Source organism: Pseudomonas sp. A125, from assembly GCF_055409485.1.
Genome location: NZ_JBUZVP010000026.1, coordinates 54673 through 112185 on the forward strand (window position 1 = coordinate 54673; position 57513 = coordinate 112185).

The 57513-nt window shown below is 60.2% G+C and carries 46 protein-coding genes and 1 pseudogene (1 of these 47 only partly in view); 19 read left to right on the forward strand and 28 right to left on the reverse strand.

The genetic code is table 11. The annotated features are described in order from the left end of the window. The 10 genes from ACZRN6_RS27855 to ACZRN6_RS27900 form a co-directional block, all read right to left on the reverse strand. Positions 1-602 carry the 5' portion of a DUF58 domain-containing protein gene (locus tag ACZRN6_RS27855; RefSeq protein ID WP_464009319.1) on the reverse strand. It extends 334 nt beyond the left edge of the window, so 602 of the gene's 936 nt are visible here — the first part of the coding sequence; its start codon is at positions 600-602; its stop codon lies off the left edge, out of view. Next, a complete protein-coding gene (locus ACZRN6_RS27860) occupies positions 599-1573 on the reverse strand; it encodes an AAA family ATPase (protein ID WP_464009320.1) in 975 nt (324 codons plus the stop codon). Before ACZRN6_RS27860 ends, ACZRN6_RS27855 begins: the two co-directional genes overlap by 4 nt. Before the next feature lie 24 nt (positions 1574-1597). Continuing rightward, complete coding sequence (locus ACZRN6_RS27865; RefSeq protein ID WP_464009321.1) at positions 1598-2131, reverse strand: hypothetical protein; 534 nt, start codon at positions 2129-2131, stop codon at positions 1598-1600. Further along, positions 2128-2877 carry a DUF2092 domain-containing protein gene (locus tag ACZRN6_RS27870; RefSeq protein ID WP_322145281.1) on the reverse strand — a complete coding sequence of 250 codons (750 nt, stop codon included), beginning with the start codon at positions 2875-2877 and terminating at the stop codon, positions 2128-2130. The genes ACZRN6_RS27865 and ACZRN6_RS27870 overlap by 4 nt, the downstream gene beginning before the upstream one ends. A 32-nt stretch (positions 2878-2909) precedes the next feature. Further along, on the reverse strand, positions 2910-3815 hold the full coding sequence (locus ACZRN6_RS27875; RefSeq protein ID WP_322145280.1) for a transporter: 906 nt from the start codon (positions 3813-3815) through the stop codon (positions 2910-2912). A gap of 51 nt (positions 3816-3866) precedes the next feature. Then, the gene (locus ACZRN6_RS27880) at positions 3867-5267 is read right to left on the reverse strand and encodes a DUF1254 domain-containing protein (protein WP_464009322.1); all 1401 of its coding nucleotides are present in this window, start codon (positions 5265-5267) and stop codon (positions 3867-3869) included. 12 nt (positions 5268-5279) lie between these two features. After that, positions 5280-6725 (reverse strand): DUF1254 domain-containing protein, encoded by a 1446-nt coding sequence (locus ACZRN6_RS27885; protein ID WP_464009323.1) that lies wholly within the window; start codon positions 6723-6725, stop codon positions 5280-5282. 9 nt (positions 6726-6734) lie between these two features. Further along, a complete protein-coding gene (locus tag ACZRN6_RS27890) occupies positions 6735-7526 on the reverse strand; it encodes a hypothetical protein (RefSeq protein WP_464009324.1) in 792 nt (263 codons plus the stop codon). A gap of 237 nt (positions 7527-7763) precedes the next feature. Further along, positions 7764-8117, reverse strand: a complete 354-nt coding sequence (locus ACZRN6_RS27895; RefSeq protein WP_322145276.1) for a response regulator — start codon at positions 8115-8117, stop codon at positions 7764-7766. A gap of 227 nt (positions 8118-8344) precedes the next feature. Further along, the gene (locus ACZRN6_RS27900) at positions 8345-11638 is read right to left on the reverse strand and encodes a hypothetical protein (protein WP_464009325.1); all 3294 of its coding nucleotides are present in this window, start codon (positions 11636-11638) and stop codon (positions 8345-8347) included. 545 nt (positions 11639-12183) lie between these two features. On the opposite strand from ACZRN6_RS27900, the gene ACZRN6_RS27905 reads away from it, so the two are divergent. The 6 genes from ACZRN6_RS27905 to ACZRN6_RS27930 all read left to right on the forward strand — a co-directional run bounded on the left by ACZRN6_RS27905 (position 12184) and on the right by ACZRN6_RS27930 (position 22995). Next, on the forward strand, positions 12184-15681 hold the full coding sequence (locus ACZRN6_RS27905) for a response regulator (protein ID WP_464009326.1): 3498 nt from the start codon (positions 12184-12186) through the stop codon (positions 15679-15681). Further along, on the forward strand, positions 15682-16497 hold the full coding sequence (locus tag ACZRN6_RS27910; protein ID WP_322145273.1) for a CheR family methyltransferase: 816 nt from the start codon (positions 15682-15684) through the stop codon (positions 16495-16497). Further along, a complete protein-coding gene (locus ACZRN6_RS27915) occupies positions 16494-17093 on the forward strand; it encodes a chemotaxis protein CheB (protein ID WP_322145272.1) in 600 nt (199 codons plus the stop codon). The genes ACZRN6_RS27910 and ACZRN6_RS27915 overlap by 4 nt, the downstream gene beginning before the upstream one ends. Further along, positions 17087-18280: a hybrid sensor histidine kinase/response regulator gene (locus ACZRN6_RS27920; protein WP_464009327.1), complete on the forward strand. Its 1194-nt coding sequence runs from the start codon at positions 17087-17089 to the stop codon at positions 18278-18280. Before ACZRN6_RS27915 ends, ACZRN6_RS27920 begins: the two co-directional genes overlap by 7 nt. Positions 18281-18358: 78 nt before the next feature. Continuing rightward, a complete protein-coding gene (locus ACZRN6_RS27925) occupies positions 18359-18736 on the forward strand; it encodes a response regulator (protein WP_010171103.1) in 378 nt (125 codons plus the stop codon). A gap of 131 nt (positions 18737-18867) precedes the next feature. Beyond that, on the forward strand, positions 18868-22995 hold the full coding sequence (locus tag ACZRN6_RS27930; protein WP_464009328.1) for a hypothetical protein: 4128 nt from the start codon (positions 18868-18870) through the stop codon (positions 22993-22995). 31 nt (positions 22996-23026) lie between these two features. Here the strand turns inward: ACZRN6_RS27930 and ACZRN6_RS27935 are convergent, their stop codons facing one another. The 4 genes from ACZRN6_RS27935 to ACZRN6_RS27950 form a co-directional block, all read right to left on the reverse strand. Then, a complete protein-coding gene (locus ACZRN6_RS27935; RefSeq protein ID WP_322145269.1) occupies positions 23027-24709 on the reverse strand; it encodes a response regulator in 1683 nt (560 codons plus the stop codon). Next, on the reverse strand, positions 24706-26208 hold the full coding sequence (locus tag ACZRN6_RS27940; RefSeq protein ID WP_322145268.1) for an ATPase domain-containing protein: 1503 nt from the start codon (positions 26206-26208) through the stop codon (positions 24706-24708). The genes ACZRN6_RS27935 and ACZRN6_RS27940 overlap by 4 nt, the downstream gene beginning before the upstream one ends. Before the next feature lie 110 nt (positions 26209-26318). Then, the gene (locus ACZRN6_RS27945; RefSeq protein ID WP_464009329.1) at positions 26319-27377 is read right to left on the reverse strand and encodes a tetratricopeptide repeat protein; all 1059 of its coding nucleotides are present in this window, start codon (positions 27375-27377) and stop codon (positions 26319-26321) included. A gap of 75 nt (positions 27378-27452) precedes the next feature. Further along, a complete protein-coding gene (locus ACZRN6_RS27950; protein ID WP_322145266.1) occupies positions 27453-28343 on the reverse strand; it encodes a bestrophin family protein in 891 nt (296 codons plus the stop codon). 1038 nt (positions 28344-29381) lie between these two features. Here ACZRN6_RS27950 and ACZRN6_RS27955 point away from each other — a divergent pair. Genes ACZRN6_RS27955 through ACZRN6_RS27975 form a run of 5 tightly spaced genes read left to right on the forward strand, consistent with a single transcriptional unit; the run spans position 29382 to position 34937 of the window. Then, a complete protein-coding gene (locus ACZRN6_RS27955; protein WP_464009330.1) occupies positions 29382-31031 on the forward strand; it encodes an AMP-binding protein in 1650 nt (549 codons plus the stop codon). Between the two features lie 22 nt (positions 31032-31053). Beyond that, on the forward strand, positions 31054-31821 hold the full coding sequence (locus tag ACZRN6_RS27960) for an SDR family NAD(P)-dependent oxidoreductase (protein ID WP_464009331.1): 768 nt from the start codon (positions 31054-31056) through the stop codon (positions 31819-31821). 11 nt (positions 31822-31832) lie between these two features. After that, positions 31833-33017: an acetyl-CoA C-acyltransferase gene (locus ACZRN6_RS27965; protein ID WP_322145263.1), complete on the forward strand. Its 1185-nt coding sequence runs from the start codon at positions 31833-31835 to the stop codon at positions 33015-33017. A 9-nt stretch (positions 33018-33026) separates the two neighbouring features. Beyond that, positions 33027-34154, forward strand: a complete 1128-nt coding sequence (locus tag ACZRN6_RS27970; protein WP_464009332.1) for an acyl-CoA dehydrogenase — start codon at positions 33027-33029, stop codon at positions 34152-34154. A 9-nt stretch (positions 34155-34163) separates the two neighbouring features. Then, positions 34164-34937, forward strand: a complete 774-nt coding sequence (locus ACZRN6_RS27975) for an enoyl-CoA hydratase (protein ID WP_322145261.1) — start codon at positions 34164-34166, stop codon at positions 34935-34937. A 135-nt stretch (positions 34938-35072) separates the two neighbouring features. On the opposite strand, the gene ACZRN6_RS27980 is transcribed toward ACZRN6_RS27975, so the two are convergent. From ACZRN6_RS27980 to arnC, 12 genes are all read right to left on the reverse strand, one after another. Next, positions 35073-36224 (reverse strand): acyl-CoA dehydrogenase family protein, encoded by a 1152-nt coding sequence (locus tag ACZRN6_RS27980; RefSeq protein WP_464009333.1) that lies wholly within the window; start codon positions 36222-36224, stop codon positions 35073-35075. Positions 36225-36227: 3 nt separating this feature from the next. Continuing rightward, entirely contained in the window at positions 36228-37331 is a 1104-nt protein-coding gene (locus ACZRN6_RS27985) for an enoyl-CoA hydratase/isomerase family protein (RefSeq protein ID WP_464009334.1), read from the reverse strand. 142 nt (positions 37332-37473) lie between these two features. Next, positions 37474-38172, reverse strand: a complete 699-nt coding sequence (locus ACZRN6_RS27990; RefSeq protein ID WP_322145258.1) for an HPP family protein — start codon at positions 38170-38172, stop codon at positions 37474-37476. 176 nt (positions 38173-38348) lie between these two features. Continuing rightward, the gene (locus tag ACZRN6_RS27995; RefSeq protein WP_416350702.1) at positions 38349-38624 is read right to left on the reverse strand and encodes a type VI secretion system contractile sheath small subunit; all 276 of its coding nucleotides are present in this window, start codon (positions 38622-38624) and stop codon (positions 38349-38351) included. 425 nt (positions 38625-39049) lie between these two features. After that, the gene (locus tag ACZRN6_RS28000; protein WP_464009335.1) at positions 39050-40672 is read right to left on the reverse strand and encodes an ArnT family glycosyltransferase; all 1623 of its coding nucleotides are present in this window, start codon (positions 40670-40672) and stop codon (positions 39050-39052) included. A gap of 3 nt (positions 40673-40675) precedes the next feature. Beyond that, positions 40676-42055, reverse strand: coding sequence for a UDP-glucose dehydrogenase family protein (locus ACZRN6_RS28005; RefSeq protein WP_322145256.1), 1380 nt, complete (start codon positions 42053-42055; stop codon positions 40676-40678). Further along, a complete protein-coding gene (gene arnF / locus ACZRN6_RS28010) occupies positions 42052-42465 on the reverse strand; it encodes a 4-amino-4-deoxy-L-arabinose-phosphoundecaprenol flippase subunit ArnF (protein WP_464009336.1) in 414 nt (137 codons plus the stop codon). Before arnF ends, ACZRN6_RS28005 begins: the two co-directional genes overlap by 4 nt. Continuing rightward, positions 42462-42809, reverse strand: coding sequence for a 4-amino-4-deoxy-L-arabinose-phosphoundecaprenol flippase subunit ArnE (arnE, locus tag ACZRN6_RS28015; protein WP_322145254.1), 348 nt, complete (start codon positions 42807-42809; stop codon positions 42462-42464). The genes arnF and arnE overlap by 4 nt, the downstream gene beginning before the upstream one ends. Continuing rightward, a complete protein-coding gene (arnT, locus tag ACZRN6_RS28020) occupies positions 42806-44461 on the reverse strand; it encodes a lipid IV(A) 4-amino-4-deoxy-L-arabinosyltransferase (RefSeq protein ID WP_464009337.1) in 1656 nt (551 codons plus the stop codon). The genes arnE and arnT overlap by 4 nt, the downstream gene beginning before the upstream one ends. After that, positions 44458-45342, reverse strand: coding sequence for a 4-deoxy-4-formamido-L-arabinose-phosphoundecaprenol deformylase (gene arnD / locus ACZRN6_RS28025; protein ID WP_464009338.1), 885 nt, complete (start codon positions 45340-45342; stop codon positions 44458-44460). The genes arnT and arnD overlap by 4 nt, the downstream gene beginning before the upstream one ends. Further along, entirely contained in the window at positions 45342-47333 is a 1992-nt protein-coding gene (gene arnA / locus ACZRN6_RS28030; protein ID WP_464009339.1) for a bifunctional UDP-4-amino-4-deoxy-L-arabinose formyltransferase/UDP-glucuronic acid oxidase ArnA, read from the reverse strand. The genes arnD and arnA overlap by 1 nt, the downstream gene beginning before the upstream one ends. Beyond that, positions 47330-48364, reverse strand: a complete 1035-nt coding sequence (arnC, locus tag ACZRN6_RS28035) for an undecaprenyl-phosphate 4-deoxy-4-formamido-L-arabinose transferase (protein ID WP_464009340.1) — start codon at positions 48362-48364, stop codon at positions 47330-47332. Before arnC ends, arnA begins: the two co-directional genes overlap by 4 nt. Positions 48365-48834: 470 nt before the next feature. On the opposite strand from arnC, the gene ACZRN6_RS28040 reads away from it, so the two are divergent. The 3 genes from ACZRN6_RS28040 (at position 48835) to ACZRN6_RS28050 (ending at position 50982) form a co-directional block, all read left to right on the forward strand. Next, positions 48835-49623: a M949_RS01915 family surface polysaccharide biosynthesis protein gene (locus tag ACZRN6_RS28040; protein ID WP_464009341.1), complete on the forward strand. Its 789-nt coding sequence runs from the start codon at positions 48835-48837 to the stop codon at positions 49621-49623. 103 nt (positions 49624-49726) lie between these two features. Next, a complete protein-coding gene (locus ACZRN6_RS28045) occupies positions 49727-50641 on the forward strand; it encodes a site-specific integrase (protein ID WP_464009342.1) in 915 nt (304 codons plus the stop codon). 116 nt (positions 50642-50757) lie between these two features. Beyond that, positions 50758-50982 (forward strand): DUF2188 domain-containing protein, encoded by a 225-nt coding sequence (locus ACZRN6_RS28050; protein WP_322145247.1) that lies wholly within the window; start codon positions 50758-50760, stop codon positions 50980-50982. Positions 50983-51042: 60 nt separating this feature from the next. On the opposite strand, the gene ACZRN6_RS28055 is transcribed toward ACZRN6_RS28050, so the two are convergent. After that, the gene (locus ACZRN6_RS28055; RefSeq protein ID WP_322145246.1) at positions 51043-51900 is read right to left on the reverse strand and encodes an SDR family oxidoreductase; all 858 of its coding nucleotides are present in this window, start codon (positions 51898-51900) and stop codon (positions 51043-51045) included. 99 nt (positions 51901-51999) lie between these two features. Beyond that, positions 52000-52272, reverse strand: coding sequence for a DUF2790 domain-containing protein (locus tag ACZRN6_RS28060; RefSeq protein WP_322145245.1), 273 nt, complete (start codon positions 52270-52272; stop codon positions 52000-52002). Between the two features lie 305 nt (positions 52273-52577). Here ACZRN6_RS28060 and ACZRN6_RS28065 point away from each other — a divergent pair, with 305 nt between their 5' ends. The 5 genes and pseudogenes from ACZRN6_RS28065 to ACZRN6_RS28085 form a co-directional block, all read left to right on the forward strand. After that, complete coding sequence (locus ACZRN6_RS28065; RefSeq protein WP_322145244.1) at positions 52578-53501, forward strand: dihydrodipicolinate synthase family protein; 924 nt, start codon at positions 52578-52580, stop codon at positions 53499-53501. Between the two features lie 100 nt (positions 53502-53601). After that, positions 53602-54705 carry an ABC transporter ATP-binding protein gene (locus tag ACZRN6_RS28070; protein WP_464009343.1) on the forward strand — a complete coding sequence of 368 codons (1104 nt, stop codon included), beginning with the start codon at positions 53602-53604 and terminating at the stop codon, positions 54703-54705. Continuing rightward, positions 54706-55587: an ABC transporter permease gene (locus tag ACZRN6_RS28075; RefSeq protein WP_322145242.1), complete on the forward strand. Its 882-nt coding sequence runs from the start codon at positions 54706-54708 to the stop codon at positions 55585-55587. It begins immediately after the preceding gene. Continuing rightward, positions 55584-56381 carry an ABC transporter permease gene (locus ACZRN6_RS28080; RefSeq protein WP_322145241.1) on the forward strand — a complete coding sequence of 266 codons (798 nt, stop codon included), beginning with the start codon at positions 55584-55586 and terminating at the stop codon, positions 56379-56381. Before ACZRN6_RS28075 ends, ACZRN6_RS28080 begins: the two co-directional genes overlap by 4 nt. 140 nt (positions 56382-56521) lie before the next feature. After that, positions 56522-57406 (forward strand): annotated as a pseudogene (locus ACZRN6_RS28085) (extracellular solute-binding protein); the annotation flags it as partial. Between the last annotated feature and the right edge of the window lie 107 nt (positions 57407-57513).

Here is a 57513-nt window from a genome sequence, read left to right on the forward strand (position 1 = left end):
CTGACGATACAAATCAAATGGTCATGCCCGGCCAGCGCCAGGCACTGTTGCAGCACCTTGTCGAGTTGGCCGCAGGCTTCATGGTCCGGATTGCTCGCGCTCAACGCGGCATTCTGCTCGACGATCCGGCTGCACAGGGTTTCGATACGCTTGCGGCTGCGCAACGGCGCCACGCTGTCGATGCGCTCATCGTTGAACACCAGCCCACCAACCCGGTCGCCTGCGTTGAACACCATCCACGCCGCCAGCGCGCCCAACTCAGCCGCGACGGCAGATTTGAAGCTGCGCACCGAGCCGAAGAACATCGACATGCGTTGGTCGACCACAATCAGCGCAGGGCGGTCGCGCTCCTCGGTAAAGGTGCGGATCACCGGTTTGCCGGTGCGCAGGGAGGCACGCCAGTCCAGATGGCGCAGATCGTCGCCGGGTTGGTAGCGGCGCAGTTCATCGAAGTTCAAGCCGCGCCCGCGCAGCCGCGAGGCATGGTTGCCGGCGAGGATGCTGCCCTGGGGCTGGCGCGCGACAAAGCTCAGGCCACGGGTCTGGAACTGCAGCGCCATCAACTGCCCCAGGGACACATAGACCAGGCCATCGGCGTTCATGCCGGGATCGCCACTTTGTCCAGCAGGCGGTCCAGTACCTGGTCGGCGGTGACGCCATCGGCCACCGCGTCGTAGCTCAATTGCAGGCGATGGCGCAGCACCGGATGCGCCACTGAGCGCACATTGTCCGGGGTGACGAAGGCCTGGCCTTGCAGCCAAGCGTCGGCGCGGGCGGCGCGGTCCAGGCCGATGCCGCCACGGGGGCTGGCGCCGAGGCTGATCCAGCGCGCCAGGTCGGCGTCGTAATCGGCGGGGTGGCGCGTGGCGTTGACCAGGTCGATCAGGTAGCGGTCGATCGCGGGGGCCACCTGGATCGCACTGACTTCCTTGCGGGCGGCGAAGATTACCTCGGGCCCGAGGGTGAACCCTTGAGTCGCCGCCGTGGCCGCGTGTCGTTCCTCTTCGCGTAACAGGCGCAGCACCTGGCTTTCGTTTTCGGCGCTGGGGTAATCCAGCAAGACCTTCATCAGGAACCGGTCCATCTGCGCTTCGGGCAGCGGGTAGGTGCCTTCCTGTTCGATGGGGTTTTGCGTGGCGACCACGATAAACAACTCGGGCAGCGGATGGCTGGCACCGGCCACGGTGATCTGGCGTTCTTCCATGGCTTCAAGCAGCGCCGCCTGGACCTTGGCCGGGGCACGGTTGATTTCATCGGCGAGGATCAGGTTGCCGAACAAGGGCCCTGGCTGGAAGCGGATCTGGTTCTGGCCGTCCACCTGGTGCAGCACCTCGGCGCCGGTGATGTCCGAGGGCAGCAGGTCGGGGGTGAACTGGATACGGCTCATCTTCGCATCCAGGTGCCGGGCCAGGGCCTTGACCGTGCGGGTCTTGGCCAGCCCGGGCAGGCTTTCCAGCAGCAAGTGACCGTTGGCCAAAAGGCCGATGAGGATCTGGCGGATCACCTGGTCCTGGCCCAGCACGCTTTCGGCGATGCTGGCTTGCAGGGCGGTTAAATCGTTGAGCGCTGTCATCACAATCATCCTTGAAACGGTGGGTCACCAGGGCGCGGCAACCACGATGTACTGCACGGAGCTGCCGACGTATTGCGGCTGGTACCACGTGGGTCCGCAGTGTTGGTAGGCCACGCCATTGGCGACCACCGAGACGCAATCCACCGGGACCGTGGTGACGCGGGTGCCGATGGCCAGGAGGGTCGCCGTGGTCGCGCCGATGACGGCCGCAGTGGCCCATGGGTGGTACCAGTCATCTCCGTGGGGTGGCGGAGGCGGTGGTGGCGGTGGAGGCGGCATCGGGTACGGATGCGGCCCCGGATACGGATGTGGACCTGGCTCGGGATGCGGGCCAGGCTGGGGGTGGGGCTGCGGGTGCGGTTCCGGGTGCGGCGGCATTGGCCGGGGGGCGGGCATCGGGTGCGGTGCCGGCATTGGCGGGCGGTAGCCACCGCCCCCATGGGGCACCACAAACGTGCGCGCGCCGCCACCGCCGCGTAATTGCCAGGCCTGGGCGGCCAGTGGGTCGAACAGCGTCAGCAGCAAACTTGCGGTCAGCACCGCCGCTGTGCGTTTCATGGCTGCTCTCCCTGAGGCTCCAACTGTTGCAGGGGCACCGCACGGGCACCGGCCGGCGGGGTGAACTCAAAGTCGACAGGCTTGGGCGGGCTGTTGAGCTGCCACAGGTAATTGACGCTGTGCCGGGGGTGCTCGGCGGTGTCACGGCGGCTGATCACCAACCGGCAGGGCAGAGGCTGCGTGCCTTGGCGAACCCACAGTTGCCAGTCGATGTCGGGCTGGCGATAGGCGTAATGGGTGCAGGTCTGGCCGTCGATGGTTTCGCTGCCGATCAGCACAGCGTTGCTGATGCCCACCTCCGTGGCGGTGCCGGGGTTCCAGCGGAACAGGTCGGCCAGAGGCAACTCGATGCCGTAACGCTCGCTCAACTGATCAAGCAACCCGCCGATATCCGCTGGCGCCGCCTGGTTGGCGAAGTAGCCGCTGCGGCTGTCGTAGAGGGTGAATCGCTTGCCGTTGTAGAACAGGCTGCGACGCGAACCGTCGCTTTCCACCGAGACTTGCAGCTTGTCCGGCTGCATCGCCACGAGGCGCGTCTGATGGCTGAATTCGATGGTCTGGCCGTTATCCAACACTTGGTCGGTGTGGCTGTGGGCGTCGATGCGAAACTGCTGCAGGCTGCGCAGATAGCCGCCCATCTGCTCCAGGGCGGTGAGGGCCCTGGGTTCCAGCTCGTCGGCCAAAACGGTGTGAGGGGCGAGCAGCAGGCCTGCCAGCAATAGACGCGCGAGATGAATACGGGACATGGCGCACTCCGTTCATTCCGTGAAGGTGGCTCTCACCAGACGTACTGCAGGCGGAAGGTCCAGGTGTTCACATCGGGCGAGCCGGTGCGCTCGGAGACCGTGTCGTTATAGGCGAGCAGGCCACCAAACTGGGGTGACAGCATAAAACCCAGGCTGGCCCCCAACAGGCCGTTTTCCTGTTTGTTGTCTTGCCAGTCGCCGTCGATCTTGCTTTCGCCGCCGCGGTTATAGGTGGCGTCCAGCGAGACCCAGAGTGCGCGGTTGATGGTGTAGCTGTAGTGACCCTCGATCGCGTACAGCGGCTTTTGCTCCAGCTTGCTGTCGCCGTGGTAATCCTTGTTGGCGCCGAACATCGACACGTAGGTGTTGATCTCCAGCCAGGTGGGGCCAATCGGTGTGCCGAAGCCCAGTTCTGGCTTGAATACCCAGCGGTTGGAGCCGATGTTGATGATGCGGTCCTTGTCATAGTCGCCGGTGGGCATCGTCACCCACAGCGCGCCGGTGAGGAATGTCTCGGGTTTCCAGCTCGCAAACTCTTCGGCGGTAAGAGCGGGGCCACCGAAAATGTTGTGGGCGAACACCACTTGGGCGTCACCGGTACCGCCGTTGTGCTTGGTGCCGCTGAAGTACTGCGCATTGTCGAAGGACGCCGACACGTCGGCGTAGGGCTGGATGAACTGAATGGCGCTGTTGCGCCCGTCGATGCTGAACGAGCGGGCGTAACGGAACAGGTAGAGGTCGGCATTCAGCGACAGGCCGGTGATCGGCAGGGTGGTGTCGATCGGGGTGTTGGTGTCGACCCGGTTGTAGTAGCCGAACACCATGTTCAGGTCCGTCGGGGTGTTTTGCCAATCCCTGGCATTATCGGCAAACCCTATCCCTGGCATCAGTGCCAGCGTGGCGGCGGTAAACGCACTCAGTTGACTACGTGAAACCATGGCTCTACTCCTTGTAAATGCCTGATGTCAGGGGTGCTACGTGATCAGGCGCTATTTGATCGGTGTGAGCGGTGGCAGCTTCCATTGGCCGTTGCCCACTTCGGGCTTGGGCAGGTACATGCGCAACACGGCGTAGAACGGGCCGGGCGGTGCAGGCAGCCAGTTGCTTTGTTCGGCTTTTGGTGGCTCGTGGTGCGCCACCAGCAACGTCAGGCCGCCATCGGCGTCGAGCTTGAAGCTGGGCAACATGCGCGAGTTGAGCAGGTAGCGCTTCTTCAGGTTAGGCACCAGCAGCTTGGTCTTGGCGTCGTACATGGTCAGCGACCAGAACGCATCGGCCGGTGGCAACTGGTCCTTGGCGAAGTGCAGGGTGTAGCTGTGGCGCGCGCCGTTGGCCGGTTTGCCTTCGCTGTCGACAAAGTAGCTCATGTAGGCGGCTTCATCGCTGGAGTTGCCGAAAATGCCCATGTTGGCGCCGGCGTAGCGGTACAGGTAGTTGTTCTGCAGGTGGTCGCGATTGCCGAACAGGTCACCGCTGGACACCTGGTGGGTGTCGACCTTGTCTTTCTTGAACGCGGCAAACTCAGCCTTGCCGTCGGCAATCCCGTCTTCCAGGGCTTTGCGCTGCTCGGCCGTCAGAGCCTTGAGGTCAAACGGCTTGCCGGCTTCGACGCCGATTTTGGCAAACCGTGCAAGCACGTCCTTTTCACTGTCCTGGGGCGCCGCGTAGCCGAGCATGAAGTTGAGGTAGCGAAACAGATGAACGCTGTCGCTCATGGTGGGCGTAGGTTTGGGCCAGGCGATTTTTGGCGGCTTGGTCGGTTTCGGCTGGTTTACGTAGTTGCTGAGGGTCTGGACCTTGTAGCCGCCCTGGATCTGCTTGACCTTGCCCAAGTCCTTGTCGTCGAGCAGTTGCGTGCGGTACAGGGCATAGGCGATGTTGCTTTCGCTGTACACCACGCGGTCGATGTTGGTGGGCTGCTGACCTTTCCAGCCGGGGCCGGCGATCATGTAGTGGCCACCGTTGTTACCGGTGCTGCGGGTGCCCAGGTAGCCAAAGTTCTGGGTGTAGAGGTCGATCAACTGCACTGAGTAGTAGCGGTTGTCTTCGATTTTCGGCAGGGTCAGCACCACGGGCTCGGCGCGCAGGTCGAGCCAGACGAAGGAGTAGGGCGTGTCCGAATTAGGCGTGACGAACGCCGTATCCTTGGGTGTGAACAGCTGCGCGGTGTTGCCGATATGGTTGAACGGCGCCTTGAAGTTCGGCCCGGTCTTGTCGACGGCCTGGGTGTAGAGGGTCTTGTACATCTCCACCACCGGGAAGCCATACAGGTAGGCTTCCTTGGCGATGGCCCGGGCTTCACTCGGCGTAGCAGTGAAATCGGCCCAGGCGCCGGTGCTCATGAGAATCGAGAGGCTCGCCAACAGCAGGCGCGTCGGAGTTCGAATCATGTTGTTGCGTCCTTACTGAATCAGTCTGATGTCGTCGAGTTTCCAGCTTTTGTCGAAGTAAGCCTCGGTGGGCGCATACAGTCGCAAATAGCTGAACCAGTGTTTGCCGGGCAGAGTTTGCACCCAGTTGCTCTCGAAGTCTTTTGGCGCGTGAGGGCCGAAGTAAAGATCTATCGATCCGTCGGCATTTTTCTTCAAATCCTGGCGTGACGACAGGTCGGCCTTGCGCTGTGGGTTGTCGATCAGGCAGCGGCTTTCGATGTCGTACACAGTCATCGACCAGAACTGCTTGGCCGGCGGGTTGGCGCCGACGTGCAAGGTGTAGGACTTGCCGCCATCGAGCCATTCGCCCTTGTTGTCGGTGTAGGCCCCGAGGTAGGTCTGGCCCAGGCCCGGGGTCTTGGAGACCATGCCCTTGGTGTTGGTTACCGCTTCGTAGAACCAGGCGCTGCGCTCCCACAGTTGGTCGTAATAGGCGACGCGCTGGGACGGTTCGGCAATGTTGAGCACGGTGTCCCATTGGCGATCCTTCCAGTACTGGGCCTGGGGGAAACGTTTGGCGAATGCGTTGGCCTTGGCGATCAACTCGCCCACCTGCGCACCTTGCTCCAACGCCTTGCGCTGGTGTTCGTTGGGGTTGAACGGTTTGTCTTTCTCAATGCCCAGGCTCGACAGCATGGCCATGTAGAAACGGTCGCGTTCGTTAACCGGCTCTTTCTGGATAATCCCGTGCAGGCGTTCCCAATAAGCCATGCCGTGCGGCTGGGTACCGGACCAGGGCTTGCCGCCGGGCGACAGCAGGCGGGTTTTGCCAGGGTTGGCACGCTGGGCATAGGGGTACATCTTGAATTGCTCTACCAGGGCCTTGCCCTTGGCCGGGTCGGGGTCGAGGACGCGAAACCCCACCAGCACGTTCATGGTTTCGGACTTGGCCAGGTAGTACTTGCCGGCGTCGGCAGGTGGCTGCTGGCCGGGGGGCAGTACCAGGTACTTGCCGCCTTTGCCCTGGTCGGGGCCGGTCTGGCCCATGTCGATGATTGCACGTTGCCAGAAGTCGCCGATCCCGCCGGCGGTGGGGCCAGGCGGCAATTCGATCACCAGCGGGCCGGTTTCGTTGAGGTCGACAAAACCAAGAATGTACGGCGTAGTGGCGTTGGCCGTGATCACCCCGAGCTTGTCCTCGTAGCTGTTCAGTACCATCAAATCGCCACTGCGGGCGCCGAGCTTGGTGCTGAATTCATCCTGCCATTGGGCGTAGGACACTAACGGCAAGGCCCACAGAAAACTCTGGGTGGCCTGTTGGAAATCCAACTCGCCATACAGCTTGGCGATTTCACTGTGGGCCGGCAGTTCACCGTCCATGGCGATAGGGCCGATGCGGGTGTCCAGGCTCTGTGCCTGTATGGCGCCAGCCAGGGTTAACAGGCACAAACCAGCACTACGAATCAGGGTGTGCATAAAACATCCTTATTTCCCAAACGTGACGTTGATCCCGGCAAACAGGGTGAACTGCGGCAAGCCGTCGCCTTTGCGAGCAACGGTCCACTGCGGTTCGACATAGGCGTTGAGAATGTTGCTGCCGGATTTCCAGGCCTTGCCGGCACCGAAGCCAATAGGGATGTAATGCGTGTCGTTTTTCAGGTCGAAGGTCCAGGTGCCGGTGGAGCGCAAGTACCAGCCTTTGGGCAGGTTATGGATGATGAACGGCTGGAAGGTGGCGCTTTCTACGTGGGCGCGGTCACGGTCACCGGCGAACGAGCTTTGGTATTGCACCAGCGCGCCGAGCAGGCCGCGGGGCGATGCATCGATGGCCACCGCCGCGAGACCGGCCTGCCACTTGCCGGTGCCCAGCTCATCGTGCTCGGCGGTAGGCGCGGTGATCTGCGGGCCGATGCCCAATTGCACGCCATCGGTCTTGAGCAGGAAGATATCGAACAGGTTCAGGTCACCGATCCCGGTGCTGTAGCCGCTGTGAGAATCGGGACGGGTGCTGATCGGCAAGGTGGCGCGCAATAACTGTGGCACACCGATGAAGTCCGACGGGGCAACCGGCAACGTGCCGCGCAGCAGCGTGTCATTGGTATGGGCGTTAGTGTCAAACAACCTCGGCGTGTAATAGTCCTGCAAGTTCGCGCCGGGCGCGAGGTTCAGCGGGTTGTTACTTTTGTTGGCCGTGTCGGCGTTATCGGCTTGGGCCGACAACACAGGCAACACTAAAGCCGCCTGCACTAATGCCGGAATACACAATGACCTGAGCATGACCCTTCCCCAATTCCCTGGTGACGTACCCGATAGCGCGCTTATGCAGGCCGGCGGGTTGCCCTTATTCGCTAATACTTGTAGGACATGTCGTTTGAAGCTAGCAGCAAATTTCAGACTCGCTAGTGCTTCTAACGAATTAGTTGTTTGGTAGGGGGGCGCGTCACAGAAATTTCTGAAGGGGGCAGGCCGCTGAAAATGCGGCCTTTGCCTGGCGGCACTGAAGGGAGGAGGTGATCAGGCGAGTATGGATTTTACTTTGTCGCGCAACTGGTCAATCGAGAACGGTTTGCCGATCACGTGCATGTCGGCGGGCGCGTCGATGTTTTCGGCATAGCCACTGGCAAACAGGATGGGCAGGGCGGGACGTGATGCCCGGGCCTTTTGGGCCAGCTCCTTGCCGTCCATGTCCGGCAAACCGACATCGGTCATCATCAAGTTGATCGCTAACCCGTCTGTGTTGATGATGCTCAGGGCCTGCTCGGCGTCTGCTGCTTCAAGTACATGGTATTCCAGCTCTTCAAGCACATCGACGATCAACATACGCACGATGTCGTCGTCTTCGACTACAAGAATGGTGGAGGCTGGCATAGTGAGGGTTCCCGAACAATTGAGGTACAGGTCTTGATCAGTTGAAAGACCATCCTCTAATGAGTCGCGTCAATCCCGGCAAGTTCCCGAAACAGGGACGGTATTGTGGAGGTATTGGCGGGGAATGTCTCGTGTGCTCGACGATTGAGCCGGGAGGGCCGTTATCCGCTCTTCGCGCACAGCGCTGGCGCCCCTACAGTAGGGGGGCGCCAGCGCCAGGCCAGGGATTAAACGCGGGTGTTGAACAGGCGACTGACGCTCGTGACGTCTTTAGTGGTGTTCATCAAGTCCAGTTCACTGAACTCGACCACCCTGTATTCCGGGACCGCGCGATTGACCCCATAAGGCTCGAGCAACGCGCTGGTTTTACCGCTGTTCAATAGGCTTTCCAGGCCTTTTTCCATCGATTGCTGGGTGGGGAACTTTGCCAGCCCAAAATTCGGGTCGAAGTAAAACCAATGTTTCTGGTTGTTTTCGACCACCACACCCGCCGTCAACCCATGCCCCTCGTCTCGGATCAACAAGGTCTTAGACCTTGGCGATGTGCCGAGTTCGGAAATAATCGAAAGGTGGGAAATCTGAAGCGGGTCCTGCGTTCCATGGAACTGATTCTTCAAAATGTCCTGGAAGTTGGTCAGGTTGTTGCGAAACTTGATGGCGGCTGGCAGGTTCGGATTCGCAATGGTCGAAAAGAAATTCTCAATCAATACGTGCTCCCTTTTTTCCTGAATCGCCAGCGCCATGGCATTTGACAGTGCTGCACATTCACCTTTTGAAAGCAGGTCCGTCTGGCTCAGGTAGAAACCCTGTGGCATTGCAGTGGTGACACCGCCGGCAGCCGTTACTTCATTGTTGAAATATTTGAAGTTATTCAGGCTTACCTCGACGCGGTTTTTTTCGATCAGCCTGAACAACGTCCCTATGTCCTCTGGCGCGTGGCCACCCGCAACGGTTAATTCCTTGAGTTGATTTAACGTCATGCTCGGATAGTAGCCATTAATAGTGTCCGGGTTGCCGGTGTCATAGCCCTTCTTGAATGCGTCGCCATCTATTGCCTTTGCCTGGCTGGTTACTTTTTCAAAGACCAGCGGCAATTCCGGGGTGGGCACGTTCGGCGCCACAACACTACTCAGCCAACTATTAAAGTGGCGGATGCCCTGGACATTGCCCTCGATGGCCGCGACCTTGGGAACAAAGCCCTCCAGAGGGGGGCCGTAGGGGCGCATTTTGTCTGCGTCAAAGGCATACCACTTGCCTTTTTGCAGGACTGCGCCGCCCTCGGCCGTGCTTTCTGCGACATTGAGGGTGCCAATGGCGGCGGTGTTGTAGTGATTGCTGGCGGCTTTCAACAGGTCATAGCTACCGCTCGCACCCTTGAGTTTATTGATCCCTTTGCCAGCGAGTTTTGCGCCGCCCGCAATCAAGTCCCCTAAGCCGTCCAGCGGGTTAAACGCGCCGACGGTGGTTGCCCCGACGATTTTCGTCACCTTCAGTGCCTTTGCAGCCAGGGAAAGGGTTTGGCCCGCGACCTTCACCACCTTGGCTGCTGCGGCCGCGCCGGCGGTGACAAAACCGAATACGTCCATTAACAGGTCGGTCGCGCCGTCCAGGTAATGGCCGTTCTGGAAATTGACAATTGCTGAACGCAACGGAATCAGGTCCAGGAAAAAGTTCGTGACGTTCCACTCGGTTGCGTTCTGTTGGTCGAACGCCGTTACACCTGCGGCATGACTCTTTACGTCGGCACTGTCGATATCCAGGTGCTCAACGAAGGCATCTGCGATGGCCTGGGTGCGAGGGCTGGAGAAACTGGCGGGGATCACCGATGGGCCCGCCGCCGGTGTTCGACCAAATTGCGCGGCATCGACGCCCTTGGGGATAAACGGCTGCGTCTTGAAGATCGTATTCGCCTGTCGCGCTTTCTCGGTGGTCAGTTCCGAGGCCGGGACTTTCTTGATGTGGCCCTTGTGCAGGTCAATTTCATAAACGGTGTCGTGGTTGCCACTGGCCTTCATCCACACCCTCTTATCGGTTTCCTTGAGGGTGCGCGTGGTGAAATTCGTGCCCAATGTGTAGGTTTTTTTCTGAAAAAACTCGATCCCTGCAGATTCCAGATGCTGCCTGTCCGCCAATGGCAAGTGTGCAATAAGGTGTTTGACCGTGGTGCCAATCCCCGTTTTGCGGGAAGTGATCGCCTGCGCATACTGCGTGTCGAAGGTGCTGTTCACATCGAGTTTCAGGGGCTTGGCTGCCGTCGCTTCAAGAATGCGCGGGTCTTCACTCTCCCATTTGTATTGTTCCAGCCCGCTCATCGCGATATCCAGCATCGAAAACCGACCTGCAGGGGCACGATTAGGATCGTAAAGTGGCTGGATTGACGGTTGTTTGCTGTCGACCACCGCCAGGAGCTTTTCTTCAAAAGGCACATTTTCGCCAAACCGTTCCTTCAACTTTGCCAGGGCAATGTCCTTGCGGCTTGGAATTTCAACTTCCAATAACCTGGACGCTTCCCTGCGTTGGGTCATCTGTTGATTGAAGGCGGCCCTGACTGTCTCCAGGTCCGCAGGGCTGTAATCGTCATCGGCTTTTTTGGCAAGAATGCCGTTGGCCACGCCCCAGTTCGCCAGCGCGGATGCCTGGGCATGGCGGGTGGCGTCAAGGTCCTGCAGGCCTGCGTTTTCAGCCGCAGACATGACTTGGGCATAAGTCATGTTCGGGACCTTTCCCGGGGTTTGCGCTTCGATGGTCGCCGCCGCGACGGCCAGGCTGACCCAGGCCATGCTGCCGTAGGTCACGCTGTCCGGTATGTGCTTGACCAAAAACTCGGGGGCCTTCCTTGCCAACAACAAGTACGCGCCGGCCCCGGCCATCTCAGGCGAGGTTCTGGTGCCTTCCTGCAAATGGTTGCGCAGGCCGTCGAGCACTGCGGACGCGGGTTTGCCCCAGTGATCGGGTTGGGCCAAGTCGAAACCGGCCACCTTGTTTCGGTGAGGCGTGGCGATGGACTCCGGGTCCAGCACCAGATTCATGGCCGTGAGGGCGTATTCATTGACGCTTGTCTCGGAGCCGATCCCGTTCAGTTTTGTTTGCATGGCTTGGCCAAGCGCTTGCCCGCGTGGGGAGCTGACCAGGGTTTCCAGTACGTGTGCCGGGTCCTGCAACGTTTCGGCAGAAACCGCCGTGGGGTGGTTCAAGAACTCCAGCACGCCAACGGCTGCACCCTGTTGTGGCGAGTTCGGGTGGCTGCCGGCGTAGCGCATGGCGTCGATCAGCAACACGCGCTGCCCGCTGACACTCAGCGGGACGGGCCATGACAAGCCACCGCCAAAATTGCCGAGAGGGTGTACCAGCGCTTTGTCACCTACCGAGTGCGCCAGGCCTGTGAGTGAGAAATGGCTGGCAGGCAAACTCAGCCCAAGGGAGCCGATGAAGCTTGCAAGGGTGGCCGCGCTGCCTGCCTGTGTGGCGTAGGAGGAGTCCGGATGAATGTCCAGCGGCGTGCTTTGCAGGGCCGCCTGCACCGCCTGAGGGGTGGTGTTTACGCCCAGCCGGGTGGCGACGTCGTTGAGCTTTTGCCCCAGGGTTCGCAAGTTTTGCCGGTCGCCCAACGCAGCCTTGAGGCCAGGTTTGCGGTGCAACGCAGTGACGGGTTGCGGGCTGGGCACGCCCTGAGTGGGCGCAAGGCCGAGCGGTGGTCGGTGGCTGGATCCTTCAGGGGTCGGTATCGCGGCTGGCTGCGGGGCTGCGAGAGGGAGTTGTGGTGAGGCGGTGCCAAGACTAAGCATAGGGGGGTACCTTGTTTGTTGATGAGATACGCGCCTTCTAAAAGGAGGTTCCCTGTTCCCAAGACGCCTTATTGGGTGGGCGGCCCCCCCGTCAAGGTTCCTGCCTCAGGCCCGTTGTTATGTAAGAAGCGAAGTCAATGTCTGCGTGTAAAAGCGACACTGAGGGCCAGTGATTTCAATGAGTTAACGAATGTTTCTGGTCACTGGCGGCAGAAAAATAGCGTTCAAGCGTAACTTTGGGGCAAACTCCTCGTTTTTCCGCATTTGGCCAAGGCATGCCCATGACTCCCGCGTCGTCCGTCGATGAGAAAAACTTCCGTAAATTGCTGGGCCGCAACGTGGCGTTGCCGCTGGGTGTCGGTGTGCTCAGCGCGGTGTTTTTCGTCTGTTTGATCTCCTACCTGTTGTCGGTGATTCAGTGGGTCGAGCACACCGACCGGGTGATCAACAACCTCAACGAAACCTCCAAACTGACGGTGGACCTGGAAACCGGCATGCGCGGCTTCCTGATCACGGGCGATGAGCATTTCCTGGACCCGTACGAGGTGGCCAAGCCGCGGATCATTTCTGACTTGCGCAATTTGCAGGCGCTGGTGGCAGACAATCCGGAGCAGGTGGATCGGCTCAAGCGCCTGGAGTCGCTGCAATTGGCGTGGAACACCTACGCCCAGTCGATGATTGATATGCAGCGCCAGAACGGTGATTACCGCACCGCCGTGAAAGCCGGGCGGGGCAAAAGCCTGACGGACGAGATTCGCAAGGAGTACGACCGGGCGGTGGCGATGGAGCAACAGTTCCGCATCACCCGTAATGAAGATGTCACTCGCACCACCATCATCAGCGTCTCGTTGTATCTGGTGTTTGTGCTGGGCCTGAGCGCTATCCTTGCGTATGTCGGCAGGAAGAATTTACTAGAGCTTTCAACAAGCTACAGCGAAAACCTGATGTCACAACAGAGGATCGCCAAACGCCTTGAGCAGCAAGCCTGGTTGCGCAACGGCCAGACCGAACTGGCCGAGCAGGTACTGGGCCAGTTGACCCTGAACATGCTGGGCCGCAACGTCCTGCAGTTCTTCGCGCAATACATGGGCTCGGCAGTGGCGGCGCTGTACGTGCGTGAAGAACACGGTGGCCTCACGCGCGTGGCCACCTATGGCTTCTCCCGCGAGCAAGAGCAGCAGGAGCAATCGATCTATAACGACGAAGGTATCGTCGGCCAATCCGCCCGGCAGGACCGCCTGATTCGCCTGGACGATGTGCCGGTGGACTACTTCAAAGTCAGTTCGGGCCTTGGCGAAGGTTCAACCCGCAGTGTGCTGGTAGTACCGACCAGCGACGATGGCCGGGTCAACGGCGTGATTGAGCTGGGCTTCCTGCGCGCGCTGGACGAGCGTGACATCGAATTGCTCGAATTGATTGCCGACAACATCGGCACTTCCATCGAAGCCGCCCGGTATCGCCAGCGCCTGCAGGAAGTACTGGCTGAAACCCAGCAACTCAATGAAGAGCTGCAAGTGCAGCAGGAAGAACTCAAGACCGCCAACGAAGAGCTGGAGGAGCAATCACGCATCCTCAAGGAATCCCAGGCGCACCTGGAAACCCAGCAGGCAGAACTGGAACAGACCAACGAACAATTGGCCGAACAGACCCAGACCCTGGCCGAGCAGCGCGACGCCATGGACCAGAAGAACGTGCTGCTCAACCGCGTACAGGTCGAGCTGGAAGAGCGCGCCGATGAATTGCAGCGCTCGAGCAAGTACAAGTCCGAGTTCCTCGCCAACATGTCCCACGAGCTGCGCACGCCGCTCAACAGCTCGCTGATCCTGGCCAAGTTGCTGGCCGAGAACCCCCAGGACAATCTCAGCGCCGAACAGGTCAAGTTTGCCGAGTCGATCTACTCGGCCGGCAACGACCTGCTCAACCTGATCAATGACATTCTCGACATCTCCAAGGTCGAGGCCGGCAAACTGGAAATGCGCCCGGAGAATTCCAGCGTGGCGCGCCTGGTGGACGGTTTGCGCGGGATGTTCGAACCGCTCGCCGCCGACCGCAAGCTGGGGTTCCAGGTGCAAGTGCAGGAAGGTTCGCCGCACATGCTGTTCACCGACCGCCAGCGCCTGGAGCAGATTCTGAAAAACCTGCTGTCGAATGCGCTCAAGTTCACCGAAAAGGGCGAGGTCAGCCTGACGGTCTCCCGCCAGCCGGGGGAGGGCATTGCCTTTACCGTGCGCGACTCCGGGATTGGTATCGCCCCGGACCAGCAGGAAAGCATCTTCGAAGCCTTCCGCCAGGCCGACGGCACCACCAACCGCCGTTACGGCGGCACCGGCCTGGGCCTGTCGATCTCCCGCGACCTGGCAAACCTGTTGGGCGGCTACATCAGCGTCACCAGCGAGCCGGGCCAGGGCAGTGTGTTTACCCTGGTGGTGCCGGAACACTACGTGGAGCGTGAGGAAGACGCCCCGATGATCGAAGCCCCGCGTGCCGTCGTCCCTGCGCCGGCGCCGGCGCCGATCAAGGTGTCGCCGATGCCGATCGCCCATGAAGCGCTGATCCCGCGCTTTATCGACGACCGTGACAAGGCCCCGTTCACCACCCGCTGCATCCTGGTGGTGGAGGATGAGCCGAACTTCGCCCGCATCCTGTTCGACCTGGCCCACGAACTGGGCTACCACTGCCTGGTGGCTCATGGGGCAGACGAAGGCTATGCCCTGGCGGAGCAATACATTCCCGACGCGATCCTGCTGGACATGCGCCTGCCCGACCATTCGGGGCTCACCGTGCTGCAACGCCTCAAGGAACACGCCGGCACCCGCCACATCCCGGTGCATGTGATTTCCGTGGAAGACCGCGTCGAAGCCGCCATGCACATGGGCGCGATCGGCTATGCGGTCAAGCCGACCACCCGCGAAGAGCTCAAGGACGTGTTCGCCCGCCTGGAAGCCAAGCTGACCCAGAAGGTCAAGCGCATCCTGCTGGTGGAAGACGACGACTTGCAGCGTGACAGCATCGCGCGCCTGATCGGCGACGATGACATCGAGATCACCGCCGTAGGCTTCGCCCAGGAAGCCCTGGACCTGCTGCGCAGCCATATCTACGACTGCATGATCATCGACCTCAAGCTGCCGGACATGCTCGGCAACGAGCTGCTCAAGCGCATGTCCACCGAGGATATCTGCTCGTTCCCGCCGGTGATCGTCTACACCGGGCGCAACCTGACCCGCGATGAAGAGGCCGAGCTGCGCAAGTACTCGCGCTCGATCATCATCAAGGGCGCGCGTTCTCCCGAGCGGCTGCTGGACGAGGTCACACTCTTTCTGCACAAAGTCGAATCCCAGTTGTCCCATGAACGCCAGACGATGCTCAGGACCGCCCGCAGTCGCGACAAGGTCTTCGAGGGCCGCAAGGTGCTGCTGGTGGACGATGATGTACGCAATATTTTCGCCTTGACCAGCGCGCTGGAACACAAGGGCGCGGTGGTCGTGATTGGCCGTAACGGCCGCGAGGCGATCGAAAAACTCAATGAAGTCGACGACATCGACCTGGTGCTGATGGACGTGATGATGCCGGAAATGGACGGTTACGAGGCCACTGCCTTGATCCGCCAGGACCCGCGCTGGCGCAAGCTGCCGATCATCGCGGTAACGGCCAAGGCCATGAAGGACGATCAGGAGCGCTGCCTCGCGGCCGGCTCCAACGATTACCTGGCCAAGCCCATCGACCTGGACCGGTTGTTTTCTTTGATTCGCGTGTGGTTACCCAAGATGGAACGGATTTAATTGGAACGAAGCACTGACATCGAACTGCGCTTGTTGATTGAGGCGATTTACCTCAAGTACAGCTATGACTTTCGTGATTACTCCGGCGCCTCGGTCAAGCGCCGCGTGGCCCATGCCCTGCGCCAGTTCGACTGCAATACCATCTCGGCCTTGCAGGAGCGGGTGTTGCATGACCCGACGGCGTTCATGCAGTTGCTGCAGTTTTTGACGATTCCGGTGAGCGAGATGTTTCGCGACCCGTCGCACTTCCTGGCGATTCGCCAGGAAGTGGTGCCCCTGCTCAAGACCTACCCGTCGATCAAGATCTGGATTGCCGGCTGCAGCACCGGGGAGGAGGTGTATTCCATGGCCATCCTGCTGCGTGAGGAAGGCTTGCTGGAGCGCACGATCATCTACGCCACCGACATCAATCCCCGGTCTCTGGAAAAAGCCAAGCAGGGGATTTTTTCGCTTGAGAACATTCGCGCCTATACCCATAACTACCAGCAGGCCGGTGGGCAACGCTCGTTTGCCGATTACTACACCGCGGCCTACGATCATGCGATCTTCGACAAGACCCTGCGGGAGAACGTGACGTTTGCCGACCACAGCCTGGCGACCGACAGTGTCTTTTCAGAAACTCAATTAATTTCGTGTCGTAACGTACTGATTTATTTCAATAAAAAGTTGCAGGATAGGGCGTTTGGGTTGTTTCATGAGTCGCTGTGTCATCGCGGCTTCCTGGTGCTGGGCAGTAAGGAAACCCTGGATTTCTCTGCCTACAGCAAACAGTTCGAACCCTTGGTCAAGCAAGAACGGATCTACCGAAAATTATGAATGAAGCTGGTGCCAGCCCGGTGTCCGGGATCGAAGCCATTGTGATCGGCGCTTCCGCAGGCGGTGTCGAGGCGTTGCTGAACGTTTTTGGCGAATTGCCCGCCAGCTTCGCCTTGCCGATTATCACCGTGCTGCACCTGCCGGACGAGCGCCGCAGCCAATTGGCGCAAGTGTTCGACCGGCGCGTGTCGATGCAGGTCGTGGAGGCGCGCGACAAGGAAGTGATCCTGCCCGGCACCCTGTATTTCGCCGGCCCGGGTTATCACTTGTCGGTGGAACACGACCGCAGCCTGTCACTGAGCCAGGAAGACCGCGTGCACCATTCCCGGCCGGCGATTGACTACCTGTTCGAGTCGGCTGCCGACGTCTACGGCAAGGGCCTGCTGGCGATCCTGTTGACAGGGGCCAACCAGGACGGGGCCCGTGGCCTGGCCCACGTCAAGCAGTGCGGCGGCATCACGGTGGTGCAAGACCCCTCAGAGGCACGCGTTGCCATCATGCCCCGGGCCGCGCTGGCACTGCATACACCCGACCATATTCTTCCCTTGAGCCGCATCGCCCAGTTGCTGGCTTCCCTGGAATCTTCCCCATGTTAAGTACTGTCCAGGCCAAACTGCTGATCGTCGACGATCTGCCGGAAAACCTGTTGGCCCTTGAAGCGCTGATCAAGCGCGAAGACCGTCAGGTCTACAAGGCGTTGAGCGCCGACGAGGCTTTGTCGCTGCTCCTTGAACACGAGTTTGCGATGGCCATCCTCGACGTGCAGATGCCCGGCATGAACGGCTTCGAGCTGGCCGAACTGATGCGCGGCACCGAAAAGACCAAGAACATCCCCATTGTGTTTGTCAGCGCCGCCGGCCGTGAACTCAACTATGCGTTCAAGGGTTATGAAAGCGGCGCCGTGGACTTCCTGCACAAGCCGCTGGATATTCATGCGGTCAAGAGCAAGGTCAATGTGTTTGTCGACCTGTACCGCCAGAGCAAGGCCATGAAGCAGCAGGTTGAAGCCCTGGAGCACAGCCGGCGCGAGCAGGAAGCCTTGCTCACGCGTTTGCAGGCCACCCAGGCTGAACTGGAGCAGGCCGTGCGTATGCGCGATGACTTCATGTCGATCGTCGCCCACGAAGTACGCACGCCCCTCAACGGACTGATCCTGGAGACCCAATTGCGCAAAATGCACCTGGCTCGGGACAACGCTGCGGCGTTCACCCTGGACAAGATGCACGCCATGGTCGACCGCGATGAGCGGCAGATCCAGAGCCTGATCCGCCTGATCGAAGACATGCTCGACGTATCGCGCATCCGTACCGGCAAACTGTCGATTCGCCCCGGCCGCTTTGACCTGACGCAACTGGTGCATAACCTGCTGGAGAACTTCGCCCCGCAAGTGGCGGCCGCCGAGTCGTCGGTGATTTGGGTCGAGGAAGGGCCGGTGGAAGGCAATTGGGATGAGTTTCGTATCGAACAGGTGGTGTCCAACCTGTTGACCAATGCCTTGCGCTACGGAGCCAAGAGCCCGGTCGAAGTGCGGGTGTATGCCGCGCATGGCGAAGCGCGGGTCGAGGTGCGTGACCACGGCATCGGCATCAGCGAAGAAAACCAGAAGCGTATCTTCCAGCAGTTCGAACGCGTGTCGGCCAGCCACGCGGTGGCGGGCCTGGGCCTGGGGCTGTTTATCTCCGAACAGATTATTGCGGCCCACGGCGGTACTATCGAAGTGGAAAGCCGGATAGGCGAGGGCGCGTTGTTTCGTGTGTGCCTGCCACTGGAGGCCGGGGCATGAAATCAATCGTGAATCCGACGCAACCTCTGCGTGACCCTATGGTCGTATCAGCAGCAATTGACCGGACAAAGGCTTCCCATGAGTGAAGATGCGCAAGATGTGGTGCTGATCGTCGAAGATGACGAATCGATTATGTTTGTGTTGGGCGAGTACCTGTCGGGCCTCGGGTATCGGGTGTTGAAGGCGATTGACGGTGAGCAGGCGTTTGAAATCCTGGCCACCAAGCCGCACCTGGACCTGATGGTGACCGATTATCGCCTGCCAGGCGGCATCTCCGGGGTGCAGATTGCCGAGCCCGCGATCAAGCTGCGACCCGAATTGAAAGTCATTTTTATCAGCGGCTACCCGCAGGAAATTCTCGACTGCAACAGCCCGATCACCCGCAACGCCCCGATCCTGGCCAAGCCGTTTGACCTGGACACGTTGCAGGAGCATATCCAGCGGTTGTTGGCCTGATACACATCCCGTCACTAAGCTTGCGCCCGTGAAATGGAATCGCGGGGCCTGTTCCCGGTACGAAAGATTATCCCCTAGCAGACGAAAAGGCGTTGCGCAGGATTTCTGACTGTATCGATGGAGTAGACCTCGTGACCATTTCCACTCGCACTGCGCGCCATGCCCCTGAACTTACAGCGCAACCGGATTCGACGCCAAGCACGCCCGCCGCCGTTCAGCTTCAGGGCGTCGTCGCAAACCGGGCGCCGGCGAACGAGGTGCCCCTCGATTCGCCCCGCGACAATGCCGATCGCCAGTTGGCGCGCAACTTTGCCCAGGGGCTGCGCCAGGTGACCGGAACGCCGGGGACGGATGGAGCCATCATGCTGGACATCCCGCCCCAGTCCACGTTCGGGCAATGCTGGGCGTTGCTGTCGCGTGCGTTCAAGTCCCCGGATGTGGTGCAGTGGATGGCTGACATCCACCTGGACCCCTCATCGGTCAGTATCGAACCGTTTACCGGTCGACTGTATGGGCGGATCAACGGCCGTTTAGATGTCCTCACGCCCGGGCTGGGTGATCGCGGCTGGGCGAGTGTGAGCGGCCCTATTCGCCAGGCCATCGACAGCCTGGCGGGCAACAGTCCTCGTCCGATCAAGCCCGCAGTGCCTGGCAACACTCAGCGCGCGCCATTTGATCGGGTCAAGAGTTTTTACTTCGAGGGCAACCTGCCGGAATCCGGGCGCGCTCTACGTGCGCAGGAAATCGAGCGCAACAACGCGCCCCTGGCACTCGATGACGCTCACTTTGGCCCGATTAACGAGCAGCGCTCCGAGCAATCCCTTGATGTCCAAAAGGGCGTGCTGGGCGATATCGCGCTCAGGCACACGTTGTTGGAGAAATTGCTGGCGTTCGACCCGGACGACAACACCGCGCTGACCGAATACCTGCAGCACGTCACCATGGCCGTGCCTTCAGACTCCACGTATGGCCGCCAGACGGGAGTGGCGCACGCGACACTGGAAGACGTGCTCGCGGGCAATGGCTGGCGCCTGGCGGAAAACACTGAGCCGAAGATTCAGTTCGAAACCCTCGTCAACGCCCTGAATGCACCCGAGTTGCCCGAGCAACGTGACGGCAATCTGGGAGGTGCGTTGTCTTGGCCAAGCCCTTTATCTGTCCAGGATCAAAAAGCGGTCTATAGCCACATCACCCACAATAACCTCGGCCTGCCTGGCCTGGAGGACCGCGACGCGGCACCCTCGCAGGTGCGTGATAAAGGTGCATTAGGCTACCTGGCAAAGGGCGTGCAATGGCTGCCGGGCGAACTGAAGAACCCGCGCAACGCACTGAACAAAATCCTCGAGTCTGACAAGGCTCTGGCGCTGGGGAAGGCGCTGCAAGGCAAGATGGGGGCAATTGGGACCGCCTCCAGTGCCAGAGAGTGGGCATTGACCGCGATTGTCCTCACGCTGGATTCCCAGAGCATTTATTCGCCGCAGCCCCACCATGTCGCAGGTTTTGACCTGGCGGCCACCGAAAATTACGGCCAGCCTGTCAGCGTGATTCAGCAGCGGCTGATCGATCACTTGGTGAGCACGCACAAAGCCAGCCCCGAAATGGCCCCGGTGGCGGCAATGATATTGCTCTCACGTGCCGCACCCGAGTTGCAGATAAAAGGTACTCCGCCCAACGTAACCTACGGTTCGTTGGCCTGGGTGAGCCTCAAGGCCGCAGTGGCGCGTATTGAAGCCACGAACCCCGGGGCCTCTGCCCAGATGACCTTTGCCCAGGTGGCGATGTTTGATGCCGTTGAGCCTGTCACGGATACGCAGCGCGACATCCAGAAGCAAGCGCAGCTGACCGCAGTGACCGAATGGGGGGAGATCAATGGAAGCCTATCGAAGCCTGGGCCTCACTCGCCGGCGCAGATCAACGCCACCCAGCAAGCATTGGCCCAACAGGGGCAGGCATTGATCGATGCCGATGAAGCGTTCAAAGCCCCTCTGCCGACCCAACGCAGTGTTGCATTGGCAGAGCTCAAGGCCGCGTTCGGCGACGCAATTCCCTTTGAAGAAAAATCGATTCGCAGCCAATACGTGAAAACGGACGCGCATCGACTGACGCCTTCGATCACCACGAACTCGCTTGGCGCGTATTCGGTGCTGGATATCTACCTGTCGAAGAAAACCCACGAGTCGACAGGGTGGCAGTCGGACAACGACCAGATCCCGATCAACAGCCTGTTAGCGCGCATTAAACAGCTGCCCGACCCCAAAGCTAAACATGCCGAGCAATTTGCGGCGTATAAAAGCAATATCGAAAAAGCCTATGTGTCGATTACCACGAACCTGATTGCCAACTTGCCCCTGGAGGATCGGAAGAATATCGAGTCGGGGGAAATAACCGTCTACAGGCAGGGTAAGGTTCTGCGTACGGTAACCACCACGCCCAATGGCTCCCATACCGCCGAGCAGGCAGAACCGCTGCAGTCGGATGGCAACAGGAGCCTGTTGATCAAGACTCACCGTGATGGCCAGGTGGTCTACTACGGGATGGACCCCCAAAACAACGCCATTACTCGCCGCGACGATCTGAAGGACACCTTCAAGCCAGGTATTCAAGGCGAGTGGGTAGAGCAGAAAAGTAACTCGGTACTCACAGAGTCTTACGCCAACACATCGATCGTCGAAGTGCGTCCCGATGCAGATGGCCGGGTCAAACAACAGGCGGGTAACCTTCCCGCGGGTAACCCCAAGTCATTCAGCAGTGCGCGAAGTGAGTACCTTGGGCAATTACTCTCGCGTAATGCCACTGTGGCCCATCGGTTCGGTGAGCAGGAGGACGCCGCCAAAGCCGTCACCACCTTTGATGATGAGCAAGCGAAGCAATCGATGTGGCGCGAAATACTGTTGGGCTTCATACCCGGGCTTTCAGTGGTTCGCAATATCGTCAAAGGGGATTATGTCGCAGCCCTTGGGGATGTCATCTTTGATGGTGTGATGTATTTGGTGACGGCCGGTATCGCCAAAGGTGCGGGGGCATTGAAAAACGTGCGTGCTGCCAAACCCAGCCGCTTTGGCCACTCACTGTTCAAACGCTACACACCTGACGCGCGCGCCGCAGCCTACAACGGGTTCCTGGGCGACGTGACACCCTTGCGTGCAGTTATACCGGGCGCGCAGGCGCGCCAGGGCGCGCGATTCACCAAGGCGCAGCTACAGGAAATTTCCCAGCGTACCGACCTGCATGTAGGCACATACACAGTACCCGGGAGTGACGTCACTGGCAGGACGGTGGCCAAGTTTGATTCGATAACCCATCAGTGGTTTCCTTACAACCCGGCAACTAAACAGCCCTATGGGCGCCCCTTGGACGGGTTTTCCGCCCTCGAACCCACCAACCTCGAGATCCGCTGGCGTGAGGTAACCACCAAGGCAGAGAACGGCCCTGACAAAACCAGCTTTCAGGAAGGCTACGTCCAGGGTGATCCAGCCAAGATTCCCGGTTATTCGTCGAAGATGATGTCTGCGCAAGTCAAAAAACTGGCAACCAAAGGAAATTTGTCCGCCCGGGATATAGGGACGCTGGCCAGGCAACATGAGCGCCTGGCGGTCCAGGCCAGCTTGAATGGCGCCAATCTATTCAATAACAAGGTGCGCGCTGCCGGCGGGCGCATTACCGCCATGCCGCAGTTATTTTACTTGAGCCAGACTCAGCCGTTGTCGCAGGGGGAATGTGCAGCGCTTTCGCACCTCATGGCGCTGGCGGTGAAGAAGGGCAAGGCCCAAGTGCTGATTGACAATTTTTTTAAGGCCGCCGCCAATCCTACGGCAGCCGCGTCCAAAAAGTTCATTGCGACGCTGACGGTTCTGCAACGCAAAATCGGCGGGGCTACTGCATTCCACGGTATCAGCGACGTCAAGGCCAAGCCTTACACCGCCGTAGCTTCAGAGCTGTCGATGGCCACGCAATCGCAAACACTGATGTTTGGGGACAGTGGTCACGCGATGACTGCCGGGGTTGTCGTCAACGGAAATCAAAAATCATTCTTCTTTTACGAACCCAATTATGGCCTGGCCCATTTCCCGGACGCGGCCAGCTTCCAGCGTGGAGTCAACGACATTTTTACCTCACCCGACTTTTCCCTCAGGTACAAAACGGCGGGAGATGACCCCAAAGTGCTGGAGTTCAAGATCAGCCCCCAAAACGACAATACCGTATTCAAAACGGGGGTGGATGCCCGCGCATTGGAGGACATGTATACCGTCCAATTGTGAGCATCTGACAAGGCTCCCATGCCTCCCGGACCTACTCCGGGAGGTGTGCCTGAATCATCTCCCGCACTTTTGCCGTCAGCAAATCAAAGGTAAAAGGCTTGGTGATCATCTGCATGCCCGGGTCGAGAAAGCCGCCGCGCACCGCGGCGTGCTCTGCGTAGCCGGTGATAAACAGCACCTTCAAGTCCGGACGCACCTGCCGCCCGATTTCCGCCAGTTGCCGGCCATTCATTCCCGGTAAACCCACATCGCTGATCAACAGGTCAATCCGCTGGCTCGACTGGATGATCGGCATGGCGCCGTCGGCATCACCGGCTTCGACGAAGGCATAACCCAACTCGCTAAGGACGGCACTGACCAGCACCCTGACGGCGGGATCGTCCTCGACAATCAGTACCGTTTCACCCGCATTTGCAAATGGCAGCAGCGCCGGGTTGATCTGTTTGTCAGCCATCACCTCGCCGACAAACCGCGGCAGGAACAGGCTGACGGTGGTGCCTTGGCCCACCACGCTGTGAATCGTCACATGCCCATGGGACTGACGGGCAAACCCGTAGATCATCGACAACCCCAGCCCGGTCCCCTGGCCGATGGGTTTGGTGGTGAAGAACGGGTCGAATGCCCGGCTGATCACGCTGTCGGGCATACCGCAGCCGGTGTCGCTGACGCTCAGTTCCACATAGTCGCCGGGGATGAGGGTGCCGTAGGCCGCGGTAAACACGCTGTCGAGGTGCCGGTTGGTGGTTTCCACCACCAGTTGGCCGCCGTTGGGCATGGCATCCCGGGCATTGATGGCCAGGTTGAGCAGGGCGCTTTCCAGTTGGTTGGGGTCGGCTTCGGCGGTCCATAGCTGTTCGGTCAGGCGGATGTCCAGGGCGATACTTTCATTGAGGCTGCGTTGCAGCAACTCGCCCATGGAGATCACCAGTTGATTGATCTGCACCGGTTTTGAATCCAGTGACTGGCGGCGGGAGAATGCCAGCAGCCGGTGGGTCAGCGCGGCAGCGCGGTTGGCCGACGTGACACCCAGGTCGATCAGGCTGTCGAGGTCCTCTGTACGGCCCCGGGCCACGCGCCTTCGCAGCAGTTCCAGGCTGCCGATGATGCCGGTCAGCATGTTGTTGAAGTCATGGGCAATGCCGCCGGTCAGTTGACCGACAGCTTCCATCTTCTGCGACTGTCGCAAAGCTTCTTCGTTATTGCGCAACTGTGCGGTGCGTTCTTCTACCTGCTGTTCCAGGGTTTCCAGCGTACTTTGCAGGCGCTGTTCACTTTGGCTCAGGTCGATCAGGCGGTCGCGGGCCTCGTACTGCCGGCGCCGGCCGCGTAGCGCTGTGGTCACAAGGCTGATCAAGGTGACCGGATGGAACGGGCGCTCCAGGAAGGTGACGTTGCCCAGCAGTACACTCAGGTGCGACGAACCGTTCTGTTCACTGCCGCCGTGGTGCGTCATCAACACAATGGGCAAGTCTGACCACGCCGGTTGCTGATGCAGGTGCGTGAGCAGGGGCTCCAGGTCGATACCGCGCATGGCTTCGGCGGCGATGACCAGCAGGCCGGCGCCGTGCTCCAGTTCGTCGCACAACATTTGCAAATGGCTGGCGATGATACCGTTGAAACCCGCCTCGTTGAGCATCATCAAGGCCAGGGAGCTGTCGCGGCCCAAAGGCGCAAGGATGATCGCCCGTTCGGTAATGGCCGGCAGGCCACTCATGAACTTTCATCCTTGAGCAGCGGGTTATCGGTACCCAGGTAGTTCGGCACGCCGCGCAGCACACCCTGGAAGGCATCGAGGGGTTCCCCAATGGTCATGCCCCGGCTGCCTATGCGGTATTCGCGAATCGTTGATTCATGGCTGCCGGTGCGTTTCTTGATGATCGAGATGGCCCGGCGGACTTTACCGAGGGCTTCGAAGTAGCGCAGCAGGATCACGGTGTCGGCCAGGTAAGTGATGTCTACCGGGGCCTGCATGTCGCCTACCAGGCCGTGTTGGGCGACGGTCATAAAGGTCGCCGCGCCACGTCGGTTGAGGTACAGCAGCAGCTCGTGCATATGCAGGATGAGGGCGTTTTCTTCCGGCATCGCGGCCTGGTAACCGTTGATGCTGTCGATCACTACAGTCTTGATGCCACGCTCATCCACGCAACGTCGCACCCGGTGGGAAAACTCGCCGGGGGACAATTCGGCGGCGTCTACCTGCTCGATCAGCAAGTTGCCGGTGTCTTGCAGGGCTTGCAGGTCGATGCCCATGTTCTTCATGCGTTCGAACAGCAGCCCCAACTCTTCATCAAAAATGAACAGCGCGGCTTTTTCGCCCCGACCCACGGCGGCTGCGGCGAAGATCATCGAGATCAGCGATTTGCCGGTGCCGGCCGGGCCCAGGATCAAGGTGCTGGAGCCGGTCTCGATCCCGCCGCCCAACAGTGCGTCCATCTCGTGGATGCCGCTGGTCAGGGTCTGGCGGTTATAGCCGCCACGGTGCTCGGCCGCTACCAGGCGGGGGAACACATGCACGCCGTCTTCCATGATGGTGAAGTCGTGAAAGCCGCCGCGGTACTTTTGGCCACGGTACTTCACCACCCGCACACGGCGTCGTTCGGCGCCGTAGTTGGGGGTCAGTTCTTCCAGGCGAATTACCCCGTGGGCCACGCTGTGCACGGTCTTGTCGAGGGATTCGGTGGTGAGGTCGTCCAGCAGCAGGACCGTGGCGTCATAGCGCACGAAGTAGTGCTTGATCGCGAGGATCTGCCGGCGATAGCGCAGGGAGCTTTGCGCCAGCAAGCGAATTTCCGAAAGGCTGTCGATGACAACACGGGTGGGCTTGACCCGCTCCACCACTTCAAAAATCTGTCGGGTGGCTTCACCCAGCTCAAGGTCCGAGGAATACAGCAGGCTTTGCTGGTGCTCGGCGTTTAGCAGGCTTTCGGGCGGTGTCAGCTCAAAGATATGAATGTGCTCGTCCAGGTCCCAGCCGTGGGACTTGGCACCCTGGCGCAACTCGCGCTCGGTTTCTGACAGGGTGATGTACAGCGATCGTTCACCGTTTTTTGCTCCAGCCTGTAGGAAGTGCAGGGCCACCGTGGTTTTACCGGTGCCGGGCTCACCTTCCAGCAAGAACAAATGGCTACGGGAAAGCCCCCCGGCAAGAATGTCGTCCAGACCTTCAATACCAGTGGCCGCCTTTGCTGTGAACAGCTCTTTGGATGTAGACAAGAAGTGCCCTCGGGTCACGTATAAGTAGTAGGGAGCGCCCGCTGGGGCGCGCCATATTTACTTGACCGTGGCGCCGTGTGGCGGTTCAACGCTTTGTATCAATTTGGGCGTTACAGGCCTTGTTGCAGCGCCGGGTCATCCGGGTTCTGCTGTTCAAGCTGGGCCAGCAAGACCTGGACATTCTGCAACTGGCCGGTTTCTTTCCAGTAGTTGACCAGCAAGACCCGCGCCTTACGATTGGCCGGGTTGCGCTGGACGATCTCTTCCAACTGGCGCTGGGCGGCGTCCAGTTCCTGCTGGGCATGCAGGGTGGTAGCCAGGTCGTAGCGGTAATCCTGATTGTTCGGCTCCAGCTCCACCGCCCGGGACAGACTGAGCAGGGCAAAGGCGCGCTCGCCATGATGCAGCAACCACATGCCCAGGGCATGTTGCAGGTAGGCCGAATCGGGATGGGCCTGCAGTTGCTTGGCCAGGAGCTGGCGTGACTCGTCGACCTTGCCCTGTTTATCCAGCAACTCGATTTGCGCCACCACCGCCTGCAGGTTGTCTGGTTGCAGGCGCATCGCCTGTTCCAGGGCATTTTGGGCATCGGGCAGCAGCGCGCTGTGAATGTACAGGCGGGCCAGTTGAATCCAGCCTTCGGGGCTTTCGGGTTGGGCTTTGAGCAACTTCACGTATTCGTCGAGCACTTGCTGCAACGGGCCGAAATACAGGCCCAGGGTGTCGGGAGACAGCCCCAGCAAGGCATTCGCCGCAGCAAACCTTACGCTTTGCTCCGGATCGTCCAGCAGCGGCCCGAGCAACAGCGTGCGCTGGCCGCTGGGCACCAGGCCGACGATGCTGTGAATGGCTGCCTCGCGCACCATTGGCGCGTCGTTGGCCAGGTCGTTGTCCGCCAGCTTCAGGGCCTGGGGGCTGGGATAGTTGGGCAGTTCGGCATGCAGGGCGGCGCGGCGCACATCGGACAGGTCCGGGCGGCCCAGTTGTTGATACAGCACGCGGGCGGCGCCGGCTTCGCCGTTATGCGCCTGCTTCAAAGCCTTGGCGTAACCGTGGGCGATGGCCGGGGGCACAACCACCGGTGGCGTGCGGGTGAAATACCAGGAGATCAGCACAATAAACAACAGGGCGCACAGGCCGACGATGGAGTAACGGCGTGACTTTGACATGCAGGCGTCCGAAAGCTTGGCAGCTAGTGCAAAGCCATCAGCTTCGGTCAGGTGATCGCGAGTGTCAAACGCGCATCACGTCAGCACGAACTCAATCGGCTCGAGGGCCGGCGGTAGCGCGGTTTCACCGAGGGCGGCGAGAATTTCGCGCTCCAGCGTGCGGACGATGGCGTTGCAGGGCAGGTCGTTTTCGTCGAAGCCGAAGGGGTCTTCGAGGTCGTCGCCGATTTCATCCAGGCCGAAGAAGGTGTAGCTGACGATCGCGGTAAAGATCGGCGTCAGCCAGCCCAGCGGTTCGGCCATGGCGAAGGGCAGCAGAATGCAGAACAGGTAGATGGTGCGGTGCAGCAGCAAGGTGTAGGGGAAGGGCAGCGGGGTGTGTTTGATGCGTTCGCAGGAGGCCTGGACCTGGCTCAGGCCGTATAGGCGGGTTTCCAGTTGGGTGTAGCGCCAGTCGCTGATGTGGCCTTGTTCGGCCAGTTTGGAGCAGCGGGCGCCGAGGTCTTGCAGGATGCTATCGGGGAGGTTCGGGTGGGTGGCTTCGACGTTGATCCAGGGTTGGATCGCCCGGGCTTCATCTTCCAGGCGCAAGCGGGCGATCAGGCCGTGGGCGAAACCGCACAGGCCACGCAGCAGGTGTTCACGTTCAGCGGGGTTGAAGATTTGGGTTTCGCGGATCAGTGAGCGCACTTCGATGATCATTTGGCCCAGTTGTTTGCGGCCGTCCCACCAGCGGTCGTAGCAGGCGTTGTTGCGAAAGCTCATGAAGATCGATAGCGACAGGCCGAGCAGTGTGAAGGGTGTGGCGTTGACCTTGGAGAAGTAGGCCGGGTGCAGGGTTTCCACCAGCACGATGACAGAGGCCAGTAGCGTGACCAGCAGGCTGCGCAGGGCGATGCGCTTGGCGATTGAGCCTTTTAGCGAGAACAGGATGCCGAGCAGGTTGGGTTTGGGACGGACGATCATGGGCGGGCTTCTTGGGTGGCGCAGGCCTCAAGCTTAGAAGCTTGGGGGTAGAGCGTCCAATCGTCTGTGCTGACTGGGTGATTGGTCGGGTCTATCGGGGGGGGGGCTTTTGGTGGTGTACATATCCGTTATTTAGGTCATGGCTACTTAGGGTTCCGCTCTTACAGCGGGTCACTTTTGGCAAACGCCCCAAAAGTAACCAAAAGGTCTTTGCCCCACCACTCGGTGCCTCGCTTAGGCTCGGCATGCCCGCACTCCGGCACGGCTCCGCGGGCCGCCGCGACGGGCCATCCATGGCCCGGCGCGGCTAAATCGGCATCCTTGCCGATTTACCCGCTCCACCGTGCCTGCTTGCGGCCATCGTGGTTGACGGGGCCTGCAGATCAAGGTCAAAAGCAAGAGCACGGCGGCCTGAAAGCCGACCTGAGTGTTAAAAGCAAAAGCAAGGCGTAGGAGCTGGCTTGCCAGCGATGCAGGCAACTCGGTTTTCAGATACACCGAGGTGATGCCATCGCAGGCAAGCCAGCTCCCACATTGGAACCGTGCCTGCTTTAGCTTTTGATCTGGCTTTTAACACTCAAGCCGGCCTGTAGGCCGCTGTGTTCTTGATCTTGCTTGTGATCTTGATCTGACTGCCCCATTCAGCCCGAGGCCGAACGCAGGGATTGAGGAGCGGGTAAACCGGCAGGACGCCGGTTTAGCCGCGACGGGCCAGGGACGGGCCGTCGCGGCGGCCCGCGGAGCAATTCCGGAGTGAGGGCACACCGAGCCTAAGCGAGGTGCCGACAGGCGGGGCAGAGCGTTTTGGTTACTTTTGCGCTTTTCAAAAGTGACCCGCTGTAAGAGCGGAACCCATCTAAGCCATCACCCAAATAACGGATATACACCCAAACCCCACCCACAAAAACACAGCCCATTGGCCAAACCAGTCAACCAAGTTGAAGGCTTTGACCATTGCCCACCCACCGCTCTAGAGCGACTATTTCACCGGTCTACGTCCCCATCCTGAAAATAAAAAACACACAGGGATTTGAAGCGATGCGCGATTACTCGGCTGCCACCACCCAGTTCAACTACCAACACACCGTCGACGCCGCCCTGACCGGCAACCTGCAGTCACTCAATGCCTGTGTCGAATGCTGCGACCGCCACGCTTTACCCGGCCGCATCGCACTGTTCTGGGAGGGCAAGGACGGCCGCAGCAGCACCTCCACTTTCACCCAATTGCAAGACCAGGCCGCTCGCTTTGCCAACTTCCTCCTGGCCCAGGGCATCAAGCGCGGTGACAAAGTCGCCGGCCTCCTGCCACGCACCGCCGAGCTGCTGGTGGTGGTACTCGCCACTTGGCGCATCGGCGCGGTCTATCAGCCATTGTTCACTGCGTTCGGCCCCAAGGCCATCGAGCACCGCCTGAACAGCTCCGGCGCCGCGCTGGTGGTGACTGACGCCATCAACCGCCCCAAGCTCCATGAAGTGGCCGGCTGCCCAACCATCGTCACCGTCGCCGGCCCCAACGGCGAAGGCATCGTGCGGGGCGATTTCAGCTTCTGGGCAGAGCTGCCCAACTGTTCCAACGTTTGCGAGCCGGTCCTGCTGGGCGCTGAAGAGCCGTTCCTGTTGATGTTCACCTCCGGCACCACCGGCCCGTCGAAATCCCTGGCAGTCCCCCTCAAGGCCATCGTCGCGTTCCAAAGCTACACCCGCGACGCTGTAGACCTGCGCCCCGAAGATGCATTCTGGAACGTCGCCGATCCGGGCTGGGCCTACGGTATCTATTTCGGCGTGACCGGCCCTTTGTCCATGGGCCACCCGATTACGTTCTACGACGGCCCGTTCACCCTCGAAAGCACCTGCCGCGTGATCAACAAATATGGCATCACCAACCTCACTGGGTCGCCCACGGCCTACCGCCTGCTGATTGCCGGGGGCGATCAGTTCGCCAAGTCGATCAAGGGCAAGCTGCGCATTGTCAGCAGCGCCGGCGAGCCGCTGAACCCGGAAGTGATCCGCTGGTTCGCCGATAACCTCGGTGTGACCATCCACGACCACTATGGCCAGACCGAACTGGGCATGGTGCTGTGCAACCACCACGGCCTGGAACACCCGGTGCACGTCGGCTCCGCCGGTTTCGCCTCGCCAGGCCACCGCATCGTGGTGCTCGATGACCATCACCAGGAACTCCCGGCCGGCCAGCCGGGCATCCTCGCCATCGACCGCGAACAATCACCGATGTGCTGGTTCGCCGGCTACGACGGCGTGAAGACCAAAGCCTTCGTCGGCAAGTACTACCTCAGCGGCGATACGGTGGAGCTGAACCCCGACGGCAGCATCAGCTTTGTCGGGCGCAGTGACGATGTGATCACCACCTCCGGCTACCGGGTCGGCCCGTTCGATGTGGAAAGCGCGCTGATCGAGCATCCAGCGGTAATCGAAGCAGCAGTGGTGGGCAAGCCATGCCCGGAACGCACCGAGATCGTCAAAGCCTTTGTGGTGCTCAGTGAGCAGTACCGCGCCGAGCCGGCCCTGGCCGAAGAGCTGCGCCAGCACGTACGCAAGCGCCTGGCAGCCCACTCGTACCCACGGGAAATTGAATTTGTCAGTGAGCTGCCCAAGACCCCGAGCGGCAAGCTGCAACGCTTTATTTTGCGTAATCAGGAAATCGCCAAGGCCCAGGCGGCCACGGCGTAATCCCTCTTTCAAGGAAACAATGATGCAGATTGAGAACAAGGTTTTTCTGGTCAGCGGCGGCGCTTCAGGCCTCGGCGCGGCAACCGCCGAGATGTTGGTAGCGGCAGGTGCCAAAGTGATGCTGGTGGACCTGAACGCCGACGCAGTCGCCGCCCAGGCGCAAAAGCTCGGTGCGCAGGCCCGCAGCGTGGTTGCGGATATCAGCCAGGAAGCTGCTGCCGAGGCCGCGGTGCAGGCAACCGTCAGCGCCTTTGGGGGTTTGCACGGGCTGGTCAACTGCGCCGGCGTGGTGCGTGGCGAAAAGATCCTTGGCAAGAATGGCCCTCACGTTCTGGCCAACTTCGCTCAGGTGATCAACGTCAACCTGATCGGCAGCTTCAACCTGTTGCGCCTGGCAGCCGCGGCCATCGCTGAAACCGAGGCGAATGCCGATGGCGAGCGCGGTGTGATCATCAATACGGCGTCGGTGGCGGCCTTTGACGGCCAGATCGGCCAAGCGGCGTATGCTGCCTCCAAGGGCGCGATCGCCAGCCTGACCTTGCCTGCCGCCCGTGAACTGGCGCGCTACGGGATACGGGTGATGACCATCGCGCCGGGCATTTTTGAAACACCGATGATGGCCGGCATGACACCTGAAGTGCGCGAGTCGCTTGCCGCCGGTGTACCATTCCCCCAGCGCCTGGGCAAGCCAGGCGAGTACGCCGCATTGGTGCGCCATATCATTGAAAACAGCATGCTCAACGGCGAGGTGATCCGTCTCGACGGCGCCTTGCGCATGGCGGCCAAATAAGGAGGTTTTTCATGACTGATCCAATCGTTATTGTCAGCGCGGTACGTACCCCGATGGGCGGGTTCCAGGGTGACCTCAAAGGCCTGACCGCCCCGCAATTGGGTGCTGCGGCGATCCGTGCCGCCGTCGAGCGCGCCGGTATTGCCACCGATGCGGTGGATGAGGTGCTGTTCGGTTGCGTACTGCCTGCCGGCCTCGGCCAGGCGCCTGCACGCCAGGCAGCGCTGGGTGCCGGCCTGGACAAATCCACCCGCTGCACCACCCTCAACAAGATGTGCGGCTCGGGCATGCAAGCCACCATCCTGGCCCATGACTCGTTGCTGGCGGGCAGTGTGGACGTGGTGATTGCTGGCGGCATGGAGAGCATGTCCAACGCGCCGTATCTGTTGGACCGCGCCCGCAGCGGCTACCGCATGGGCCACGGCCGGGTGCTCGACCATATGTTCCTCGACGGCCTCGAAGACGCGTACGACAAGGGCCGCCTGATGGGCACCTTTGCCGAAGACTGCGCCGAGCACAATGGCTTTACCCGTGAGGCCCAGGATGCGTTCGCCATTGCCTCCCTGACCCGTGCGCAACAGGCGATCACCGACGGTAACTTCATCGCTGAAATCGTCCCAGTGCAGGTCACCGTGGGCAAGGAACAGAAAACCATCACCCACGACGAACAGCCGCCCAAAGCCAAACTCGACAAGATCGCCACTTTGAAGCCGGCTTTTCGCGAAGGCGGCACGGTGACGGCGGCCAACTCCAGCTCGATTTCCGACGGTGCGGCGGCATTGCTGCTGATGCGCGAGTCTGAAGCCCACAAACGCGGGCTCAAGCCGCTGGCGGTGATCCATGGCCACGCCGCCTTTGCCGATGAACCAGGCCTGTTCCCGGTAGCGCCGGTAGGGGCAATCCGCAAGCTGTTGAGCAAGACCGGCTGGAACCTCGACGAAGTCGACCTGTTTGAAATCAACGAAGCCTTCGCGGTGGTCAGCCTGGTGACCATGAGCAAGCTGGAAATTCCCCACAGCAAGGTCAATATCCACGGCGGTGCCTGCGCCCTGGGCCATCCGATTGGTGCGTCCGGCGCGCGGATCCTGGTGACGCTGCTCTCGGCCCTGCGCCAGAAAGGCCTCAAGCGCGGCGTTGCAGCCATTTGCATCGGCGGCGGTGAAGCCACGGCCATGGCCGTTGAATGCCTGTACTAAGGAACACCTATGCTTCCCAATGACGAACAACTGCAAATCCGCGAAGCCGCACGGCAATTTGCCCAGGAACGGCTCAAACCGTTCGCTGCCGAGTGGGACCGCGAGCATCGTTTTCCCAAGGAGGCCATTGGTGAAATGGCCGAGCTGGGCTTTTTCGGCATGTTGGTCCCGGAGCAGTGGGGCGGTTGCGACACGGGCTACCTGGCCTACGCCATGGCCCTGGAAGAAATCGCCGCCGGTGACGGCGCCTGCTCCACCATCATGAGCGTGCACAACTCCGTGGGCTGCGTGCCGATTCTCACGTTCGGCAACGATCAACAGAAAGAACAGTTCCTCACGCCCCTGGCCAGCGGTGCGATGCTCGGCGCATTTGCCTTGACCGAGCCCCAGGCCGGTTCCGATGCCAGTGGCCTGAAAACCCGCGCCCGGTTGGAAGGCGATCACTACGTATTGAATGGCTGCAAACAGTTCATCACCTCCGGGCAGAACGCCGGGGTCGTGATTGTGTTTGCGGTTACCGATCCGAGTGCCGGCAAGCGCGGTATCACTGCGTTTATCGTGCCCACCGACTCGCCGGGCTACAGCGTGGCGCGGGTTGAGGACAAACTTGGCCAGCACGCCTCCGACACCTGCCAGATCCTGTTTGAGGATGTGAAAGTGCCGGTGGCCAATCGCTTGGGCGAGGAGGGCGAAGGCTATCGGATCGCCCTGGCCAACCTCGAAGGCGGGCGCGTCGGCATTGCTTCGCAAGCGGTGGGCATGGCGCGGGCGGCATTTGAAGCGGCCCGGGATTATGCCCGCGAGCGGGAAAGCTTTGGCAAACCGATCATCGAGCATCAGGCTGTGGCGTTTCGCCTGGCAGACATGGCGACGCAAATTGCCGTCGCCCGGCAGATGGTGCATTACGCCGCGGCCCTGCGTGACAGCGGCAAGCCCGCACTGGTGGAGGCTTCCATGGCCAAGCTGTTTGCGTCGGAAATGGCCGAAAAGGTCTGTTCGCAAGCATTGCAAACCCTCGGCGGTTACGGTTACCTGAGCGACTTTCCCCTGGAGCGGATCTACCGAGATGTACGGGTCTGCCAGATTTACGAAGGCACCAGCGATATTCAACGCATGGTCATTTCACGCAATCTCTGAGGAGTATCTATGAGTTACGAAACCATTTTGCTGGACGTCCAGGGCCGTGTCGGGCTGATCACCCTCAATCGCCCGCAAGCGCTGAACGCCCTGAACGCACAGCTGGTCAGTGAACTGAACCAGGCACTGGACAGCCTGGAAGCCAACCCGGACATCGGCTGCATCGTGCTTACCGGCTCGAAAAAAGCCTTTGCCGCCGGCGCCGACATCAAGGAAATGGCCGACCTGACCTACCCGCAGATCTACCTCGATGATCTGTTCAGCGACAGCGACCGCGTGGCCAACCGCCGTAAACCGATCATCGCGGCGGTGAATGGCTTTGCCTTGGGTGGCGGGTGTGAGCTGGCGTTGATGTGCGACTTCATCCTGGCCGGTGACAGCGCCAGGTTTGGCCAGCCGGAAATCAACCTCGGCGTGCTGCCGGGCATGGGCGGCACCCAGCGCCTGACCCGCGCCGTGGGCAAGGCCAAGGCCATGGAAATGTGCCTGACCGGGCGGTTTATCGATGCCGTGGAAGCGGAGCGCTGCGGGATCGTTGCGCGGATCGTACCGGCTGATGAATTGCTGGACGAAGCATTGAAAGTCGCGACCCTGATTGCCAGCAAGTCGGTGCCCATCAGCATGATGGTCAAGGAAAGCGTGAACCGCGCGTTTGAAGTAAGCCTGTCGGAAGGCGTGCGCTTTGAGCGCCGGGTGTTCCATGCGGCGTTTGCCACACTGGATCAGAAGGAAGGCATGGCGGCGTTTGTGGCCAAGCGTGCGCCGGAGTTCAAGGACAAATAGGTCAAAATGTGGGAGCGGGCTTGCCCGCGAAGGCGGTGGTTCAGTCGATACATTCAGTGACTGACACACCGCCGTCGCGGGCAAGCCCGCTCTCACACAAGCCCCGCTCCGACAATTGTTGATGCGGTATGCCAGTTACAGTTGGTAGTTCTTAAGTTCCCGGGCTATCACCATCCGCTGGATCTCGCTGGTGCCTTCGTAAATCTGGGTAATCCGTGCATCCCGGTAGTAACGCTCCACCGGGTAATCCTCCAGGTACCCATAACCCCCATGAATCTGCATCGCCGAGGAGCACACCTTCTCGGCCATTTCCGATGCAAACAGTTTGGCCTGGGACGCTTCTGACAGGCACGGCTTGCCGGCGCTGCGCAGTCTGGCGGCGTGCAGGATCAGCAGGCGCGCCGCATTCAGGCGGGTCTGCATGTCGGCCAGCAGGTTGGCCACGCTCTGATGCTCAATGATTGCCTTGTCGAACTGCACCCGGTCGCGGGCGTAGGCCAGCGCCGCTTCAAAGGCAGCACGGGCGATGCCGAGTGCCTGTGCGGCAATTCCGATGCGCCCGCCTTCGAGGTTGGACAGGGCAATGGCCAGGCCTTTGCCGCGTTCGCCCAGCAGGTTGGTTTCAGGCACGGTGCACTGGCTGAGGGTGACCGCGCAGGTGTCCGAGGCACGAATGCCCATCTTGTGTTCCGTACGGTCCACCACGAAGCCCGGGGTGTTGGTAGGCACCAGGAACGCCGAGATACCTTTCTTGCCCAGGTCGGGGTCGGTCACGGCAAACACGATGGCCAGCTTGGCGCGCTTGCCGTTACTGACAAATTGCTTGGCGCCGTTGATCACCCACTGGCCGTCCCGCAGTTCGGCGCGGGTACGCAGGTTGTGGGCCTCGGAGCCGGCCTGGGGTTCGGTCAGGCAAAAACAACCGATGGCCTGCCCGCTGGCCAGTTCCGCCAGCCAGGTTTCCTTTTGTGCTTGTGAGCCGTAGTTGAGGATTGGCCCGCAACCTACTGAATTATGGATACTCATCAGTGCGCCGGTAGCGCCGTCACCGGCAGAAATCTCCTCCACTGCCAGGGCGTAGGCCACGTAGTCGACGTAAGTGCCGCCCCATTCCTCAGGCACAACCATGCCCAGCAGCCCCAGTTCGCCCATCTTGGCTACCAGTGCGTCATCGATCCAGCCAGCTTTTTCCCAGGCTTGGGCGTGGGGTGCGATTTCACCACGAGCAAAGTCCCGAGCCATGTCGCGGATCATTACTTGTTCTTCAGTAAATTCAATATCTTGCATGACTTAGTTCTCGTTCTTGTCGAAGTCGCAAAAGAAGCTGTCAACGTGATCGGCTGTCAACGCCTGAAGGCTCGGAGGGTTCCAGCGTGGGGCTTTGTCCTTGTCGATCAGCAGGGCGCGCACGCCTTCGATCAGGTCGCCACGGGCGAACCATTGACGGTCCAGATGCAATTCCAGGGCAAAGCATTGTTCCAGCGGCAAATGGCGCCCGCGGCGCAGCATCTCAAGGGTCACGGCCATGGCCAGCGGCGAGCGGGTGAGCATCAGGCTGGCGGTGGTCAATGCCCAGTCGTGGCTGTCGGCAACCGTGACTTGTTGCAGTTGCTCAACGATGCTCGGTACGTCCGGCAAGGCAAAGAAGTGGTCGATGGCCGGGCGCAACGCCGCCAGCGGCGCGTCGGGCAGTTGCTGCACGGCAAGGCCTGCCAGCAGGCCCTGCAGGTCTTTGAGCGGTGAGTCGTGCCATGTGAGGCGGTCCAGTTGCTGGTCAAGGTCGGCGAGCCTGGCGCTGTCGAGATACCAGTCTGCCAGCCCGCAATACAGGGCATCCGCGGCGCGAACCTGCACGCCGGTCACCCCGAGGTAAATCCCCAGCTCCCCGGGAATACGCGGCAGGAAGTAGCTGCCGCCCACGTCCGGGAAATAGCCGATGGCCACTTCCGGCATTGCCAGCCGGCTGCGTTCGGTGACCACACGCAGGTCAGCGCCTTGCACCAGGCCCATGCCGCCGCCGAGCACAAAGCCGTCCATCAGTGCCAGGACCGGCTTGCGGTAATGGTGGATAGCGAGGTCGAGCGCGTATTCCTCGACGAAGAAATCTTCGTGGAGGGTGTCGCCATCCTTGAAGCTGTCGTAGAGCGAGCGGATGTCGCCCCCGGCGCAGAAAGCCTTTTCACCGGCACCGCGCAATACCACCGCATGTACCTGGGGGTCGTCTGCCCAGGCCTGCAAATAGCGGCTGAGGCTACGGACCATGTCCAGGGTAATGGCGTTCAGGCCGGCGGGGCGATTGAGGGTCAGGTGGCCTATGTGGTTGCGTACCTGCGCCAGCACTTCGTCTTGCATGACGCCGGCGCTGCTTGCCTCGGATGAAACCTGAGCAGTCATCTCTAACTCCCTGCTTTTATTGTTCTTTATCAAGATGTTCGCGGGCGAACCCTCTCGCGATCGTACCAGTGCAAATTTGCCCAGTACAAGTCGGAATCCTGCAGGTCGTTTTTGCATTTTTGCCTTGGGTACTGCGCCGGCCCTAGCGCTGGAAGACTGCCCCGATGGCGCGCCGCCGCGCATAGCGCTCGCTGGCCTGGATCAGCTCTTCGAGCTCTTGCGGGGTCACGTCCAAAAATTGCTCGCGCTCTGCCAGTGCCTGCTTCAAGTCTTCGGCGCTGATGCCCGGATTGTCGACGGAGGTTGGCAGGAATCGCGGCGCCGGTGGCTCGATGGCACCCTTGGGGTAACGGGTCCGCGTGGCGTTGTTATAAGCCAGCGCGCAGGCCAGCAGGGTAACGGCGCCCAGCATGACAGCAGCCAGCTCCTGCCACCCCATGGCGATTGATGCGGGGTCAGCCAGCACCAGGCTCATGGCCAGCCCACCGGCAGGCGGGTGCAGGCAGCGTAGCCAGCACACCAGGATGACACTCATCCCGGCCGCCAGGCACGCGCTGCCCAACGTACGTCCCAGCACTCGGGCCACCAGCAATGCAACGACCCCGGCACACAGGTAGCTGCCCACAATCGACCAGGGCTGGGCCAGCGCCCCGGATGACACGGCAAACAGCAGCACCGCCGATGCCCCCAACGGGCCTATCAGGTGCAAGGCCACCTCCATGCCAAACACCTGGGCGCACACCCAGACACTGAACATTGTGCCCAGGGCCATGCCGATGGCGGCACGACTCCATTCGGCAGGGCGGGTATTGATGGCAGCGGGTAACCAGCGAGCGAGCATTGACAGGCGATCCATAAAAAACGGGCGAAAAAAAAAGGCTTGCCTGGTTTCCCGGAAAAGCCCTTTAAAAAGTTCCTGCATTTGGGGGAGGAACCTGTGCAGTGTGCCCACCGGCCACGGTTGCGGCCAATGCATATTAATGCAGGTCAAGTGCAGTATTTTTGCAGTAAGCCACCCTAGTCGAAGGGTATCAGGCGGATGGGGGGCGGCAGGGGGCTGCCGATTTTGCCCAGCACCCGGTCACGGGTTTCCTCGTTAATCAGCAGGTTCTGTACGTTTTCCCGCAGGGAGGGATCATTCGCCAACGGCCCCTTGAGTACCACCAGTGCATCGCGCAACTCCATGAGCCGATCCAGTTTTGGCAGCGGGAGGTAACCCACGTTTACCTTGTCGCGAGATAAGGGTGCAACGCCGTCAGAGTTGGAAGGGGCGGGTAATCGATGGTCGGACACAGAACATTCCTCTAAATGGAATAAACGGCAGTGCGAAGTGCTGTTTAAAACGTATTTATTGTTATTGCGGCTGTTTCTTTAATCACGCATGTCGGGCGTCAGGGCTGGGTGCTAGTTCCGTCGGGTGTCTTGCGAAAAGACCAGCAAGGCCCTACACCGCAACTGGGCGCTTCCGAAAATAGTTAGAAGGTATTAAATAATTAACTCACGTGGCAGGCGAGTCTACAGACGGGGACTTGGGGCGGGAAGGGGGCGTTGCGTTGCTGATTGCGGATAGGTGCGTAGGATTTTTCTCGATAGTTACTGTCCGTAAAGTTTCGAAGTTGCAAGTAGAAAGAAGTTTCTTACATGCACTTTGAATTATAACTACGGACACTACTGGCAATGGGATAAGCGGTCGGCGCTGCTTATCCCATTGCCAGGTATCAAGGTTGTGCCGTTTTGGTCAAGTGCAGCAGTACGTAGGGGTTTTTGTCGAACTGGCCGTTCAGCACCGGGACTAATGAACGAAAGCGTGGGTCGCTCAAGCCGTCATAGTCGGCCTGGCTCATGATCAGCCAGGCGGGCGCCTGCACAGGCGTCAGTTCAGCGGGCTGCTGGGTAAACAATGGCACGCGGTCGCAATCAAGGTTGACCATGAACTTGATCGCTTTCGCATCCTTGCCCAGTGCGTGCAGCACCAGCGGTGCCGGTTGTTGCTGGATCAGTGCATGGGCCTGGAGGGTAAAGGTGCGCGTGTCATACAAGCGGCGCTCCAGCGGCTCGACCATCACGATATAGGCGAGCCACGCCGCCAGGACGGCGACAAAGGCCGGGCCCAGGTAGCGAAGGCGCCGGTTGAACAGAAAACCCAGTGCCACGACCTGGAGCGCGATGAGTATGCCGAACACCGGGTTGAGGCTGCCTATCTGCTCCGGGAAGCGATGAAGCGCTACGAACAAACCGGCAATCAACAAACCGGGAATCGCCGTCCACAGCACCAGCATCAACCCGCGCAGCCCTGCGAAGAGCGTTCCGCGTGCCACCTGGAACGGATACGCGGCGATGATTGCCGCCATCGGCAACATCGGCAGTACATAACGGGCCTTTTTCGCCTGGGGTACCGATAACCCGATCATCACGATCAGGCCGGCGGCCAGGCAGTACAGCACCAGTTTCAGCGCCGGCCCGTTGTTCTCGCGAGCACCCGCCGCCACCGCAATCAGGGCCAGCACGGCCAGCGGATAAGCCGGCGCGTAGTTGCCCAGCGAACTGCTGAAGTAATACAGCACGCTGCCGGAGCCTTCGGAACCGTCCATGCGCCCGAGGAACTGCATGCGGATCACGTCCTGCATGAACGCCTCACCGCCACTGAGCTTGGCCAGCAGCAACAGCAGGCCGACACACGCAGCCAGCAACGCCAGGGCCAGCAAGCCAAAGCTGAACAATTGCCGCCATTGGCGGTTGATCAGGTAGTAGCTGCACAGCATGCCGGTGGGAACCACCAGGCCGATCGGCCCACGGATCGCGAAGCCCAGGATCAGCAGCAAAAACAGCCAGTGCAGGCGCTTGCCCGCGCCGAAGTGATCATGGGCATAACCCAGGTAAAACACCGCCAGGGCCACCGCGGCCAGCATCTGGTCGAGGGACACCGCACGGGTTTCACTGATAAAGGTACTGCTGAGTAGCAACACCGCGATGCTCAACAACGCCCAGCGCCGGGAGTAGGGCGCCGTCAGCCGGTAGATCAGCACCACGATCAGCGCCGAGGCAATGGCGGTCGGCAGCCAGGCCGTCAGGCTGGTGACCTGCCCAAAGGGCAACGACAACAGCCAGGTCATCAGCGTCGAGGTTGCCAGGTAGTCGGCATAAGGCTGGCCATAGGTCGTGGGGAAGAACCCCGGCCCATGGCGCAGCATTTCCTGGGCAAACAGCACGAAGCGCGAATCAAAGCCGATGATTGCCTGGTTCCAGTTGCCTGCGATGAACAGGACCAATGCCAGGAGCCCCAGCACCCAGGAGTGTTGGCGGATCGTTTGGTTGAGCAGGGGCGGCTGAACTTTGTCCACGTCTTAGGCTTCCTCGGCCTGAGGCACCCAGTTTTGCTGGGGGATCGGCAAGTTGCAGGAATCACCACGGCCCATCGGGAAGTACTGGATGCCTTTGCGCGCCAGGCGCTCGCCGTCGTACAGGTTGCGCCCGTCGAAGATCACCGGGGTTTTCAGGCGTTGCTGGATCAAGTCGAAGTCCGGGGCCTTGAACTGCTGCCATTCGGTGCAAATGATCAAGGCGTCGGAGCCGCTCAGTGTCGATTCCGGGGTGCCCATCAGCATCAGGCGTGGGTCATCACCGTAGATGCGTTGGGTTTCCTGCATGGCTTCGGGGTCAAACGCGCGCACGTTAGCGCCAGCGGCCCACAGGGCTTCCATCAGCACCCGGCTTGGCGCGTCGCGCATGTCGTCGGTGTTGGGCTTGAACGCCAGGCCCCACAAGGCAAATGTCTTGCCCTTGAGGTCGCCCTTGAAGAACGCATTGGCGCGTTCGAACAGCTTGCTTTTCTGGCGCTGGTTGATCGCTTCCACGGCCTCCAGCAGGTCGCTGGAGCAGTTGGCGGCCTTGGCGCTGTGGATCAGGGCGCGCATGTCTTTAGGGAAGCACGAACCGCCATAACCGCAGCCCGGGTAGATAAAGTGATAACCGATGCGCGAGTCGGCACCAATGCCCAGGCGCACGGCTTCGATGTCGGCGCCCAGGTGTTCGGCCAGTTCAGCGATCTGGTTGATAAAGCTGATCTTGGTGGCCAGCATGCAGTTGGCGGCGTACTTGGTCAGTTCGGCGCTGCGCAGGTCCATGAAGATGATGCGGTCGTGGTTGCGGTTGAACGGCGCGTACAGTTCGCGCATCACGTCGCGCACTTCTTCGCGCTCGCAGCCGATGACGATCCGGTCCGGGCGGCGGCAGTCGGCAACGGCCGAACCTTCCTTGAGGAATTCCGGGTTGGAGACGATATCGAATTCCAGGTGGCGGCCGGCCAGGTGCAGGGCTTTTTCCATGTGCGCGCGCAAGGTGTCGCCAGTGCCGACGGGCACGGTGGATTTTTCTACCAGGATCACCGGTTGTACCCGGTGACGGGCCACCGCATCGCCCACCGACAGCACGTATTTGAGGTCGGCCGAGCCGTCTTCATCCGATGGCGTGCCCACGGCGATGAACAGCACTTCGCCGTGTTCGACAGCCAGTTTTTCGTCATAGGTAAACGTCAGGCGTCCGCCTTCGAGGTTTTCCTTGACCATCGCCGCCAGGCCCGGCTCGAAAATGCTCACGTGGCCCTGTTGCAGCAACTTGACCTTGTTCTCGTCTACGTCCATGCAGATGACATCGTGACCGACTTCGGCCAATACGGTGGCCTGCACCAGACCGACGTAACCACTACCAAATACACTGATTTTCATGGGGCATTCCTGGGACTTGTAGTGCTAGCACGACGAGAGTTGATAGTCAGGACTCCGAGGATGACCAAGGCCACCCCCGCAGTTTTTGAAAGCGAAAAATGTTCGTTGAACACCGGCAGGCTGGCGGCCAGCAGGTAGACCAAGGCGTAGCTGATACTGAGCAGCGAATAGGCGCGGCCCAGTGGCAGGTCTTTGAGCGCGCCAAGCCAGCAGAGCATCGACAGGGCGTAGGCGAAGATCGCGAGGATCACTACGCCCAGTGCGCCCAGGTCGATGGCGCCAGTGTTGAGTGCTGTCAGCCATTCGGTGGGCAGCGGCAGGCGCGTCATGCTCCAGCGCATGCCCAGCTGGGCAGTGCTCACCAGTGCCACGCTGCCCAGGGCCAGGGCAAAACCGCGGGTGCGACTCATACCTGGCGCCCCAGCAACACAACGCCGGCAATCACCAGCAGCACGCCGAACCAGTGGCGGCCATCGATGTGTTCGTGGAACACAAAGCGCGCCACCAGGGTGACCAATACAAAGTTGAGACTGAGCATGGGGTAGGCGATGCCGACTTCCAGGCGTTGCAACACCAGCAGCCACACCAGCAAGCCCAGGCCCAGGCACACCAGCGCCGACCACAACCACGGCGAGCGCAGCTTCAAGGCCCAACCGTCCGGCTGGCCACGCCAGCTTTCCACGGCAAACTTCTGGGACACCTGGCCCATGCACGTCAGGAGGCAGGCGCCCAATAACAGGAGCAGTGTGGTCATGGCGCGCTCTGCGGGAAGATCAGGATCACGATATTGCCTTGCTCGTAACGCTTGCCATCTTTAGGCAGCAGGTCTACTTCCTGGCGCTCGTCGTCACCCTTGACCCGCATGACCACGCCCACCGAACCCTGTTTGCGCGCCTCGCTCATCCATTGCTGGACGCTGGCGGCATCGATCTTGCGATAAGCGGTGTCCGGGAAGGCGATGCCGTATTTCACTTCGCCAACGGTGTTGTAAAGCATCACTTCAGGGCGTTGCAGGCGCCACGACAAGGCCGAGGCGGCCCCCAGGTCGTTGCTCAACAACGCGGTGGTCGGCTGCAACTCCTGTAGGTGGTCGATGATGAACTGGTCCGGGGTCTTGTTATAAACCACCGAGTGCGGCAACGCCGCAGGTACCAGCGCCACCAGCAACCAACTGCCGATTACCGGCGCGGCCCACATATGCAGCGGGCGGGCGGCTTGCAGCAAATTGGCGATGATCCAGCCGAACAGGAACACGAACACCAGCACCAGGCTTAAGGTTTCCTGGCCATGCTCATACACCGGCTTTTTCAATTGGAACCAGGTCAGGGCCAGCAGCCCGAGCACGCCGATGATCAGGTTCAGCCAGCCGTTGATCCGCAGCACGCGGCCACGGGCCTGGGCCAGCTTGTCGGCCAATGTGTGGCCCATCAGCAGCGCCAGCGGCAGCAGGCACGGCATGATGTAGGACGGCAGCTTGCCTTTGGCCAGGCTGAAGAACGCCAGCGGCATCAGCAGCCACAGCAGCAGGAAGGCGATTTTGGCGCTGCGTTTTTCCAGCCAGGCCTGTTTCACGGTGGACGGCAGCAACGCCATCCACGGCAGGCTGAACCCGACCAGCAGCGGCAGGTAGTACCAGAACGGCTCGGCGTGCTGGGCATCGTCGCCGGCGAAGCGCTGGATGTGCTCGTGCCAGAAGAAGAAGTTCCAGTAATCCGGTTCCTGGGCATGCACCATCAGCGCCCAGGGCAGGCTCACGATAATTGCCACCACCACGGCCACCAGGCCATAGGTGAGCAATTCACGTAGGCGCTTTTGCCAGATCATGTAGGGCAGGGCGATCAGCACCGGCAGCAACCAGGCGAGGAAACCCTTGGTCATGAAGCCCATGCCGCAGGCGAACCCGAGCAAGGCCCACGACCACAGGCGGCCACGGGTGGTGGTGCTGTCGAAGCAGAACCACAGCGCAGCCCCGGTCAGGTTGACCCAGAAGGTGAACTGCGGATCGAGGTTGGCGTAGCCCGCCAGGAACGCCACGCTGACGAAACTCATGTACAGCACGGCGCTGACCAGGCTCTTGCGCGGGTCGTTCCACAAACGCCGGGCCACGAAGTACACCAGCAGGATGCTCAAGCCGGTGCTCAAGGCCGAGGCGAAACGCACGCCGAACAGGTTCTGGCCGAAAATCGCCTGGCCCAGCGCGATCATCCAGTAGCCGGCTGCGGGTTTTTCGAAGTAGCGAATCCCCATAAAGTGCGGCGAGGCCCATTTGCCGGTCAGCAGCATTTCCTGGCTGATCTGCGCATAGCGGGTTTCATCGGGAATCCACAACCCGTGGGTGGCGAGCGGGATCAGGTAGAACACCCCGAAAGCCAGCAGGAGCAGGGGCAGGGCCCAGCGCCGGATCATGCCTTTTGCACTCCGAGCCAGCCTTCACGGCCGCTCAGTACACCGCGCACCAGCTGTTGCTGGGGCAAGGTGGCCGGGTCGGCGGGCAACAGGTCACCCAACGGTTTAAACGCGATGCCGCGCTGCCCTGCCTGGGCGAGCAACTGGCGAAAATCATTGGCCATCAGAATCCCTTCTACTTCTGCGTGGATCGTATAAACGTTGAGCTTCGACGGCTTGAAGCGGTCGAGGATGTACGCGTTGAAATCCTTGGCGGCCACCACCGGACCCACGACTTCGTCGAAGGTCGGCATGTCTACCGGAATTTGTGGCGTGCCGGCACTGCCATCCGCCAGGGTTGGCCGGAACAGGCTGGTACCACGGCAATCGCTGTTGTAACGGAAGTTGAATTGTTGCTTGGCTTGCACCACGCGCTCATCGGCACGCCAGCCAGCGGCGGCTGAACAGTCGATGCGCGCACCGAGAATGTCGCTCAAGGTATCGACGCCACGGCGAATCTGTTCGATCAGCTGTGCATCGCTCCAGCTTGCGGTGTTGGCTTGCCAGCCGTGGTGGTCCCAGGCGTGCAAACCGACTTCATGCCCGGCGGCCTTGGCCTGGCGCATCAAGTGCCCCAGGTCGCGACCAATGGGTTTGCCCGGCCAGGCAGTGCCGGCCAGCAAAATATCCCAGCCGTACAGGCCTGCAGCATTGGAGCGCAGCATCTTCCACAAAAACTGCGGGCGGATCAGGCGCCACAAGTGGCGCCCCATGTTGTCCGGCCCGACGCTGAAGAAGAAGGTCGCCTTGACCCCGGCCTCATCAAGCGACTCCAACAACCTCGGCACCCCTTCACGGGTGCCTCGGTAGGTGTCGACGTCGATGCGTAGACCTGCTTGCATCAACGCTTGTCCGCGATTTCGAGCATGGCTTCACGCAGGAAGAAATCCAGGGTGTTGCCGATGGTTTCGCTCATCTCCACGGTAGGCTCCCAGTTCAGCAGGCGCTTGGCGTTGTCGATGCTTGGCTTGCGGTGTGCCACGTCCTGGTAACCGGTGCCGTAGAACGCCTTGCTCTCCACGTCGCGGAACCCGGCGAACGGCGGGAAATTGCCGCGCAGCGGGTGAGCTTCGAACTGACGCAGCAGCTCTTCGCCCAACTGACGGATGCTGGCTTCGTTTTCCGGGTTGCCGATGTTGATGATCTGGCCGTTGCAGTTATCGTTGTCGTTATCAATGATGCGCGCCAGGGCTTCGATGCCGTCGGCGATATCAGTGAAGCAGCGCTTCTGCTCGCCACCGTCGAACAGACGGATAGGGGTGCCTTCCACCAGGTTCAGGATCAGCTGGGTGATGGCGCGGGAGCTGCCGATACGGGCCGAGTCCAGGCGGTCGAGGCGCGGGCCCATCCAGTTGAACGGACGGAACAGGGTGAACTTCAGGCCTTTGTCGCCGTAGGCCCAGATCACGCGGTCCAGCAGTTGCTTGGAGACCGAGTAGATCCAGCGCTGTTTGTTGACCGGGCCCACCACCAGGTTGGAGGTGTCTTCGTCGAAGTACTGGTCCTGGCACATGCCATACACTTCGGAGGTCGACGGGAAGATCACGCGCTTGTTGTACTTCACGCAGTAGCGAACCAGTTTCAGGTTCTCTTCGAAGTCCAGTTCAAATACGCGCAGCGGGTTACGGGTGTATTCGATCGGGGTAGCGATGGCCACCAGCGGTAGGACCACGTCGCACTTCTTGATGTGGTACTCGATCCACTCGGAGTGGATGCTGATGTCGCCTTCCACGTAGTGGAAGTTCGGGTGGCTGCGCAGGCGCTCGATGGCGTCGGAGCCGATGTCCAGGCCGTAGATTTCGTAACGGTCGTCACGCAGCAGGCGCTCGGACAAGTGGTTACCGATAAAGCCGTTCACACCCAGGATCAGTACGCGGGTACGGCGTGGCTTGCGGCCCGACTCGGCGCCGCGCAGTACGGAACCGTCCACCAGGCCCAGTTCATCTGCCAGGGAAGGGCCGGCCAGGTACAGGCCGTTTTCGTTGCGCTGGCCGAACTTGACCACTAGCGAGTCTTCACCGCAAGCGATGCGCAGCGGGTTGACGCTGATCACGCGGCCAGGGGCCAGGCCTTCGTTGCCCTTGACGACTTCGGCGCTCCAGACGATCAGCTTGTGCTCGCCCACGGCGCAGAACGCGCCCGGGTACGGCTGGGTAACGGCACGCACCAGGTTGAACAGTTCTTCAGCCGGCTTTTTCCAGTCCAGCTTGCCGTCTGCTGCGGTACGACGACCGAAGTAGGTGGCTTTGCTCTCGTCCTGGGCGGTTTCTGCCAGCTTGCCTTGGGCCAGTTGCGGCAGGGCATCGCGCAGCAGGCTGGTGGCCGCTTCACGCAGTTTGGCGTGCAGGGTCAGGCCGGTGTCGGTGCGGTCGATCACGACTTTTTGCTGGGCCAGGATCGCGCCGGCATCGGCACGCTTGACCATGCGGTGCAGGGTCACGCCGGTTTCGGTTTCGCCATTGACCAGCACCCAGTTGGCCGGTGCGCGGCCACGGTATTGCGGCAGCAGCGAGCCGTGCAGGTTGAACGCGCCTTTTTTGGCGGTGGCCAGCAGGGCTTCGCTCAACAGGTTGCGGTAGTAGAACGAGAAGATGTAGTCGGGGTTGAGCTTGGCGATGCGCTCGATCCACAGCGGGTGGTTGGCGTCTTCCGGGGCGTGCACCGGGATGCCGTTGCGGGCGCAAAGCTGTGCGACGGAGCCGTAGAAATTGTTTTCCTTGGGGTCATCGGCATGGGTGAACACGGCAGCAATTTCGTAACCCGCATTGAGCAGGGCTTCAATACCAGCACAGCCAATATCGTGGTAAGCGAAGACAACAGCTTTTGAATTCATGACGAAACCTGATCGGAAGGAGAAGTAGAAGTGTGGGAAGACGTCAGGCCATCGACCGTGAAGGCCTCGGCCGGTGCTGCCGGTTGGTTGCGCAGCACTTTTTCAATAAAGAACCGTGGGCGGGCCCGCACATCGCTGTACATGCGGCCCAGGTATTCACCCAAGAGGCCCATGCCGATGAACTGGCCACCCGTGAACACGAACAGCACCGCGAACAGCACGAACATGCCGTCGCCGGCCCAACCGGCGCCAAAGGCCAGGCGCAGCACGATCAGTGCGAAGGCGAAGATCATGCCCAGTGCCGCCAGGCTGAAACCAACGATGCTCAACAAGCGCAATGGCGTGGTGGTCATGCAGGTCAGCAGGTCGAACATCAGGCTGATCAGGCGCATCGGGCTGTACTTGGACTCGCCGTGTTCACGCTCGGCGTGATGCACCAGGATTTCCGTGGTGTGGCGCGCAAAGCTGTTGGCCAGGATCGGGATGAAGGTGCTGCGCTCGCGGCAGGCCAGCATCGCGTCGACGATGGTGCGCCGGTAAGCGCGCAGCATGCAGCCGTAGTCGCTCATGGCGACGCCGGTGGAGCGTTGTACCGCAAGGTTGATCAAACGCGACGGCCAGCGGCGGAAGGCCGAGTCCTGGCGGTTGTTGCGCACGGTGGCAACCACGTCGTAGCCCAGGGCGGCCTGCTCGACTAAACGCGGGATTTCTTCCGGCGGGTTCTGCAGGTCGGCGTCCAGGGTGATCACCACGTCGCCGCGGCAATGTTCGAAGCCGGCCATGATTGCGGCGTGCTGGCCGTAGTTGCGGTTGAGAATGACCGCGACCACGTTGCTGCGTTCTAGCGCGGCGGCGTCTTCCAGCAATTGCGCTGAGTTGTCGCGGCTGCCGTCATCCACCAGGACGATTTCGTATTCGTAAGCCAGTTGTTTGCAGGCGGCCATGGTGCGGCGCAGCAGTTCAGGCAGGCTTTCTTGTTCGTTGTAGACCGGGATAACGATCGACACGCAATGAATTGGGTAGGGTTTCAAAGATTCATTACCTCGGGGGTTAGAGCAACTTGGAGCGTAGAGACAGCAGTAATCATTAGCCTCGGCTGACGGGCATCCGATCGAGATTAGCGTTGATTTGTGGCATTCATTCGACAGTCCTGGCAGGTCACAGTGGGTCTTCCATGGCTTACGTGAGTAAAGACCAAAACGTGCAAAGGTAAAGCGGAATCAACGAGTTAACCTGCAAATTACAGTTCGTTCCCAAGTCGTAGCGCCAAGATTAAGCGCAAAAATGTATAACGAATATGAAACGCAGATGAAAAAGTCGTTTTTTTGGCAGGTAGACAGCTAGTGTTCAGGTAAACAGTAGGGCCACGCACAAAGCGGTCCTGGCTGCGCGCAGAGGGGTGCGTCGGGTTTTTCCGCACGCGGCAGCATTCCTGAAGAATCTTCTCTGCATTGCCCCGCAAGTGCCGGTAAAGTAAGCCATCTCTTGCCAGGGCAGTCGGATGAATAGCGTGCAGCGTTTACGGCCAATGTTGATGGTGTTGTTGATGACGGTAGCCTGGGCCGCGAGTGTGCGGGCCGATGAAGGCGTGGCCCTGACCGCCATCGACCCGGTCCCCGATGGCGTAGAAGTGCGGGGTAGGCAGGTGGGGGCCTATACCTGGACCGACCAGCAAGGCAAGAACCTGCTGGTGTTGGCGGAACAAGTCAGCGAGCGGGACGACGACGGCACCCAGTCGGCGTTTGTGTATGCCGCCCAGTATTTGCTCGATGGCGACCGGCCGCGGCGGCTCTGGATGCTCTATGACGATGTGCAGCATTGCCAGTTCGATGCCGGGGCGCATTTCAACACCGATGCCACCAGGGTCACGGATTTGCTCGGCGACGGCATCAGCCAGGTCACCGTGGGCTATGGCCGCACCTGCACCAGCGACGTGAGCCCCAATGACTTCAAGTTGATCATGCACATTGGCAAGTCTCAGAAGTACCGCCTGCGCGGCATGGACCGTTATGGCGCGAGCTGGTGGGATGAAGATGCCGGCGCCCTGCAGGGCATGCCCTTACCCAAGGATTGCAGCATTGCGGGGCAACAAGCGCTGGTCAGCCAGTACAAGGAGCAGGGCACCGAGTTGCCGTTGCCGGGTTGCTATGGCGATGAACAAGACTTTGCCAAGGCGCCCAAGCCGTATCTGGACTTCATGCGCCAGCACTGGTTTGCCTTGATGCAAAAGCAGGACACCGAGTGGAGCCAGCAACAGACGCCAGCCCCCACGGAAGACGATCAGGAATAGCCGTCGAGGATTGGCCGCGCTAGAATCGGCATTCGCCAATTCACTAAATATGTCGACTAAACAGATGGTTAGTCGACATATTTAATCCAAAGGCTGATCTACCTTGACTGAGTCTATCCGCAACCCGCTGACCCTCTACCTCACTCGCCTGGCGCCCTCCAGCCAGTTGACCATGCGCTATGTGCTGCAGGACGCGGCCGACCGCCTGGGCTTTGAAGACATCAACCTCGAAGACATCGACTGGCACCTGCTGCAACCCGAGCAGGTCATGGCACTGGTGGCAGTGCTGCGCGAAGACGGTTATGCACCGAACACGTCCTCGCTGTACGTCAATGCAGTGCGTGGGGTGATGAACGAGGCCTGGCGGATGAGCCTGATCAGCCAGGACCATCTGCTCAAAATGCGCTCGGTCAAGGCCACGGCTGGCACACGCTTGAGCCAGGGCCGTAACCTGCGGCGCACACTGATACGTGAGTTGATGGAAGTCTGCGCCGCCGACCCGCGCCCCCAGGGCCTGCGGGACGCGGCGGTGATCGGGATTCTGTATGGTTCGGGCATGCGCAAGTCGGAGTCGGTGAACATCGAGCTGGGCCAGGTCGACTTTGCCGAGCGCAGCCTGCGAGTCACCGGCAAGGGCAACAAACAACTGGTCAAGTACGCACCGGGCTGGGCCTTTGCCAAGCTGGAGGCATGGCTGGAGTTTCGCCGGAGCCAGTTGAAACCGGGCGAGCAGGACGACGCGTTCCTGTTCAACCGTATCCGCCGAGGCAGCCATATCACCCGCGAACGCATCACCAAACATGCGATTTACTACATTGCCCGCCAGCGTGGGCAACAGGTTGGCGTGAAGATCATGCCCCACGATTTCCGGCGTTCGTTCATCACTCGAGTGATTGAAGAGTACGACCTGTCCATTGCCCAGAAGCTGGCGCACCACACCAATATCCAGACCACCGCCAACTATGACGTGCGCGACGACAACGAGCGGCGCCGCGCGGTGGATCGGTTTGACCTGTAGGGCCGCCCGTAACCTCATGGGTCAACTGCCTTGAACTCTGCCCGACACCTGCGCTCGCAATAAACAGGGCGCGGGTTTTGCCGCGTGCCGAGTTCATTCAGTCAAGGGAGCAGACCATGGATACCTACAACATCAACAAAACCGGCACGGGTTGGGCACTGACCAGGCAGGGTTCGGCACGGCCGTCGAAAACGGCTGAGACCAAAGAGGCGATCATTGAATTGGCGAAAGAGTTTCTCAGCGACAAGACCGCCTCGCTGAGGATTCACAGCATGGACGGGCGGATTCAGGAAGAACGCACATACCCGCGCAAAGCTGACCCGACACGATCTCCAGGTTGAGCGAGTAAATCCAGTGTGGGAGCGAGCAAGCCCGCTCCCACACTGGATTTACCTCCTGCGTTAGAGAATCGGCTTGCCGCCCGTTACCGCATACCGCGAGCCGGAGATGTAGCTGGCCTCATCCGACGCCAGCAGGACATAGATCGGCGCGACTTCCACCGGCTGCCCGGGGCGGCCAAGTGGCGTCTCGCTGCCGAAGCTTTGCACATCTTCCTCGGTCATGGTCGAGACAATCAGTGGCGTCCAGATCGGGCCCGGAGCCACGCTGTTCACCCGGATGCCCTTGCTGCCCAGCAGTTGCGCCAGGCCGCCGGTGAAGTTGGCAATCGCGCCCTTGGTCGCGGCATACGCCAGCAACGTAGGCTTGGGCATATCGGAATTCACCGAGCTGGTATTGATGATCGAGCCGCCGGGCTTCATGTGCGGCAGCGCGGCCTTGCAGATGCGAAACATGGCGGTGATGTTGATATCGAAGGTCTTGACCCATTCCTCGTCGGGAATCTCCTCGAAGGTCTCGTGGGTCATTTGGAATGCTGCGTTATTGACCAGCACATCGATACGCCCGAATTGCTCTACGGTCTTGTCGACAATCATTTGGCAGTTGGCCTTTTGCGCGAGATCCCCAGGCAGCAGCAGGCATTGGCGGCCGGCTTCTTCCACCCAACGGGCGGTTTCTTTTGCGTCCTCGTGCTCATCCAGGTATGCGATGGCAACGTCGGCACCTTCGCGGGCGAAGGCAATCGCCACGGCACGCCCGATGCCGCTGTCGGCGCCGGTGACCAGGGCTATCTTGTTGGCCAGGCGGCCAGAGCCGGTGTAAGTCTTTTCGCCGCAGTCCGGGTACGGTTCCATTTTCTTCTGCGAACCGGGAACGGATTGGGCCTGGCTGGGGAAGGGTGGGCGCGGGTAATCAGTCATCTCAATCTCCATAGATCACAACGGGTTCTATGGATTAGTGATTTTGCGCGCGGAAATAGTTGTAACCGATTTCCGCCAGGCCCGACGAATGGTTAGCAGTCAACCGTGCTGGCACGCATCGCCCAGGCGCATGTAGTCCAGTTCGTGCCGTACGCCGTGGCTGTCGATATAAACCATGTGCCCCTTGACCGGCCCGCACTCGGTGGAGGATTCGGAACTCACGCGTACCACCTTGGCAATATCCAGGTCCTGGGAGTAATCGTACGCCTCGCTGGCGGGTACGCTGGCACTCGCCGCGGGCGCAGGGGGTTCACCCTGGGCGACGGCCAGGGTGCTGAACAGGCCCAGCAGGGCAATAAACAGGTAACGCATGACAACCTCCAGCGCCATGAGGGCGACTTGACTGTGGTTGGCATTCTACAAAGCGGGCCGCACGAGGCTGAACGGGTTCCGGCCAATAGAGCTCATCAGCGAAAACGATAGAAGCGCCCGTTGGGCCGTAATCAAAAGGTGATGCCGGCCCGGCAACCGCAGGGGATAGCCAGCGGTTATCGGCAGCGGCGCGCTTCTCATTACTCGTCCCGCATCAAGTGCAGTACTTTTCATTCGGCAGCCAACCACAGCGTCATGACGGCCTAGGGCCGTGGCTGATCACCCCAATGGAAGAGGTTCTTGCAATGCAAACAACTGGGCCGTACTCGGGGCTTTTTCCTGTTGCTCCCACGCCTTTCAACGATGCCGGCGAGCTCGATTTCGAGGGGCAGGGGCGTGTACTGGACTGCATGATCGACCAGGGCGTCGACGGTATCTGCATCCTGGCCAATTACTCGGAACAGTTTCTGCTTTCGGATGAAGAGCGCCGCCAATTGACTGAGTTCTGCCTGGAACATGTGCAGGGTCGTGTGCCGGTGATGGTCACCTGCAGCCACTTCAGTACCCAGGTCGCCAGCCAGCGCGCACGTCACGCCGCAGACCACGGGGCCAGGTTGATCATGATGATGCCGCCCTACCATGGCGCGGGCATCAAGCTGGAGCCGCGATTGATCAGCGAGCATTTCGCCCGGGTAGCAGAGGCATGCCAACTGTCGATCATGATCCAGGATGCACCGCTAAGTGGCGTGACGCTGTCCACCGCGTTTCTGGCGGAAGTGGCACGCACCTTGCCGCTGGTTCGTTACTTCAAAATCGAAGTGCCAGGCACCGCCGCCAAGCTGCGTCAGCTGATCGAACTGGGCGCAGGCAACATCGTCGGCCCGTTCAATGGTGAGGAGGCGATAACCCTTATGGCCGACCTGGATGCCGGGGCGCGTGGCGTCATGGCCAGCGCGATGATTCCCGACCTGATCCGGCCCGTGATGGCCGCCCATGCCGAAGGTCGTCGCCAGGATGCCATCCAGGCCTATGAGCGGATCTTGCCGCTGATCAATTACGAGAACCGTCAATGCGGCCTGCGTGCGGCGAAAACGGTGATGAAGGAGGGCGGGGTGATCAAGTCTGACGCTGTGCGCCATCCCCTGGAAATGCTGCACCCGAAAACACGCGAGGGCCTGCTTGAACTGGCCAGCGCGGCCAACCCGATTGCGTTGCAATGGGGGCGGTAAGAGGGCCCCCCGGCGTCAATCGACGGCGTGAAGGTGGCTGGGCTATAAGGTGTCTGACGTGTGCTGGTATTTGTCTAGGGCTCGGGTGAGAACAAGAAAAATGACTGTTTTAGCGAACGCTGTTTTGTCCACGGGTACGTCGGAACTGATTCGTCTCGTTGATGTGACGAAGTCATACGGCAGCATCAACGTGTTGAAGCCGGTTAACCTGGAGATCAAAGACGGGGAGTTTCTGACTATCCTGGGTCCATCCGGGTCCGGCAAGACAACCATTCTGCGCATGATTGGCGGGTTCACGACACCGACATCGGGGCAGGTGTTATTGCGCGGAACCGACATTGTCAGTTTGCCGATCTTCAAAAGACCGTTTAATACGGTGTTCCAGGACTACGCGCTCTTTCCGCACATGACCGTGGCGGGCAATGTGGGGTACGGGCTGCGTATTCGCCGCCTGCCAGCCGCTCAGATCAAGGCCAAGGTCAGGGCCGTACTGGAAACCGTCAACCTGGCAGACAAGGCCGACCGCTATCCTGCGGCACTTTCTGGCGGCCAGCGTCAACGCGTTGCCCTGGCACGGGCCATCGTCTGTGAACCGCAAGTGATCCTGCTCGACGAGCCCCTGGCGGCGCTGGACGCCGAACTGCGTCGATCCATGCAGGATTTTCTCAAGGACCTGCAACGAAGAATTCGCACCACCTTTGTGTTCATCACCCATGACCAGGAAGAGGCGATCGCCATGTCAGATCGCATCGCCGTGATGGACCATGGCCGCCTGATTCAAGTGGGCACCCCCCAAGAGATCTACTACAAGCCCAAAACCGAGTTTGTCGCCAAGTTCTTTGGAGAAAACAACTTGCTGCCGACCACCCCGAAGGGCGCCTCCTTCATTGAGAGCCCACTGGGTCAACACGCTTCGCCCGGGGGCATGGACAAGGCGCTGCAAATAGCCATCCGGCCTGAAAGTTTCAGCCTGCATGACGGCGCCGAATGCAGGGCGGACGAGCAGGTCACCACCGCGAAGCTTGAAGGCCTGACCTTCCTTGGGCCTACCACCCAGTTATCACTTTCTCTGGGCAGTGCGGCGGTGCATCGCATCAAAGTCCGCTTGCCGACTGCGCTGTGCGCCAATCATTTGAGTGTTGGCGCCCAGGTTTCGCTGCGCTGGTCAGCGTCCGATGTCAGCTTTGTGCCGAGAGAAGCCTAGATGACCACCCTGACTTTGGAAATGGAACCTGCCAGCCCGAAGCGGCTGCAGCTCACCAGGATCCTGGTGAAACTCCTGATTTATGGCGTTCCCACCGTCATGATCCTGGTACCGCTGGTGTCGTTCCTGGCGTATAGCTTTTTAGAGCAGAAGAATGGCGTTTTGACGGGGAGCCTGACCTGGGCGAACTATGCAGGCTTTTTTGCCGGCAGTTACCTCAAGGTCTTTCTCGGCACGCTGAAGCTGGCCTTCTTCGTTGCCCTGGTAGCGTTGGTGTTTGGCTACATTATTTCCTACTTGATATGGCGCCTGGAGGGTTCGGCACGCTACCTGCTGCTGTTGCTCAGTGCCTTGCCCCTGGTGATGAACTACGTCGTCAAGATTTACGCGATGCGCAGCATTCTGGGGTACAGCGGGTTTTTGAATTCGCTGTTGTTATCCCTGGGGGTAATAGACGCGCCCAGCCGGCTGTTTATTTTCAACCAGACCGCCGTAATGATCGCGATGGCGGTGATCTATCTGCCGTTTGGCATATTGCCGATATTCCTGGCGCTTGATCGTATTCCACCCTCGCTGATCGCCGCCGCTGCCGACCTGGGGGCCAAGCCCGGCTGGACGTTTTTAACCATCGTCCTTCCCTTAAGTTTGCCTGGGTCGATTGCCGGTGCGTTGTTTGTGATGGTGATCGCCATTGGTGACTACCTGACCCCGCAAATGGTCGGTGGCAGCGAGGGCTTCACGTTCGGGCGCGCCATCTGGAGCCAGTTCGGCATGGCGTTCAACTGGCCACTCGGTGCTGCGCTGGCGGTGGTGTTGTTGGTCGCGGTGATCGCAATCATCGGGCTTGCCTCCCTTGTTTCCCGTATCGGGAGAGTAAAATGACCCCCATGGAACGTGTCACGCTCACTGTACTGTGGGTGATCGGTATCTTGGCGTTTGCCGTGCTCTATGCGCCGGCAGCCATTGTGGTGACGCTGTCGTTCTTCAGCATTAAAAACCATCAGATTGACTGGTCGGATTTCAGCTTGCAGTGGTACGGCAAGTTTGCGCAAAACAGTCAGTTGCTCGACTCACTGGGTAACTCGTTGTGGGTGGGAGCTTGCGCTGTGGTGGCGGCGACGATTATTTCGCTGGCGCTGGCCTACTACATGAAGACTGGCGCGCGTAAGGGTCAAAAATATATCGAGTTCGTTATATTTTTGCCGTTCGTATTGCCCGCCATCATTACCGGTATCTCATTGCTGGTGGCCTTTAGAGAGGCAGGCCTGGAACGGAGCCTGGTGACCGTTACCATCGGCCACGTTGTGCTGATACTGGCGGTTATCTATCGCATGATCATGATCCGGCTGGACACACTTGAAGACTCACAAATCGAGGGTTCACTTGATTTGGGCGCCAACGGTTTTGAGACCTTTATCTATATCGTGTTCCCTCAGTTACGTTCGGCATTAGTGACAAGTTCCCTGCTGGCGTTTGCACTGTCGTTCGACGAAACATTGGTTACCTTCTTCCTGGTCGGAGGCGACAGCACACTCCCCATGCGGTTGTGGGCAATGATGCGAACCGGCTTCACCCCGGAAATCAATGCCCTGGTCTCGGTAGTGCTGTGCGTCACGCTGATGTGTGCAGCGCTGGGTGCACTGTCGTTACGTCAAAGTATTGAGCGCAAGGCATAACAACAATACGGCTTTACCGATATTGAATCATTTTTTACTGCTGGGCAGGTGTCGTGCAAGACGAGCGATCACTAAGCGGGCCAACTATCACGCCCAAGTAGTTCGCGCATAATAATTTAAAAGTATCGAGAGAGAACGACATGAAAAGACGTGATTTTTTGGCTTTAAGTACCGTCGTTGCGGCCAGCGCGCTTATTACTCCAGGTTTCATACGCACCGCTGGGGCGGCGAGTAAAGAACTCAGGGTGCTGACGTGGGAAGGTTACGCAGACGACCAGTGGGTGAAGGCGTTCGAGAAAAAAACCGGCGCTTCCGTCTCCGTCACTTACGCGGCCAGCGTGGATGAAATCTTCGCAAAAATGACCGCCTCCAAAGGTGCCGATTATGACGTGATCGCCATCGAGACTTCTTCTTATAAACGTCTGACCCAGGAAAAGCTGATCCAGCCGCTCGACGTGGCCAAGTTGCAAAACGCCAAGAACCTGATGCCTACTTTCCAGGACGTGTCAGCGATCAAGTTTGATGGCAAAACCTACGCGGCCCCCTTCGCCTGGGGCTCGATCCCACTGATATACAACGCCGACGTCTTTAAAGTGGCCCCGGACAGTTGGGAAGTGCTTTGGGATGAGAAATACAAAGGTCGGATGATTATTGTGGACGATGCCAACAACGCCATTGTGACGGCCGCGTTGACACTGGGCATTAAAGACCCGTTTAACTTGACCGATGATCAATTCACCCTGATCAAGAGCAAACTGCTTGCGCAAAAGTCCAATATCGCCAGTTATTATTCCGGCTTTGATGACGGGGTGAGCATCTTTGCCCAGGGCGGCATCGACTTCATGATGTCCATGGGCGAACCCCAGGCGGCCATGCTCAAGAAACGCGGGGTTAACGCCGAACTCACGATTCCCAAGGAAGGGGCAATTGGCTGGATTGATTGCTGGTGTATCAGTGTCAAAGCCCGGGACGTAGGCCTGGCGCACGCCTGGGTCGATGCCATGCTTGAAAAAGACGTGGGCACTTATATCAGGGCGGTTGCAGGAGCTGAGTGCAACACGGTCATTGAATTGAAGCTGGAGCATCATGCCGCATAGCCATGGCCTTCTGCATCACCTCGCCCATAACTTCG

Coding starts and splice junctions, on each gene's coding strand:
- ACZRN6_RS27860 (WP_464009320.1), bottom strand. CDS start 1,573: ATGACAGCGCTCAACGATTTAACCGCCCTGCAAGCCAGCATCGCCGAA.
- ACZRN6_RS27865 (WP_464009321.1), bottom strand. CDS start 2,131: ATGAAACGCACAGCGGCGGTGCTGACCGCAAGTTTGCTGCTGACGCTG.
- ACZRN6_RS27870 (WP_322145281.1), bottom strand. CDS start 2,877: ATGTCCCGTATTCATCTCGCGCGTCTATTGCTGGCAGGCCTGCTGCTC.
- ACZRN6_RS27875 (WP_322145280.1), bottom strand. CDS start 3,815: ATGGTTTCACGTAGTCAACTGAGTGCGTTTACCGCCGCCACGCTGGCA.
- ACZRN6_RS27880 (WP_464009322.1), bottom strand. CDS start 5,267: ATGATTCGAACTCCGACGCGCCTGCTGTTGGCGAGCCTCTCGATTCTC.
- ACZRN6_RS27885 (WP_464009323.1), bottom strand. CDS start 6,725: ATGCACACCCTGATTCGTAGTGCTGGTTTGTGCCTGTTAACCCTGGCT.
- ACZRN6_RS27890 (WP_464009324.1), bottom strand. CDS start 7,526: ATGCTCAGGTCATTGTGTATTCCGGCATTAGTGCAGGCGGCTTTAGTG.
- ACZRN6_RS27895 (WP_322145276.1), bottom strand. CDS start 8,117: ATGCCAGCCTCCACCATTCTTGTAGTCGAAGACGACGACATCGTGCGT.
- ACZRN6_RS27905 (WP_464009326.1), top strand. CDS start 12,184: ATGACTCCCGCGTCGTCCGTCGATGAGAAAAACTTCCGTAAATTGCTG.
- ACZRN6_RS27915 (WP_322145272.1), top strand. CDS start 16,494: ATGAATGAAGCTGGTGCCAGCCCGGTGTCCGGGATCGAAGCCATTGTG.
- ACZRN6_RS27920 (WP_464009327.1), top strand. CDS start 17,087: ATGTTAAGTACTGTCCAGGCCAAACTGCTGATCGTCGACGATCTGCCG.
- ACZRN6_RS27925 (WP_010171103.1), top strand. CDS start 18,359: ATGAGTGAAGATGCGCAAGATGTGGTGCTGATCGTCGAAGATGACGAA.
- ACZRN6_RS27935 (WP_322145269.1), bottom strand. CDS start 24,709: ATGAGTGGCCTGCCGGCCATTACCGAACGGGCGATCATCCTTGCGCCT.
- ACZRN6_RS27945 (WP_464009329.1), bottom strand. CDS start 27,377: ATGTCAAAGTCACGCCGTTACTCCATCGTCGGCCTGTGCGCCCTGTTG.
- ACZRN6_RS27950 (WP_322145266.1), bottom strand. CDS start 28,343: ATGATCGTCCGTCCCAAACCCAACCTGCTCGGCATCCTGTTCTCGCTA.
- ACZRN6_RS27955 (WP_464009330.1), top strand. CDS start 29,382: ATGCGCGATTACTCGGCTGCCACCACCCAGTTCAACTACCAACACACC.
- ACZRN6_RS27960 (WP_464009331.1), top strand. CDS start 31,054: ATGCAGATTGAGAACAAGGTTTTTCTGGTCAGCGGCGGCGCTTCAGGC.
- ACZRN6_RS27965 (WP_322145263.1), top strand. CDS start 31,833: ATGACTGATCCAATCGTTATTGTCAGCGCGGTACGTACCCCGATGGGC.
- ACZRN6_RS27970 (WP_464009332.1), top strand. CDS start 33,027: ATGCTTCCCAATGACGAACAACTGCAAATCCGCGAAGCCGCACGGCAA.
- ACZRN6_RS27975 (WP_322145261.1), top strand. CDS start 34,164: ATGAGTTACGAAACCATTTTGCTGGACGTCCAGGGCCGTGTCGGGCTG.
- ACZRN6_RS27980 (WP_464009333.1), bottom strand. CDS start 36,224: ATGCAAGATATTGAATTTACTGAAGAACAAGTAATGATCCGCGACATG.
- ACZRN6_RS27985 (WP_464009334.1), bottom strand. CDS start 37,331: ATGACTGCTCAGGTTTCATCCGAGGCAAGCAGCGCCGGCGTCATGCAA.
- ACZRN6_RS27990 (WP_322145258.1), bottom strand. CDS start 38,172: ATGCTCGCTCGCTGGTTACCCGCTGCCATCAATACCCGCCCTGCCGAA.
- ACZRN6_RS28005 (WP_322145256.1), bottom strand. CDS start 42,055: ATGAAAATCAGTGTATTTGGTAGTGGTTACGTCGGTCTGGTGCAGGCC.
- arnF (WP_464009336.1), bottom strand. CDS start 42,465: ATGAGTCGCACCCGCGGTTTTGCCCTGGCCCTGGGCAGCGTGGCACTG.
- arnE (WP_322145254.1), bottom strand. CDS start 42,809: ATGACCACACTGCTCCTGTTATTGGGCGCCTGCCTCCTGACGTGCATG.
- arnT (WP_464009337.1), bottom strand. CDS start 44,461: ATGATCCGGCGCTGGGCCCTGCCCCTGCTCCTGCTGGCTTTCGGGGTG.
- arnD (WP_464009338.1), bottom strand. CDS start 45,342: ATGCAAGCAGGTCTACGCATCGACGTCGACACCTACCGAGGCACCCGT.
- arnA (WP_464009339.1), bottom strand. CDS start 47,333: ATGAATTCAAAAGCTGTTGTCTTCGCTTACCACGATATTGGCTGTGCT.
- ACZRN6_RS28040 (WP_464009341.1), top strand. CDS start 48,835: ATGAATAGCGTGCAGCGTTTACGGCCAATGTTGATGGTGTTGTTGATG.
- ACZRN6_RS28050 (WP_322145247.1), top strand. CDS start 50,758: ATGGATACCTACAACATCAACAAAACCGGCACGGGTTGGGCACTGACC.
- ACZRN6_RS28055 (WP_322145246.1), bottom strand. CDS start 51,900: ATGACTGATTACCCGCGCCCACCCTTCCCCAGCCAGGCCCAATCCGTT.
- ACZRN6_RS28060 (WP_322145245.1), bottom strand. CDS start 52,272: ATGCGTTACCTGTTTATTGCCCTGCTGGGCCTGTTCAGCACCCTGGCC.
- ACZRN6_RS28065 (WP_322145244.1), top strand. CDS start 52,578: ATGCAAACAACTGGGCCGTACTCGGGGCTTTTTCCTGTTGCTCCCACG.
- ACZRN6_RS28070 (WP_464009343.1), top strand. CDS start 53,602: ATGACTGTTTTAGCGAACGCTGTTTTGTCCACGGGTACGTCGGAACTG.
- ACZRN6_RS28075 (WP_322145242.1), top strand. CDS start 54,706: ATGACCACCCTGACTTTGGAAATGGAACCTGCCAGCCCGAAGCGGCTG.
- ACZRN6_RS28080 (WP_322145241.1), top strand. CDS start 55,584: ATGACCCCCATGGAACGTGTCACGCTCACTGTACTGTGGGTGATCGGT.